58 protein-coding genes, 1 tRNA gene and 1 other RNA gene (2 of these 60 cut by a window edge) are annotated in these 56,654 nt (G+C 49.7%); 34 read left to right on the forward strand and 26 right to left on the reverse strand.

All coding sequences use genetic code 11. The annotated features are described in order from the left end of the window. From AWQ22_RS02425 to AWQ22_RS02435, 3 genes are all read right to left on the reverse strand, one after another. Positions 1-1,035, reverse strand: partial view of a circularly permuted type 2 ATP-grasp protein gene (locus AWQ22_RS02425; RefSeq protein ID WP_065710074.1) — the 5' portion only. Its footprint begins 417 nt before the window's first position; only the first 1,035 of its 1,452 coding nucleotides appear in the window; its start codon is at positions 1,033-1,035; its stop codon lies off the left edge, out of view. A 381-nt stretch (positions 1,036-1,416) separates the two neighbouring features. After that, positions 1,417-2,529: a sodium-dependent bicarbonate transport family permease gene (locus AWQ22_RS02430; RefSeq protein ID WP_065710075.1), complete on the reverse strand. Its 1,113-nt coding sequence runs from the start codon at positions 2,527-2,529 to the stop codon at positions 1,417-1,419. Between the two features lie 363 nt (positions 2,530-2,892). After that, positions 2,893-3,135, reverse strand: coding sequence for a hypothetical protein (locus AWQ22_RS02435; RefSeq protein ID WP_030007089.1), 243 nt, complete (start codon positions 3,133-3,135; stop codon positions 2,893-2,895). 667 nt (positions 3,136-3,802) lie between these two features. Here AWQ22_RS02435 and AWQ22_RS02445 point away from each other — a divergent pair. After that, positions 3,803-4,117: a P-II family nitrogen regulator gene (locus tag AWQ22_RS02445; protein ID WP_012306104.1), complete on the forward strand. Its 315-nt coding sequence runs from the start codon at positions 3,803-3,805 to the stop codon at positions 4,115-4,117. Positions 4,118-4,486: 369 nt separating this feature from the next. Then, positions 4,487-4,882 carry an FHA domain-containing protein gene (locus AWQ22_RS02450; RefSeq protein WP_065710077.1) on the forward strand — a complete coding sequence of 132 codons (396 nt, stop codon included), beginning with the start codon at positions 4,487-4,489 and terminating at the stop codon, positions 4,880-4,882. Positions 4,883-4,897: 15 nt separating this feature from the next. On the opposite strand, the gene AWQ22_RS02455 is transcribed toward AWQ22_RS02450, so the two are convergent. Beyond that, a complete protein-coding gene (locus AWQ22_RS02455; RefSeq protein ID WP_065710078.1) occupies positions 4,898-5,755 on the reverse strand; it encodes a TlyA family RNA methyltransferase in 858 nt (285 codons plus the stop codon). Positions 5,756-5,907: 152 nt separating this feature from the next. Here AWQ22_RS02455 and AWQ22_RS02460 point away from each other — a divergent pair, with 152 nt between their 5' ends. The 6 genes from AWQ22_RS02460 to AWQ22_RS02485 all read left to right on the forward strand — a co-directional run bounded on the left by AWQ22_RS02460 (position 5,908) and on the right by AWQ22_RS02485 (position 14,123). Continuing rightward, positions 5,908-7,512: an Hsp70 family protein gene (locus AWQ22_RS02460; RefSeq protein WP_065711606.1), complete on the forward strand. Its 1,605-nt coding sequence runs from the start codon at positions 5,908-5,910 to the stop codon at positions 7,510-7,512. An 85-nt stretch (positions 7,513-7,597) separates the two neighbouring features. Further along, entirely contained in the window at positions 7,598-9,058 is a 1,461-nt protein-coding gene (locus tag AWQ22_RS02465; RefSeq protein ID WP_065711607.1) for a pitrilysin family protein, read from the forward strand. 8 nt (positions 9,059-9,066) lie between these two features. Beyond that, positions 9,067-10,173: a N2,N2-dimethylguanosine tRNA methyltransferase gene (locus tag AWQ22_RS02470; protein ID WP_084448948.1), complete on the forward strand. Its 1,107-nt coding sequence runs from the start codon at positions 9,067-9,069 to the stop codon at positions 10,171-10,173. A 170-nt stretch (positions 10,174-10,343) separates the two neighbouring features. Next, the gene (locus AWQ22_RS02475; RefSeq protein WP_012306111.1) at positions 10,344-10,976 is read left to right on the forward strand and encodes a VWA domain-containing protein; all 633 of its coding nucleotides are present in this window, start codon (positions 10,344-10,346) and stop codon (positions 10,974-10,976) included. A gap of 109 nt (positions 10,977-11,085) precedes the next feature. After that, a complete protein-coding gene (locus AWQ22_RS02480) occupies positions 11,086-11,298 on the forward strand; it encodes a DUF2839 domain-containing protein (protein WP_012306112.1) in 213 nt (70 codons plus the stop codon). Positions 11,299-11,597: 299 nt separating this feature from the next. Beyond that, on the forward strand, positions 11,598-14,123 hold the full coding sequence (locus AWQ22_RS02485; protein WP_030007095.1) for a glycogen/starch/alpha-glucan phosphorylase: 2,526 nt from the start codon (positions 11,598-11,600) through the stop codon (positions 14,121-14,123). Between the two features lie 95 nt (positions 14,124-14,218). On the opposite strand, the gene AWQ22_RS02490 is transcribed toward AWQ22_RS02485, so the two are convergent. Together AWQ22_RS02490 and AWQ22_RS02495 are read right to left on the reverse strand one after the other, a co-directional pair. Beyond that, entirely contained in the window at positions 14,219-14,707 is a 489-nt protein-coding gene (locus tag AWQ22_RS02490) for a DUF1499 domain-containing protein (protein ID WP_065710079.1), read from the reverse strand. Positions 14,708-14,791: 84 nt separating this feature from the next. Beyond that, complete coding sequence (locus AWQ22_RS02495; protein ID WP_062432214.1) at positions 14,792-16,009, reverse strand: site-2 protease family protein; 1,218 nt, start codon at positions 16,007-16,009, stop codon at positions 14,792-14,794. Between the two features lie 135 nt (positions 16,010-16,144). On the opposite strand from AWQ22_RS02495, the gene AWQ22_RS02500 reads away from it, so the two are divergent. Beyond that, a tRNA-Pro gene (locus AWQ22_RS02500) sits at positions 16,145-16,218 on the forward strand. 104 nt (positions 16,219-16,322) lie between these two features. Here AWQ22_RS02500 and truB read toward each other — a convergent pair. After that, positions 16,323-17,264: a tRNA pseudouridine(55) synthase TruB gene (gene truB / locus AWQ22_RS02505; protein WP_065710080.1), complete on the reverse strand. Its 942-nt coding sequence runs from the start codon at positions 17,262-17,264 to the stop codon at positions 16,323-16,325. A 158-nt stretch (positions 17,265-17,422) separates the two neighbouring features. On the opposite strand from truB, the gene rpaB reads away from it, so the two are divergent. Next, positions 17,423-18,175 carry a response regulator transcription factor RpaB gene (gene rpaB, locus AWQ22_RS02510; RefSeq protein WP_030007099.1) on the forward strand — a complete coding sequence of 251 codons (753 nt, stop codon included), beginning with the start codon at positions 17,423-17,425 and terminating at the stop codon, positions 18,173-18,175. 21 nt (positions 18,176-18,196) lie between these two features. On the opposite strand, the gene rnpB is transcribed toward rpaB, so the two are convergent. From rnpB to rplU, 4 genes are all read right to left on the reverse strand, one after another. Then, positions 18,197-18,585: RNase P RNA component class A (gene rnpB, locus AWQ22_RS02515), an RNA gene on the reverse strand. A gap of 23 nt (positions 18,586-18,608) precedes the next feature. Further along, positions 18,609-19,244, reverse strand: a complete 636-nt coding sequence (hisIE, locus tag AWQ22_RS02520; RefSeq protein ID WP_065711609.1) for a bifunctional phosphoribosyl-AMP cyclohydrolase/phosphoribosyl-ATP diphosphatase HisIE — start codon at positions 19,242-19,244, stop codon at positions 18,609-18,611. Between the two features lie 488 nt (positions 19,245-19,732). Then, positions 19,733-19,999 carry a 50S ribosomal protein L27 gene (gene rpmA, locus AWQ22_RS02525; protein ID WP_065710081.1) on the reverse strand — a complete coding sequence of 89 codons (267 nt, stop codon included), beginning with the start codon at positions 19,997-19,999 and terminating at the stop codon, positions 19,733-19,735. A 71-nt stretch (positions 20,000-20,070) separates the two neighbouring features. After that, complete coding sequence (gene rplU / locus AWQ22_RS02530) at positions 20,071-20,418, reverse strand: 50S ribosomal protein L21 (protein WP_030007101.1); 348 nt, start codon at positions 20,416-20,418, stop codon at positions 20,071-20,073. 265 nt (positions 20,419-20,683) lie between these two features. On the opposite strand from rplU, the gene AWQ22_RS02535 reads away from it, so the two are divergent. Beyond that, positions 20,684-22,834 carry a DUF3769 domain-containing protein gene (locus AWQ22_RS02535; protein WP_232321459.1) on the forward strand — a complete coding sequence of 717 codons (2,151 nt, stop codon included), beginning with the start codon at positions 20,684-20,686 and terminating at the stop codon, positions 22,832-22,834. Positions 22,835-22,849: 15 nt separating this feature from the next. Here the strand turns inward: AWQ22_RS02535 and surE are convergent, their stop codons facing one another. Further along, positions 22,850-23,683: a 5'/3'-nucleotidase SurE gene (surE, locus tag AWQ22_RS02540; protein ID WP_065710082.1), complete on the reverse strand. Its 834-nt coding sequence runs from the start codon at positions 23,681-23,683 to the stop codon at positions 22,850-22,852. Between the two features lie 99 nt (positions 23,684-23,782). Here surE and pheS point away from each other — a divergent pair, with 99 nt between their 5' ends. The 4 genes from pheS (at position 23,783) to AWQ22_RS02560 (ending at position 26,899) form a co-directional block, all read left to right on the forward strand. Further along, a complete protein-coding gene (gene pheS, locus AWQ22_RS02545; protein ID WP_065710083.1) occupies positions 23,783-24,790 on the forward strand; it encodes a phenylalanine--tRNA ligase subunit alpha in 1,008 nt (335 codons plus the stop codon). Positions 24,791-24,880: 90 nt separating this feature from the next. After that, positions 24,881-25,432 carry a TM2 domain-containing protein gene (locus AWQ22_RS02550; RefSeq protein ID WP_012306125.1) on the forward strand — a complete coding sequence of 184 codons (552 nt, stop codon included), beginning with the start codon at positions 24,881-24,883 and terminating at the stop codon, positions 25,430-25,432. Between the two features lie 96 nt (positions 25,433-25,528). Further along, entirely contained in the window at positions 25,529-25,879 is a 351-nt protein-coding gene (locus AWQ22_RS02555; RefSeq protein ID WP_065710084.1) for a DUF4870 domain-containing protein, read from the forward strand. A gap of 219 nt (positions 25,880-26,098) precedes the next feature. Continuing rightward, a complete protein-coding gene (locus AWQ22_RS02560; RefSeq protein WP_065710085.1) occupies positions 26,099-26,899 on the forward strand; it encodes a response regulator transcription factor in 801 nt (266 codons plus the stop codon). Positions 26,900-26,906: 7 nt separating this feature from the next. On the opposite strand, the gene AWQ22_RS02565 is transcribed toward AWQ22_RS02560, so the two are convergent. From AWQ22_RS02565 to AWQ22_RS02580, 4 genes are all read right to left on the reverse strand, one after another. Then, a complete protein-coding gene (locus tag AWQ22_RS02565; RefSeq protein WP_065710086.1) occupies positions 26,907-27,638 on the reverse strand; it encodes an ATP-binding cassette domain-containing protein in 732 nt (243 codons plus the stop codon). 29 nt (positions 27,639-27,667) lie between these two features. Continuing rightward, entirely contained in the window at positions 27,668-28,342 is a 675-nt protein-coding gene (locus tag AWQ22_RS02570; protein WP_065710087.1) for a RibD family protein, read from the reverse strand. Continuing rightward, entirely contained in the window at positions 28,335-28,778 is a 444-nt protein-coding gene (locus tag AWQ22_RS02575; protein ID WP_030007109.1) for a DUF3531 family protein, read from the reverse strand. Before AWQ22_RS02575 ends, AWQ22_RS02570 begins: the two co-directional genes overlap by 8 nt. A 120-nt stretch (positions 28,779-28,898) precedes the next feature. Further along, complete coding sequence (locus AWQ22_RS02580; protein WP_065710088.1) at positions 28,899-30,179, reverse strand: ABC transporter substrate-binding protein; 1,281 nt, start codon at positions 30,177-30,179, stop codon at positions 28,899-28,901. Positions 30,180-30,391: 212 nt separating this feature from the next. Between AWQ22_RS02580 and pilM the strand changes: the two genes are divergently transcribed. The 5 genes from pilM (at position 30,392) to AWQ22_RS02605 (ending at position 36,378) form a co-directional block, all read left to right on the forward strand. Further along, positions 30,392-31,495: a type IV pilus assembly protein PilM gene (gene pilM, locus AWQ22_RS02585; RefSeq protein ID WP_062432248.1), complete on the forward strand. Its 1,104-nt coding sequence runs from the start codon at positions 30,392-30,394 to the stop codon at positions 31,493-31,495. A gap of 4 nt (positions 31,496-31,499) precedes the next feature. Then, the gene (locus AWQ22_RS02590) at positions 31,500-32,231 is read left to right on the forward strand and encodes a PilN domain-containing protein (RefSeq protein ID WP_065710089.1); all 732 of its coding nucleotides are present in this window, start codon (positions 31,500-31,502) and stop codon (positions 32,229-32,231) included. A gap of 50 nt (positions 32,232-32,281) precedes the next feature. Next, positions 32,282-33,088: a hypothetical protein gene (locus AWQ22_RS02595; RefSeq protein ID WP_030007112.1), complete on the forward strand. Its 807-nt coding sequence runs from the start codon at positions 32,282-32,284 to the stop codon at positions 33,086-33,088. 232 nt (positions 33,089-33,320) lie between these two features. Beyond that, the gene (locus AWQ22_RS17315) at positions 33,321-35,714 is read left to right on the forward strand and encodes an AMIN domain-containing protein (protein ID WP_065710090.1); all 2,394 of its coding nucleotides are present in this window, start codon (positions 33,321-33,323) and stop codon (positions 35,712-35,714) included. Positions 35,715-35,793: 79 nt separating this feature from the next. After that, positions 35,794-36,378 (forward strand): transposase, encoded by a 585-nt coding sequence (locus AWQ22_RS02605; RefSeq protein ID WP_065710091.1) that lies wholly within the window; start codon positions 35,794-35,796, stop codon positions 36,376-36,378. Positions 36,379-36,877: 499 nt separating this feature from the next. On the opposite strand, the gene AWQ22_RS02610 is transcribed toward AWQ22_RS02605, so the two are convergent. Genes AWQ22_RS02610 through AWQ22_RS02620 form a run of 3 tightly spaced genes read right to left on the reverse strand, consistent with a single transcriptional unit; the run spans position 36,878 to position 38,240 of the window. Further along, positions 36,878-37,570: an HAD family hydrolase gene (locus AWQ22_RS02610; protein WP_065710092.1), complete on the reverse strand. Its 693-nt coding sequence runs from the start codon at positions 37,568-37,570 to the stop codon at positions 36,878-36,880. 56 nt (positions 37,571-37,626) lie between these two features. Continuing rightward, a complete protein-coding gene (locus AWQ22_RS02615; RefSeq protein ID WP_065710093.1) occupies positions 37,627-38,028 on the reverse strand; it encodes a type II toxin-antitoxin system VapC family toxin in 402 nt (133 codons plus the stop codon). Continuing rightward, positions 38,016-38,240, reverse strand: a complete 225-nt coding sequence (locus AWQ22_RS02620) for a hypothetical protein (RefSeq protein WP_030007117.1) — start codon at positions 38,238-38,240, stop codon at positions 38,016-38,018. The genes AWQ22_RS02615 and AWQ22_RS02620 overlap by 13 nt, the downstream gene beginning before the upstream one ends. 130 nt (positions 38,241-38,370) lie before the next feature. On the opposite strand from AWQ22_RS02620, the gene AWQ22_RS02625 reads away from it, so the two are divergent. Then, complete coding sequence (locus tag AWQ22_RS02625) at positions 38,371-39,714, forward strand: 16S rRNA (cytosine(967)-C(5))-methyltransferase (RefSeq protein ID WP_065710094.1); 1,344 nt, start codon at positions 38,371-38,373, stop codon at positions 39,712-39,714. On the opposite strand, the gene AWQ22_RS02630 is transcribed toward AWQ22_RS02625, so the two are convergent. Continuing rightward, on the reverse strand, positions 39,711-41,051 hold the full coding sequence (locus AWQ22_RS02630; protein WP_065710095.1) for a nicotinate phosphoribosyltransferase: 1,341 nt from the start codon (positions 41,049-41,051) through the stop codon (positions 39,711-39,713). The two genes, AWQ22_RS02625 and AWQ22_RS02630, sit on opposite strands and share 4 nt — an antisense overlap. A 121-nt stretch (positions 41,052-41,172) precedes the next feature. On the opposite strand from AWQ22_RS02630, the gene AWQ22_RS02635 reads away from it, so the two are divergent. Beyond that, entirely contained in the window at positions 41,173-42,048 is an 876-nt protein-coding gene (locus tag AWQ22_RS02635) for an MBL fold metallo-hydrolase (RefSeq protein WP_065710096.1), read from the forward strand. Continuing rightward, complete coding sequence (locus tag AWQ22_RS02640; RefSeq protein ID WP_012306141.1) at positions 42,045-42,350, forward strand: hypothetical protein; 306 nt, start codon at positions 42,045-42,047, stop codon at positions 42,348-42,350. The genes AWQ22_RS02635 and AWQ22_RS02640 overlap by 4 nt, the downstream gene beginning before the upstream one ends. A 10-nt stretch (positions 42,351-42,360) precedes the next feature. Here the strand turns inward: AWQ22_RS02640 and AWQ22_RS02645 are convergent, their stop codons facing one another. Continuing rightward, positions 42,361-43,482: a histidinol-phosphate transaminase gene (locus AWQ22_RS02645; protein WP_012306142.1), complete on the reverse strand. Its 1,122-nt coding sequence runs from the start codon at positions 43,480-43,482 to the stop codon at positions 42,361-42,363. A gap of 218 nt (positions 43,483-43,700) precedes the next feature. On the opposite strand from AWQ22_RS02645, the gene AWQ22_RS02650 reads away from it, so the two are divergent. From AWQ22_RS02650 to AWQ22_RS02675, 6 genes are all read left to right on the forward strand, one after another. Continuing rightward, complete coding sequence (locus tag AWQ22_RS02650; protein ID WP_065710097.1) at positions 43,701-44,870, forward strand: pyridoxal phosphate-dependent aminotransferase; 1,170 nt, start codon at positions 43,701-43,703, stop codon at positions 44,868-44,870. Between the two features lie 64 nt (positions 44,871-44,934). Beyond that, positions 44,935-45,855, forward strand: a complete 921-nt coding sequence (gene minC / locus AWQ22_RS02655; RefSeq protein WP_065710098.1) for a septum site-determining protein MinC — start codon at positions 44,935-44,937, stop codon at positions 45,853-45,855. 64 nt (positions 45,856-45,919) lie between these two features. Further along, on the forward strand, positions 45,920-46,720 hold the full coding sequence (gene minD / locus AWQ22_RS02660) for a septum site-determining protein MinD (RefSeq protein ID WP_012306145.1): 801 nt from the start codon (positions 45,920-45,922) through the stop codon (positions 46,718-46,720). Between the two features lie 79 nt (positions 46,721-46,799). Next, the gene (gene minE / locus AWQ22_RS02665; protein ID WP_012306146.1) at positions 46,800-47,078 is read left to right on the forward strand and encodes a cell division topological specificity factor MinE; all 279 of its coding nucleotides are present in this window, start codon (positions 46,800-46,802) and stop codon (positions 47,076-47,078) included. 71 nt (positions 47,079-47,149) lie between these two features. Continuing rightward, complete coding sequence (locus AWQ22_RS02670) at positions 47,150-48,073, forward strand: Ycf66 family protein (protein ID WP_065710099.1); 924 nt, start codon at positions 47,150-47,152, stop codon at positions 48,071-48,073. 62 nt (positions 48,074-48,135) lie between these two features. Next, entirely contained in the window at positions 48,136-49,347 is a 1,212-nt protein-coding gene (locus tag AWQ22_RS02675) for a 4-hydroxy-3-methylbut-2-enyl diphosphate reductase (RefSeq protein ID WP_065710100.1), read from the forward strand. A gap of 85 nt (positions 49,348-49,432) precedes the next feature. Here the strand turns inward: AWQ22_RS02675 and AWQ22_RS02680 are convergent, their stop codons facing one another. Then, positions 49,433-50,029 carry a chorismate lyase gene (locus AWQ22_RS02680; protein WP_030007127.1) on the reverse strand — a complete coding sequence of 199 codons (597 nt, stop codon included), beginning with the start codon at positions 50,027-50,029 and terminating at the stop codon, positions 49,433-49,435. Positions 50,030-50,225: 196 nt separating this feature from the next. On the opposite strand from AWQ22_RS02680, the gene rpsP reads away from it, so the two are divergent. After that, on the forward strand, positions 50,226-50,468 hold the full coding sequence (gene rpsP, locus AWQ22_RS02685) for a 30S ribosomal protein S16 (protein ID WP_030007128.1): 243 nt from the start codon (positions 50,226-50,228) through the stop codon (positions 50,466-50,468). Next, positions 50,468-50,896 (forward strand): KH domain-containing protein, encoded by a 429-nt coding sequence (locus AWQ22_RS02690; protein ID WP_030007129.1) that lies wholly within the window; start codon positions 50,468-50,470, stop codon positions 50,894-50,896. Before rpsP ends, AWQ22_RS02690 begins: the two co-directional genes overlap by 1 nt. Before the next feature lie 126 nt (positions 50,897-51,022). Here the strand turns inward: AWQ22_RS02690 and era are convergent, their stop codons facing one another. Both era and AWQ22_RS02700 read right to left on the reverse strand, forming a co-directional pair. Continuing rightward, entirely contained in the window at positions 51,023-51,964 is a 942-nt protein-coding gene (era, locus tag AWQ22_RS02695; protein WP_065710101.1) for a GTPase Era, read from the reverse strand. 24 nt (positions 51,965-51,988) lie between these two features. Beyond that, positions 51,989-52,777, reverse strand: a complete 789-nt coding sequence (locus tag AWQ22_RS02700; protein WP_232321462.1) for a phosphatase PAP2 family protein — start codon at positions 52,775-52,777, stop codon at positions 51,989-51,991. Between the two features lie 95 nt (positions 52,778-52,872). Between AWQ22_RS02700 and AWQ22_RS02705 the strand changes: the two genes are divergently transcribed. The 3 genes from AWQ22_RS02705 (at position 52,873) to AWQ22_RS02715 (ending at position 55,444) form a co-directional block, all read left to right on the forward strand. Continuing rightward, positions 52,873-54,159 carry a pitrilysin family protein gene (locus tag AWQ22_RS02705; RefSeq protein WP_065710103.1) on the forward strand — a complete coding sequence of 429 codons (1,287 nt, stop codon included), beginning with the start codon at positions 52,873-52,875 and terminating at the stop codon, positions 54,157-54,159. A gap of 108 nt (positions 54,160-54,267) precedes the next feature. After that, entirely contained in the window at positions 54,268-55,020 is a 753-nt protein-coding gene (locus tag AWQ22_RS02710) for a class I SAM-dependent methyltransferase (protein ID WP_065710104.1), read from the forward strand. Positions 55,021-55,060: 40 nt separating this feature from the next. Next, positions 55,061-55,444, forward strand: a complete 384-nt coding sequence (locus AWQ22_RS02715; protein WP_065710105.1) for a hypothetical protein — start codon at positions 55,061-55,063, stop codon at positions 55,442-55,444. A gap of 33 nt (positions 55,445-55,477) precedes the next feature. On the opposite strand, the gene AWQ22_RS02720 is transcribed toward AWQ22_RS02715, so the two are convergent. Both AWQ22_RS02720 and plsX read right to left on the reverse strand, forming a co-directional pair. Then, entirely contained in the window at positions 55,478-56,482 is a 1,005-nt protein-coding gene (locus AWQ22_RS02720) for a beta-ketoacyl-ACP synthase 3 (RefSeq protein WP_012306156.1), read from the reverse strand. A 50-nt stretch (positions 56,483-56,532) separates the two neighbouring features. Further along, positions 56,533-56,654 carry the 3' end of a phosphate acyltransferase PlsX gene (plsX, locus tag AWQ22_RS02725; protein WP_030005802.1) on the reverse strand. It continues 976 nt past the right edge of the window, so only the last 122 of its 1,098 coding nucleotides appear in the window; the start codon falls outside the window, past its right edge; it ends in the stop codon at positions 56,533-56,535.

The raw sequence follows: 56,654 nt of genomic DNA on the forward strand, positions 1-56,654 counted from the left end.
AATTTGGTCTTCGCCGAGGTAGTAGCGGATCATCTGGGGAACGTAGCCGTAAACCATTTTGTCATCGGCGATCCCTGTTCCTGGCGCGTTGGCGATCGCCACCCGTCCTTGGCGGTAGACTTCCATCAGGCCCGGCACCCCAAGCACCGAATCCGAGCGAAAAACAAACGGATCTAAAAAGTCATCATCAATGCGCCGATAAATCACATCAATCCGTTGCAATCCCTTGGTGGTGCGCATCTGTAAATAGCCATCCACCACGACCAGATCGCGCCCTTCGACCAACTCACAGCCCATTTGCTGGGCGAGGTAAGAATGTTCAAAATAGGCAGAGTTGTAAATGCCTGGTGTCAGCACCACAACGCAGGGATCGGCAATGTGATCGGGGGCCAAATTCATTAACAGATTCAGCAGTTGCCCCGGATAGTCATCGACGGGTTGAATCTTTAGGGTATTAAAAAAGCTCGGAAAAAGACTTTTCATTACCCGACGATTTTCGAGAACGTAGGAAACCCCGGACGGACAGCGGAGGTTATCTTCGAGGACGTACCATTGACCCTGGCGATCGCGCACCAAATCAGTACCCGTAATGTGACACCATTTACCCTTGGGGGGTTTGAGGCCGATGCAAGGTTTTAGGTAGCCCGACGCCGATTCCACCACATGGCGCGGAATCACTTGATCCTTGATAATGCGCTGTTCATTGTAAATATCGTCAAGGAAATGATTTAACGCTTCAATGCGCTGTTGTAAGCCTTTTTCGAGCCAATCCCACTCCGTTTGGGCAATAATCCGGGGAATCACATCAAAGGGAAAAATCCGCTCTGTCCCCTGGTTATCGCTGTAAACATTAAAAGTCACACCCAACTTAAACAGCATATTTTGCGCCGATTTCTGTTGTTGCTCCAGGGTACTGAGGGGGAACTTGCCAATATGCTGAATCAACGCCGCTGCGGCTGGTCGTGGTATCCCCTGCTCCGCAAAAAGCTCATCATAAAAATCTCCGGGGTTGTAACCTTCTAGACTATTTACCATGCCATTACCCTCGAACCTGCTGTGAAGTGGGGCCAAAGATCAAGCTACAGTTCAGGCGATCGCCAAACAGACCACTGCCTTCTGTGCTTAAATCGTCCCAGCTAGCTAGATGTATCAAGCATTGAGCGACTGAAGCTGTAACAAGTCATACAGCTACCAAAGACTTCACAAAAATCAAGCTTCCCAAAAGACACCCTTCTCGCTCGCTTAAACCCTAGTGGAATCTCCTCTGAAGCCAAAACTTTGACCTCTGCAACAAAAAAAGCCGAGGCGAAACCCCGACTTTCTAGTGTTTATTTTTTGCGATCGCCCGACGATTGACCGGAGACAATGCAGGCCATGATCGAAATTCTGGATTATTTGACGATGACCGATTTTAGATCAGCCACCCATGGTTGCTTGGGCAAGGCCGATAAAAAGTGGTATGCCGATGGCGATCGCCACAGGAGTACCGATGGCCGTAGACGAACCGATGTAAGCAGAAGGATTAGCCGACGGAATCCCAGCCCGTAAAGTAGGTGGCCCGGAGATGTCCGAACTAGACGCCGCAATAATTGCTAAGAGGGCAACACCACCAGGACTGAACCCGGTAACATAGTGGGCGATCATGCCGAGACCGAAGGCAATAAATCCATGGAGTAGCGGCGCAATAAACGCATAGACAGCGTACCATTGAGCAACTTTGCGCAGTTCCCCAAGCCTAGACCAAGCTTCCATCCCCATCACCAGCATCAAAATCGAAAGAAAACCACGGAAGAGGGGCTCATAGAAACTTTCAAAGACACTTTCCGGCCGAGTCAACAAACCGAGAGCAAGACCGAGCAACAATGCTGATAGGGCAGAACCCTGGAGACTTTCCTTAACAATGGGCCAAATTTCAACCCGATTAGTCGGCTTATCACGCTTTTGATCCAGATATTCCTGCCTCGTGGTGGGATAAACGGGTTCACCAGAATATTCACCAGCGGCAACGGGTTGTTTGCTGAAACTATCGGCTTCAACCTCGCGTTTTTTGCTTTTATAAACGCTCGCCACCACAATCGCTGTGACAAGGGCGGGAATATCCATAAAAGGATAGAGTGCTGCTGCCCAAGGTTCGTAGAAAACACCTTGCCCTTCCATGACCGTGATCCCAGCCGCAAGGGTCGAGCCACTCACAGCCCCAAACAAACCTGCGGTTGCAATGGCATCGACTGTCCTGATGCCCGGCAGTTTAGCGAGGGTAAAACGCCCAATAAATACAATCAGAATTCCTGTCGCCACAGCAAACAGTGCAGGTAATAGCATATCCGCTAGATTTGCCCCACGGATGGCAATACCGCCGCTCAAACCGACTTTGATGAGCAGCATGAAGACGATGAACTTATACACTGCATCGGGAATGGTGAGTCGACTACCGAAGGCAGCAATGACAATACCACCCATTAAAAAGCCGAGCGTTGGGGACTGCAACTGCGACCCAAATTTCGTCAAAAAATCGGACAAAAAATCCACGAATACCTCCTTCCGCTTCCTCCCATGAAGAGCGGTAATTGTGAGCTTTGAATAGGTAAGGCTGCAGGGCTTTACACCTACAGCGCGGGTACGATGCGAAAATCTGTTATTGGGCTTTTATAGATTTGGCTCTATCAATACCCAATTTTCTATGTGCTTAAGTCTATCCTGAAAATCTCAATTTTTAGCATCAACTTGATACGCAATGTCAAATTTGATTCATAAGTTTTTCTTTTCTATTGCTCTCATTGCTCCTAGTTAAGGTGAATGGTGTTCAAGTAAATGGCGATCGCCTATTGTTTGTGCAACCAAACAATCCTTTGATTTACTTTGCGCTGTCTCGAGTGCCTCCAAGGGGAGAATTCAGTCCACTTGCAAAGCAGGAGATTGTTCAGGTGCAGGACTTTCTAAAGGGGGACTGTAAGGGGCAATGTTCACCCAGATAACAGAAAGCAGTAAACCAACCCCACAACCGATCAAAAACATCCAACCGTGGGAAGGCTCTAAAACGCAAAGTAAGCGGCGGTCACTACCATACACTTGCACTACCCACCCCTCATCTGCATTTAAGGTGGGTTGCGATGGTCTCGCGTCAAATTTTTTCATTGCTTTTTACTCCATGCTGTTTGTATGTATTTCCGAACAATCACATGCCCGTTTAAAACAGAGAACGTAGCCAACGACCACCAATGCAATATCCATGGCGACTTCAAGTTAAATTTTTTAAATAGTTGAGTAAGCTCAATCCATAGAAATAAACCTATGGATTGAGTGAATGCCATGTTTTTTAGTCTATACAATGCCGGGTCAACAAGTGGCCTTTTTTGTCAAAAATCGCCTTAAACTTGCTGAATTCTTTGATAATCTAAGCTTATGAATTGAGTCTAAATCCCTGGATCTGTGTTTGTGAATTGGGTCAAATTACAAAGCCAACATCCGTTAGAAAAATATCTGCTGTGACGAGGGTGATTCTCAAGGGCTGGCTTGTCGTTAGACGATGAATTGGGATTTGACGGGTTCCATTGCAAACAGCGTTAAAACCAGTGATTAAAAGGCGATCGCGGCACTAAAGGGATAAGCGTTTTTTATAAAATGCTTCGATTAATCTAAATCAATCCTTTCCGACAGAGAGTCTCCTTTGGCATAGACTTAAAAATATGGTTTAAGACAAAACCATAGAGTCTTGTCTTTGATTGTCGCAACCCATATTTTTAATAGAAAAGCGACAATTTTTTTCGACTCGCCATACATCACGCGTCAAGAGGAACCCCCCATGACTCAGCAAGCCATTAAGCTCGTCATCGTTACGGAAAAATTATTACTCAAAAAAATCGCCAAAATTATCGATGGTGTTGGAGCAACCGGTTACACGGTGGTGCCCGCCGGCGGTAAAGGGAGCCGCAACGTGCGCTCATCGGGACAGCCCAACGTCTCTGACACTTCCTCGAATGTAAAAATTGAGGTACTGACCGCTAGTCGAGAGATGGCTCTAAAGATTTCGGATGAGGTTGCCGCCCAGTTTTTCGATGACTATTCAGGGATCACTTACATCTGCGACGCGGAGGTACTGTACGCGCACAAATTTTAGGCTGACTTCCCAAGTGCTGAATATTGCAGAAAACCCTGTCAGTCACAGCTAATCGTTCCCTCATCAAACGTCATCACCACAGTCAAGCCCTCTACAGCGACGGATAGCAGCAGTGCTCCACACAACCGTAGGGGGTTTTTTAATGTCAAGGATCAAGTGTGGTGTTTCTTCTTTGATTTTCTTGATCTCATCAGTGTTACGGACATCAAATTTTCTGAGATCATCTTGGGCGAGGAAAGATAATCTAATCGGTAAGTTCGACTACCCTTAAGGGTAAAATAGGGTCAAAAGTCTTTATTTCACGAGCCGCATCTCTAAAAGTTTCGTTTTTTCTAGTGCCGTGCCCCATCCGCAAACCCTTGTTAATCCGTGATTATTCTGACCTTACTTCATCCCATCCAAGCTACTCCGATGCAAAATTGGTCTTTTGAGACCGAAACCACGATCAGTATTGGCCGTTCAACCGATAATGATGTGGTTCTCTACAGTGCAGTCGTTTCTCGCCACCATGTTGAACTGCGATTGGAGGGGGAAGAGTGGTCAGTTGTTAATCTCGGCACCAACGGTACTTATATAGAGGATCAACGGGTCGAGCAATGTGTGGCTAAGGATGGTCTGATTTTCCGTTTGGCAACCTCTGGGCCAAAAATTCTTGTGCGCATCCAAGGGAAACAACTCAGTGAAGGGGAAGCGGCAAGCAAGGAACAACGCTTGAAAAAGTCCTCTAACCCAGATCCGTCCCGGGAAACCTTCGCGCAATTCTAATGCGTAATCTTAAATTTATTCGGTAATATTTGCCGTCGTCGATCCGTCTGGATTCGCTGGCCTGCTGAGGGTGGCGATCGCCGTTTTGGTGAGTTGTTTTAGGGCCTCTAAATCAAGGTCAATTTGGGGAGTATCTGTACTTAACCACAGCAGATATTCCACATTTCCGGCGGGGCCAGTGATCGGCGAATAGGTCAGCCCTTGGGGATGCCAACCGAGTTTTTGGGCGGCTTCTAGTACCGCAAAGATTGCTTGGGCCTGGGCCTGGGGATCGCGAACAACGCCATTTTTTCCTACCTGGGCGCGTCCCACTTCAAATTGGGGTTTAACCAACAGGATCACTTCCTTCGGCTCATCCAGAAGGCTCCAGAGGGTAGGCAAAACCTTCGTCAGGGAAATAAAAGATAAATCCATCACCCCTAGGGTCGGCTTTTTTGTGCCTTCTGGGTAGAGATCGCCTGGGGTCAGATGGCGAAAATTAGTGCGCTCCCGGAGGATGAGCCGTGGATCTTGGCGGATCTTCCAGGCGACTTGGCCGTAACCCACATCAATGCCATAAACCTGTTGGGCACCGGCTTGTAAGAGGCAGTCGGTAAAGCCACCGGTGGAAATTCCGCCATCTAGACAAATGCGATCTTTGACTGTGATTTGAAAGTGGGCGATCGCCTTGGCTAGTTTTTCGCCTCCCCGGGACACAAAGGGCGGTTTCGCCTGAACTTCAATGTCCACATCCGCAGGAACCAAAGTGCCTGGTTTATCCACAATCTGCTGTTTTACTTTGACTTCTCCGGCCCGGATTACCCGTTGGGCCTGTTGCCGAGACTCGCACAGTTTACGCTCCACCAACAGGAGGTCTAATCGTTGTTTGGCCAAAGTTTTTCTTCCCCAATGCCACCGCTGCTGTTTTAGTCTACTGGGTGTCTGGTGCTTTCGGGAATGATTGGGCCAGGGCGACCGGAAACCGTCGAACTCGATACAATACAAAAATTGTCCAGTTTAGCTTTCAAGAAAATCACGAAATCATTATGGCGATCGCAGTGGATTTTGGGACGAGCAATACCCTAGTGACCCGGTGGAATGCCGCCAAAGGAGCCCCAGAAATTCTGCCACTCCAGGGTCTTTCCCAACGCATTTCCCCGAATCCACCGCTGATCCCCAGCCTTTTGTACATCGAAAATGCCGCCGACCAAAAAGTCGTTATCGGTCAAGCCATTGGCGATCGCGGTTTAGATCGCGCCCCCGATCCCCGCTATTTCTGCAACTTTAAACGGGGCATTGGCACCGCAATCCAAGGTTTTTTACCGGAACTAGATGGCGAAAAAATCACCTTCGAGAAGATGGGGGAATATTTCCTCAACGGCATTTTTGCCCAACTCAAAGCCCAGGGTGAACCCCTCGATAGCCTCGTTTTAACCGTGCCAGTCGATAGTTTTGAAGCCTACCGGAGTTGGCTGAGTCGGCTTTGTGAGCAGTTGCCAGAACTTGAAAAAATTCAGCTTTTGGACGAACCCACCGCCGCCGCCTTGGGTTATGGGGCCTTGGCCGAAGATTTAAAAAGAGTTCTCGTGGTGGATTTTGGGGGGGGAACCGTAGACTTTTCCCTTGTGGATCTCAACCTGGCCCAGGGCCAAAGTAAACCGACGGGCTTTATTTTGAAGTGGGGCCGCAAATCCTTTGCCGAAAGCAAAACCCAAAAGGTCAAAACCGCAAAAGTGCTGGCGAAAGCAGGTAAAAATCTCGGTGGTTCCGATTTAGATAATTGGCTTTTTGAACATTTCCAGACCCAACAAAATCTGCCCCAGGATGCCCTGAGTTTACGCTTAGTTGAACGGTTGAAAATTGCCCTGTCCCAAAAGACTAAGGCAACGGAGATTTATTACAACGACCAAACCTTTGAGAGCTATGAGTTAAGCCTGGGTCGGTCGGCCTTTGAGGAGATTTTAGAAAGTCAAGGCTTCCTTGCCCAACTCGATGATTTGCTGGCCCAGGTCTTACAACAGGCCCGCCGTAACGGTGTCGGCAAAGAGGACATCGAAGCGGTACTCCTAGTCGGAGGCACGAGCCAAATTCCTCTAGTGCAAAGCTGGCTAGAGGGCTATTTCCCCCCGGAAAAAATTAAACGAGATAATCCCTTTGGGGCGATCGCCTGGGGGGCGTTGCAGTTGGCCCAGGGATTTGAACTCAAAGATTTTCTCTACCACAGCTACGGTATCCGCTACTGGAATCGCCGCCATAATCGCCACGACTGGCAACCGATTATTAACCAAGGTCAACCCTACCCGATGACGGAACCGCTGGAAATCACTCTAGGGGCATCGATGGATCAACAGCCCAGCATTGAACTAATCGTTGGCGAACTGGGGGAGCAAAGCAGCGGCACGGAGGTTTATTTCGATGGCGATCGCCTCGTGACCCAACAACTGGGAGCCAACCAAACCAACGTTAAACCCCTCAATGACCGGGATGGAGCGCGCACCATTGCCAAACTGGATCCCGTGGGCTATCCCGGTACCGACCGCATTAAGTTGCAATTCCTCGTCGATGGCGATCGCACCTTGCGGGTCACCGTCGAGGATCTACTGCGCAATGTCACCCTCATTGAAAACCAAAAAGTTGCCGAGTTGAGTTAGCTGCCCATCCCCAGGACAGCCCTGCTAAAATCCATAGAAGCCCTTCAATCTCACAAAATCGATGAAAAATCCCCAACTCAAGAAGATGCGTCTCCTGGTCTCGAAATTATACCGACGCGGTTGGACTTTATTTTTTGTCGGTTTAGTGACGGTACAACTGCTCCCCAGTCCGGCGATCGCCCTTACCCCCAAAGATTACAGTGAGTTAGAATTTCCTCCCCTACCAGAAATCACCCTCCCCGATTACGAACGCTACGAACTAGAAAACGGGATGGTGGTCTATCTCATGGAAGATCACACCCTGCCCTTGGTGGGGGGCTCCATGGTGATTCGCACTGGCTCACGCCTGGAACCCGCCGACAAAGTGGGCCTGGGCAGTATTACGGGCACTGTGATGCGCAGTGGGGGCACCCTCAAACATCCCGCTGACACCTTAAATAACATCCTTGAACAACGGGCTGCCAGCATTGAGACCAGCATTGGAGAAGCTTCTGGCAGTGCTTCTTTTAGTGCTCTCAAGGAAGATTTTGCACTCGTCTTTGATCTGTTTGCCGAAGTGCTCCAGCAACCTGCCTTTCCCCAGGACAAACTCGATCTCGCGAAACGACAAACCGCCGGAGGTATTGCCCGCCGTAACGATGAACCCGATGCGATCGCCGCCCGGGAATTTGACAAGCTGATCTACGGTGCCGATAGCCCCTACGCCCGCACCGTCGAATATGCCACCCTCGATAACATTGACCGGGTCGATTTATTTAACTTCTACCGCAGCTATATCCGCCCTGACCAAATGATCCTTGGCATTGTCGGTGACATCGACGTAGAAGCCACCAAAGCAAAAATTGCCGCTAAATTTGGCCCCTGGCGTAACCCCAGTCCCAGTCCTGATCTTGCTCCAACCGCTGTCACCCAACCCGCTCAAAGCGGCGCTTTCCTCGTTGATCAATCCCAACTGACCCAAAGCAGCATCTTGATCGGCCACCAGGGGGGACAACTGAGTAACCCTGATTATCCAGAACTCTCTGTGATGAATGGTGTGATTAATGGCTTTGGGGGGCGGCTTTTTAACGAAATTCGCTCCCGCCAGGGCCTCGCCTATTCTGTATATGGCGTGTGGAGTCCCCGTTATGACTACGATGGTCAATTTATCGCCGGGGGATCGACCCGTACCGAGGCGACGGTGCCCTTTATCACGGCCATGAAAGGGGAAATCAAGCGACTACAAACGGAACTGATTACCCCCGCCGAACTCGCCTATGCCAAGGATTCGATTCTGAATTCCTTTGTCTTTAATTTTGAAGATCCAGGTCAAACCCTGTCTCGCCTCATGCGCTACGAGTACTATGGCTACCCGGAAGATTTTATTTTCCAGTACCAACGGGAAGTGGAAGCAACCACCATTGAAGATGTGCAACGGGTGGCCCAAACCTACCTCAAACCGGAACAACTAACGGTGTTGGTGGTGGGCAATGCCGCCGCCATGGATCCTCCCCTAAGCAGTCTGTTTGAGACGATTAAACCTGTTGACATCACCATCCCTGAGTAGGTGGCGTTGTGGTGCAACTGGTTGAAGAGCGGTCGATACAATTTCAGGTAGATGGGGGATTCTACCGGGCCCACAGCCGCATTGTGCGAGATTTAGGGGTATTAGCGGCGGCAGTCTATCGGCAAAATCAAGGGCAATTGCGGGTTCTAGATGGCCTATCAGCGACGGGGGTGCGATCGCTCCGATACTACCAAGAAGCCCAAGCCGATTGGGTCTGGGCCAATGAAGGAAACCCAGATCTCCTGGAGACATTGACCACGAATTTGCGGCGAATTCCCGCGGCCCAACGGTGCATTAGTGTGCTTTCCCTGCGGCAGCTTTGCTTGGAACGGTCTTTAATGGGCGATCGCTATGAGCTGGTTGATTTTGATGCCTTTGGCTCTGGGTCAGCCTTCGTCCAGGATGCCCTCACCGTGACGACCCTGGGCGGATTGATGTACCTGACTAGCACCGATGGTCGAACCTACAGTGGCCGGGAACCGCAACGAGCCTTGCGACAATATGGGGCCTATGGGAGATCGCATCCCGCCGTCCAGGAACAGGGCCTACGCCTCTTGTTAGGGAGCCTTGCCCAACAGGCAGCCCAGCGAAATTTCGGGATTGAACCAATTTTTTCGTTTTTTTGGGGGGATACTTGCCGGATTATGGCCCGTTTGACCCGCAAACCCATCCTCACGGAGACAAACTACGGCTTCCTCGGCTATTGTCACCACTGCGGCACTTATGGTTTACCCTCTTGGCGCAAACTGTCCCAGGCGACCTGTGCCCATGACGATTTGCCCTTAACCCTCAGTGGCCCGATGTGGTTAGGCAAGCTGCACCACCCGGATTATTTACGGCAAATGTTAGCGATCGCCCAACGCTGGCACTGGCAGGATGTGGTAAAGGTTCTAGAAACGATGGCCTTAGAAAATGATTTACCCCCCTATTTTTTCCCGTTAAAAGAGATTGGTGCCCGGGCCAAAATCGATCTGCCGAAATTAGATTCGCTACTGAACAGTCTCCAGGCGCAAGGTTTCCAAGCCAGTCGCACCCACATTAATCCCCAAGCGCTAAAAACCGATGCGCCAATGGAAAAAATTAAGGCGATCGCCATCCAGTTAGGCGCATCTTAAATTGTCGTTTAACCCTGTAATCTTGAATTCAGTGTCGGGAGGATGTCACCCAAACTTTATTTGTTGTGAAATGTCCAAAAACTATTGTTACTGAGCCCGTTTTTTCTGGAGAAATTCGCTAGGCTAAAGCAGGGGGAACCCCAAAACCCCACCTGTGACGGAGAAGGCCCATGGTAGATCTTGCAGAAATTTCTTTAGTCGAAAATCGCGACTACACCCTCATCATCGATAAAAGCGGCAGTATGTACACCTGCGATCTGCCCACCTCTGACAAAACCCGCTGGGATGCAGCCCAAGACTCTACCCTTGCCCTTGCCCAAACCTGCGAAAAAATTGACCCCGATGGCATTACGGTCTACTTATTTTCAGGGCGATTCCGGCGTTATGACAATGTCACTGCCGATAAAGTGACCCAAGTTTACGCTGAAAATGAGCCCATGGGACGGACGGACTTGGCGGCAGTTTTGCAAGATGCCCTCGATAACTATTTCCAACGGAAAGAACGAGGGGAAGCCAAACCCAACGGTGAAACATTTTTGGTGATTACCGATGGGGAGCCGGACGATAGTAAAGCCGTGATGCGGGTGATTATCGATGCCGCCAATAAAATTGAGCGGGATGAAGAAATCGGGATCTCGCTGATTCAAGTGGGCCAAGACCGTAAGGCTAAGGCCTATCTCAAAGCCCTCGATGATCAACTAGGTCAGGCCGGGGCGAAGTTTGATATTGTCGATACCATCACCATCGATGAAATGACGGCCATGTCTCTCCCGGAAGTGCTGCTGAAGGCCTTAATTGATTAAGTTGCTTTAAATTGGTTGCCATAAGGGCGATCGCCGAGGGTCACTTTGATATGATGGCGATCGCAGTACCCACAATGCAAGCCATTCAAACAGTTAGGACAAAAAAACAATGGGAGAAGCAAAGCGCCGCAAGAAATCCATGGGGGAAAACTATGGTAAAGAACAGCGCATTTACCCCTGGTTACCCCTCACCAAAACCCAAGCAGAACAAGCTTATAATCTGACCACCAAAGGTGCCTGGATTGGCATTGGTCTCATGGTTGTACTGTGGCTTACCGTGCGAATTATTGGCCCTGGCTTCGGTTGGTGGGCCGTTGACTAAAAGCAAAGGACGCTTTACAACATCCGTTCTCCAGAACATTTCGACATCTTTCGCTAAAGAAATTCATAAGTCCTGATAATGTCATGTTCTATTAACGATTCTTTTGCATGATTATGAGGACAGACTGCAAAATAGCAGTACAACGGTGGGCCGTAGCAGTACAGAAATTTTCACCATTGACCATTAATTAAAATCATTGACTGAATCATGCGCGTTGTCAGACTACGGGAACGTCCCCTACCACTGCAATGCTACAAACCCGCGACCCTCGTTTATTTTGTTAGGAGTGATAACTTACTGTGCAAACACAACCTTCTACCTCTGCGACTAATTCCCATGGCCTCCCTTCCCTTGGGGGGAGTGGCGATCGCACGGGGATGGACAAAGAAAGTCTCCGCCGTGCGTTTTTCGATCACCTTTTCTATTCCGCCGGAAGTGATAAAGATGCGGCCCAACAACGCGATTATTACGTTGCGCTCGCAAATGTTGTCCGCGATCGCCTTTTAGAACGGTGGAAACAAACCGAGCAAACTTACCTCAACACGGGTGCAAAAACGGTTTGCTACCTTTCCGCAGAATTTTTGATGGGACGGTACCTGGGCAACAACCTCATCAGCCTCGGAATCTACGAAACCGTCGCCGAAATGCTCGCCGAAAGCAACATTAAACTCGAAGATATTCTCGAAGAAGAAGTTGATCCCGGTTTAGGGAATGGCGGCCTGGGTCGTCTCGCCGCTTGCTTTTTAGATTCCCTGGCCTGTCTCGAAATTCCAGCCATTGGTTACGGGATTCGCTATGAATTTGGTATTTTCCACCAATACATCCGCAACGGTTGGCAAGTGGAAGTGCCCGATAAATGGCTCCGTAACGGTAATCCTTGGGAAATTTGTCGCCAAGCTGAGGCCCTGGAAATTCCCTTTGGGGGCCACACTGAGATTTACCACTGCGATAAGGGCTACCCCTGTGCTGTCTGGGTGCCAGCCCGCCGCGTTAAAGCAGTGCCCTACGATACCCCAGTTCCGGGCTATAGCAACAATACTGTTAATGTTCTCCGTCTTTGGAGTGCGATGGCAGCGGAAGATGAAGGCTTTAACTTCGAGGCCTTTAATGCCGGGGATTATGACGGAGCGGTCGCTAACCAAATTTCTTCGGAAAATATTTCTAAGGTGCTCTATCCCAACGACAACACCCCCCAGGGACGTCAACTGCGCCTAGAACAGCAATTTTTCTTTGTGTCCGCTTCCTTGCAGGATATGATCCGGGCGCACCTGAAGAAACAGCCCAATCTGGATAATTTCTTCGATTTCTACACCGTTCAACTCAACGATACCCATCCGGCGATCGCCGTTGCCGAGTTGATGCGCCTCTTCATTGATGAACATAGTCTCCCCTGGGATCGGGCTTGGTACATCACCCAAAAAACCCTCGCTTACACCAACCACACCCTAATGCCCGAAGCCCTTGAGCGTTGGCCCGTGGAGATGTTCGAGCAGCTCCTGCCCCGTCACCTAGAGATCATTTACGAAATTAACTTCCGGTTTATTGAAAATCTCAAAACCTGGTACGCCGACCACGATGACCTCGATGCTCTCATTCAAGAGCTGTCCATCATCGAGGAATATCCCCAAAAATCGATCCGGATGGCGAACCTGGCCTGCGTCGGTAGCCATGCGATTAACGGGGTCGCCGCCCTCCACACGGAATTGTTGAAATCCGACACCCTGAAGGGATTTGCCCGCATCTGGCCGGAGAAATTCTACAATAAGACCAATGGCGTCACCCCCCGTCGTTGGATTCGCCAGTGCAATCCCAAACTTGCAAATCTGATTTCTAGCAAGATCGGTACTGGTTGGATCAAAAACCTAGAACAGGTGCAACGCATCGAAGAATTTGTAGATGATCCAGAGTTCCGTCGTCAGTGGCGCGAAATCAAGCATCAAAATAAAGTCAAGCTGGCCAGCTACATCGAGCATCACAACGGTATCGAAATTAATCCGGATTCGATTTTCGATATCCAAGTGAAGCGCATCCACGAATACAAACGCCAACTGCTGGATGTGTTGTTTATCATCACCCTCTACAACCGCATTAAGCATAATCCGGCGATCAATATGGTGCCCCGGACGATGATCTTTGGTGGTAAGGCTGCACCGGGCTATTTCATGGCGAAATTGATCATTAAATTGGTGAATGCTGTGGCAGAGGTGGTCAATAATGATCCCGATACCCACAATCGCCTCAAGGTGGTCTTTATGGAGAACTTTAATGTTTCCCTCGGCCAGAAAATCTATCCAGCAGCAGACCTCTCGGAACAAATTTCTACCGCTGGAAAAGAAGCCTCTGGAACCGGCAACATGAAGTTTGCGATGAATGGCGCTCTGACCATTGGGACGCTGGATGGAGCAAATATCGAAATTCGTGAGGAAGTGGGAGCCGATAATTTCTTCCTCTTTGGTCTCACGGCGGAAGAAGTTTCCCATCTCAAGGCCAGCGGCTATGACCCGCTGCATTATTACAACAATAATGCGGAACTCAAAGGCGTCATTGACCGGATTGCCCGTGGTGATTTCTCCCATGGGGACACGGAGATGTTTAAACCGATTGTGGATTCTCTGTTGTACAACGATCAATATGTGTTGTTGGCGGATTATGAATCCTACGTTGAACGTCAACAGGATGTGGCTAATGCTTATACAGAAACGGAACGGTGGACACGGATGTCGATCCTAAATGCGGCGCGGGTAGGCAGATTTTCTTCTGACCGTACCATTGATGAGTATGTCAAAGAAATCTGGTGTGCTAAACCTGTTTCAGTCAAGCTGTAGATTTTTAACGGCGATCGCCTGTTCGATGGCAACTGAAAAAATCGTCTAAGCAAGCAAGTGGGTCACGATGGCGGCCCACTTTTTTCGTGCTCACATTAAGAATTTTGGGCAATGCCTAAATCCTGAAGGGCGAGGCGAATTTGTTCGAGGCGGCGACGGTTAACGCCCAGGTCTGATTCCCCAAGACGGGAGGCTGAGCGCATTTGAATCACTGGTTCTGTTTCGGGGAAGTAAAATTCCACATCATCCACAAAGCCAAATAAACGACTGTGAGATTCGGCCCGGAGATAGTTTTCTGTTTGGGTGATGATTTCTGTGCGGGGGACAACTCCGAGAACCTGAACAACGGCTTGGTAGGCCTGTTGGCGATCGCCGGCGTAGGGAATCGGCGCAATTTGATGTTCCCCATCACCGCCCTGGCTCACCACACAATTAGGCGTACTAGGACAGGGCGCGAGGTGTCCAGCTTCGACACCTAAATCCGTTGGTCGTTCGCCGGCAAAGGGGGAAGCGGCAAAACTTGGCAGTGGCGATACAGCCCAGAGACAGAGAGCAAGGCAAAGAATCAAAAAACGGCTCAGCATCTTAGAAGAATTTTTAAAACAACATTCCCTATGCTAGACAAAATCCAGGCATACCGTTGGGTTCATGGCCATTGCGTTGATCTTTCAACTTTCAGAGGGTTGCAGTTGTTGGGCGATTTCCACGAGGGGAAAACCATTGGGATAGACCCGCTCACTGCGAATCCGTTGGAGTTCCTGGGCGGGCAGGTTGATGTTGTATTCCTTGGCGATCGCCTGGACGATTTGCGCGCGGTCGATGATCCCCGCCACAGCCCCCGCCGGAGAAAGCACGGTGATAAAGGGTTCTTCGAGGGTTTCGAGGGCACAGATCACCGTGGCGAGGTTGTCCTGTTCAGTGACGGAAGGAATTTTGTCTAGGGGGATGGCGATCGCCATGAGTTCCAACTGATCCCACTGGCTACGCTCAAGGCGATGGAGGCTCTTGGGTCGAATTAAGCCCCGGTAGCGACCTTCGGAACTGGCATAGGTGGGGCGAGTGGGATGGGGCGACAGCACAAGGTACTGTTCAGCAAATTCCCGTAGAGACAAATGGGCATTGACCACCCGAAATTCGCGGCCCATGGCTGTTTCGGCGGTCAGGGTCAAAAGAAGATTTTGGAGATCGCTCAAGCGTTCATAGGCATCGGCATTGCGCAATACAAACCAGCCAATCAGCGCCAACCATAATCCCCCTAATTCACCAACCAACAATACCGCCAATAGCCCAAAGGCGATCGCCACTGTGCCTAATAATTTTCCACTGGCAGCGGCATAACGAATTCCCTTGAGGCGATCGCCTGTCCATTGCCAAACGATGGCCTTAAACATTTGCCCTCCATCCAAAGGCAGCCCCGGAATTAGGTTAAACAGCGCCAAGACCAAATTTAACCGAGCCAGATCCCGCACCAAAAAAGTACCCGCGCCGCCGAGGGGAGCATATTGCCACAGCACCCAAAACAAACCAAATAACGTAAAGCTCACCAATGGCCCGGCGATCGCCACCGCAAAGGCCGCCAAGGGGGTTTGGGACTCGCGGTCGATGGAGGCTACCCCCCCAAAGAGAAAGAGGGTGATTGATTTGACGCTGATTCCCTGGGACTTGGCCACGAGGCTATGGCCCAATTCGTGGAGTAATACGGAGCCAAACAACAGTAAAGCCATGGCAAAACCCAGCCCCACAGCCACTAGGGGAGATTGCACAAACCCCTGTCCGAGGACGTCATTGGCATCCACCGCCGTGATGAGAACTAAAATTACAAACCAAGAGCGATCTAGATATAACGGAATCCCAAACAGTGATCCCACTTGCCAGTTTTTTTGCATAGCACGTACAAGACCAATCGGCGACGATGGTGAGAGTCACTGTGATCATAGCAACTTTAGGCGATCGCCTTTTTTCGGGACAAAAGTCTTGTCATTTCCCAAAACATCCCCTAGAATGTAATACTGTTGACAAAACGGGACGTAGCGCAGCTTGGTAGCGCACCACTTTGGGGTAGTGGGGGTCGTGGGTTCAAATCCCGCCGTTCCGATACTAAAAAAATCTAATCATCACCCTCGAAAGACCTCTGGATGATCCGGAGGTTTTTTTCGTTTCTGGAAATCGTTTTTGGGAAAAGAAATCACAGGCGATCGCCTAGCGACCGATTAAGACTACTCGCCCCGCCAAAACTCGTTCACTTGGATTGTCTTTACTGGGACGAAACTTACCCACACCGAGACAGTTATGGGCCTGGTTATAGACAGCCAGAGGTTCCCCCAGGGGATCAGCCAAGGCCACATCCCAACTAATTTTTTGCCCATAACTCCACTGGGTTACTTGGGCTTCATTCAGAACGACGGCTGGCAAATGGGCCAAAGCTTGATCCGGCGCGAGGCAAGCAAATACTCCCGTTTCCCGCTGGGCGGCAATGTCTTCTAGGCTAATACTCTCCTCTAGGTCAAAACCGCCACTGCGAGTCCGCGTTAAACCCGCTAAGGTGGCCCCGACCCCCAACCGTTCACCGAGATCCCTGGCGATCGCCCGGATGTAAGTCCCTTCCCCACAGCAAATCTCTAGGGTTAGTTCCGGGAAATCCCCCGGTTGCCACGCCTTAATTTGTAAATCATAAATTTCTACCTGACGACTAGGCACATCCACCGCAATGCCTTGGCGAGCCAACTCATATAAGCGTTTACCATTCCGCTGGATCGCGCTAAAGGCTGGGGGAATTTGGGTGATAGTACCGAAAAAGTCTGGTAAAACCCGTTGAATCTCCGCCAAAGTTAGGGCGCTACAAGCTTTTTGGGTGATTACTTCCCCTTCTAGGTCATCCGTGGTTGTTTTGACCCCAAAGCGGACAATCCCTTGATAATTTTTTTGTTTTGGCAAATATTGCAAGAGACGCGTTGCCTTACCCACCGCAACAGGCAAAACCCCCGTGGCCATTGGATCAAGGGTGCCACCATGGCCAATCTTTTTGAGGCCCAGGAGCCGCCGCAGTTTCCCAACACAATCATGGGAAGTCCAGCCAGCCGATTTTTGCAAGTTAATAAAGCCCCACCCGCTAAAGGCTGATCCTGTCCGTTGCTGATTCAAATGGCCCCCTTTTTTCCGTCACCAATGACAATGAGCCTTTGTATTTTGCCCTATCTTGGCTTGGCACGACAAAAAGGATCTTGCTATACTTCTTGTAACGAAATGTAAAGAATCATTTCTAAGAAATCCCACCGTTGCAACAAGGAGTCCCGTCCATCGTGGTAGACAACAAGGCAACCATCCTCGTAGTCGATGACGAAATCGCCGTACGTCGTATCTTACAAACTCGTTTATCCATGATTGGCTACGACATTATCACTGCTGCCGATGGTGATGAAGCCCTCGACATTTTTTGGCGTGAAGATCCCGATTTAGTCATCCTGGATGTGATGATGCCCAAGCGCGATGGGTATTACGTCTGCCAAGAAATTCGCCGCGAATCTAGTACACCGATCATTATGTTGACGGCCCTTGGGGATGTGGCCGACCGGATTACGGGATTGCGCTTTGGGGCCGATGATTATTTGATCAAACCGTTTTCGCCCAAAGAGTTGGAGGTGCGGATCCAGTGTATTTTGCGGCGCACCCAAAAAACGCTGCCCCCCACGGAAGAAGCGGGCATTTTACGGACGGCTAACTTGGTGATTGATACGAATCGCCGCAAGGTGACCCAAAATAATAAGCCCCTGCGGTTAACCCACATTGAATTTAATTTGCTGGAATTGCTCGTGAACCAAGCGGGACAACCCCTAAGCCGCACGGATATTTTAACGGCGATCTGGGGTTATGTGCCCCGCCGCCACAGTGATTTGCGGGTGGTGGACGTCCATGTATCACGCCTGCGCTCGAAGATTGAGCAGGATCCACGCCAGCCAGAATTTATCATTACAGAACGGGGCACAGGCTATCTGTTTCGGAAACTACCGGTGGCGATCGCCGCGAATGTATCTTCTTCTATGGCGGCATCGTAGTGGAGTTAATTTTAAAAAAGCTCAGGAGAGTTAGACATAAGCCGGGTTCTGTTCTCTTGCAGCGCAAAAGGGCAGTTATCTATCTAGGATGACTGTTACCAGCCACCTCCAGCGGCACTCCAAATTATGGGATCGGAAAAAGACCAACCATCATCCCGCCGTCCTTGCTCCCAACCGGGGTTTACCGAGCCAGCACCTCACGATACTGCTGGTGCGCTCTTACCGCACCTTTGCACCCTTACCAGATAGCTTAGGCGAACCTAATGCTAATCTTCGGCGGTATGTTTCTGTGGCACTATCCTCACGCTCACGCGCACTGGGCGTTACCCAGCAAGTTTGGTCTTTGGGGAGCCCGGACTTTCCTCAGAGCTGATCTCAAGGTCAACCCTGCAACTGCCGCGCTAACTCTCCTACTGGTCAGTGTAGCGGTATTTTATTTCCGGCGTCTATCTTGGAGCTTTTTATAAACATCCCGCAGTTCTACGCCATGGTGGGCGATCGCCACGAGGGAGTGATAAAACAGATCGGCCACTTCCCCGGCGATGTCGTCTTTGTCGTCGTCTTTACAGGCCATCACCACTTCGGCGGCTTCTTCACCAATTTTTTTGAGGATTTTATTATCCCCTGCTTCAAAGAGGCTGTTGGTATAGGAACCCGCTTGGGGATTGTCCCGGCGATCGCGAATGACGTTAAAAACTTCCGAGAGGGTATCCGCTGGGGGGGCAGATTTACTGTGATCTAGTTGGTGGAAACAGCTCCGTTCCCCCGTGTGGCAAGCAATATCACCAATCTGCTCAATGGACATTAAAATCGCATCACTATCGCAATCGTAGCGGAGGGATTGTACCTTTTGAATGTGTCCGGAGGTGGCCCCTTTGTGCCATAGCTCTTGGCGGGAACGACTCCAATACCAAGCTTCTCCCGTGTCCATGGTTTTTTCTAGGGATGCTTGGTTCATCCAGGCCAACATCAGCACGGTGCCATCAAGATAATCTTGGGCGATCGCCGGCACCAATCCCTGCTCATTGAAACGCACCTGATCCAGTGGGATAGCACCACGTAAACTCATTTTGACGATCTCCAAATCTTTAAAAAAATAACGACTAATTGGGGCAATGAATGACAATAAAAAAGAAAGCCCAATCATTGAGCTTTCCCAGTTTGACGCTCCAACGGCTAGAAGCGTGTTGGATTCTTAATTCGTCGAGATACCTTACAGTTTCCAGGAGTTCACTTCCTTTCCACCCCAGAGGGTATTCTCTCCAAAAGCGTTGATTATACTGTTTGGGTGCGCCCCACCCTACAGTTTAAAAATTAAATTGTTTCAGTTTTACTGGGACTTCCGTTAGGAAGCAAACGTTTTTATAGAGGTTTTTCGCTCCTCTTTAACTTTCAAAGTATCACAAACTTATCGGTTTGTTAACTGAAAGCTAACGGCGGCTCAAGACGCCCACGCTACATTTCACGGATGAATCACGAGGTTTTTGCTTGCTGTCCTATAAACGGTGGGGTTTGGGTTTTGTTCCCCAATTCCTCAGAAACCTTTGCTAAAAAAACTTAGGCAGAAGCATCTGTGGGGTAAACACTGACCTTACGGCGGCCACGCTTGTAGTGCTCGAACTTAACGATGCCATCGACAAGGGCAAACAGGGTGTCATCGCCACCACGACCAACATTATTGCCGGGGTGAACTTTGGTGCCCCGTTGACGGACGAGGATGCTGCCAGTGGTCACGGTTTGGCCACCATAGCGTTTTACACCGAGTCTTTGGGCGCGGGAGTCGCGGCCGTTTCTCGTACTACCAGTACCTTTCTTATGTGCCATTGGGATTCTCCAGTTGCTAGAAATCTAGGGATTTATTGTAACAGTGAACTATTGCTGACTGTTGAGGGGATTTAGGCGTCTGCTTTGGCCGCAACAACATTGCCACCAACTTTGATGCTATCGATCATGAAGCGGGTGAAATATTGACGGTGACCGCGCTTTTTACGGGTTTTCTTCTTGGGCAGCATTTTGTAAACCAGCACCTTCTTAGCCCGACGCTGATCAACAACAGTCCCTTCAACGGTTGCGCCATCGATGTAGGGTTGACCGACGGTGACGCCATTGTCATCGCTGATCAAAAGCACTTTATCAATGGTGTGGTTGCCATCGATGTCCACATCGAGTCTTTCGATATCGTAGAAACGACCGGGCTCAACACGAACCTGCTTACCGCCGGTTTCAATAATTGCGTAGCTCATAAAAATAGTAATTTTTCTATAGGGTTGCCGTACAGGTAGCAATCGCGCTTAAGTCTGTTTGCTTCACAAAGTTAAGGCTGGCGATCGCATTTTTACTGTGTCACCTGATCCGAGCAGGATATAAAGACACAATCATCTAATATAGATTTAATTTGTGGGTTTCGTCAAATCCCGGCACATTACAAAATAACTTCCCAAAAAAATAAAATTACGTGTGGTGCTGAATTTAGGGATTAGGATAGATTTTGTGTAATTTCCTTTGCAGGTGAGTACTGTTATGTCTGCGATCGCCGTCCTTTGTACATTGAATTGTGCTGTGATGCCTGTGGTGGCAGAGCCGTTGATGCAGACGGGCCAAGGCTCACCGATGGCGCAATTACCGGGGGGAGTAGAGGCCCAGGAAATTGAGCTGGAAGGGGAAATGAACTATGGCGAAATTCAAATTCAAGATCGTACGGGTCAGCAGCAACAATTTTCCTTAGAAGCAAATCCAACCGAGGAGGCGATAGATCCCGAAGCAATCCCGACTCCGCCAGCGGTGCTCGAAGTGATCAGCGATCGCCAGGAATATAACGAGCAAACCCAGGTGGTGACAGCCATGGGAAATGTGGTCGTCCGCTTTCAAGAAGCCGTTCTCAGCGCCGACCAACTCCAGATCAATCTCAACAGCAAATTGGCGATCGCCAGGGGAGATGTCGCCCTACGTCGGGGGCAACAGATTTTACGGGGTGAACAATTTACCTATTTCTTTGTACAAAATCGCGGCCAGATCCAACAGGCAGAAGGGGAAATTTCCCAAACGACCTTAAACCAAGACTTGGGAGTGCGACCCACGCGTTTTGGGGTCAGTAGCAATCCAGCTGTGCTTTTAAACGAACGGCTTTTGCTCAATCAACCAGCCACAGAGGTCATGGGCGAAGAAGGGATTAGTTTTGTCCTGGGCAGTGGGCGCGATATTGGCACCCGTGACATTGATACCCAAACGAACGTCATTAATCGGGTGCGTTTCCAAGCTGAATCGGTGGAATTTGTCGGCGATCGCTGGGAAGCTAAAAATATCAGCATCACCAATGATCCCTTTTCGCCACCGGAATTGCAGTTGGTGGCAGACACGGCCACTTACCAAAAAGTAGACGAATTTAACGACGAGCTCGTTACCACCAAGACCCGCCTCGTCATTGACAACAACGTTTCTTTACCTGTATTTCCGCGGACCTTTCGCTTTGGCGAATCCGAGGGGATTTTTAGCCAGGTGTCCTTTGGATTTGATGATGAGGAAAAAGGCGGTTTATTTCTGCAGCGGCGGTTTTCTCTCTATCGCAGTGCCCAGGGTCGCTGGACAGTGACCCCCCAATACCTCCTCCAGAAGGCTTGGTTCCCGGATACGATCCTCGCAGAAACCAACGATGATGATGCAGGGGAAATCTTGGCCCCTGGGGTGTTTGCGGTGACCAGTGAGTTTGACTATCGGTTTAATCCACGGGTGTCATTTGCGGCACGGGGTTCTTTAGAGAATCTCAAGCTGGATAATTTTGAAGATAAACTCGAGTTGAATTTTCGCCTAGAACAACAGCTTGGCAATTTAGATAATCCCTTTCGTCTTAGTCAGGAATTTAACTACCGCGATCGCCTTTTTAATGGTTCCCTCGGCTTCCAGCGAGTACAGCGGAGTTTTGGAATTGTGCTGCGATCGCCGCGCTATATTTTGGGAAATTCCGGCTTTGAGGTGGATTTTCAGGCCAGCGTGCAGAATATCGAAGCCGATACCGACCGCCCAGACTTATTGGAACCTGGGGTCAGCGAAGACCAAGTGAACCTCACCCGTTACCAAGGCTCCTTTAACCTCGACCATCGTTTTCCTCTCTGGAGCGGTGAACCGTTGCCGCCGACTCGCTTTGAAGGCTTACGGTACAGTCCGAGGCCCATTGTTCCCTATGTTTCTCTGGTGACGGGGTTACAGGGGGTAGCGGGGGTTTACAGCAATGGCGATCGCCAAAATTCCCTCCGGGGGAAAATTGGTATCGAAGGACAATTTGGTCGCTTTGCCGGGAACAGTTTCGACTATACGGGTTTTAACCTCAGCTACACCAATAGCGTCCTCAGTGATGAACTATCGCCGTTTCTCTTTGACCGGGCCGTTGATCAACGTACCCTCGAATTCGGCCTGACCCAACAACTCTATGGCCCCTTTCGGGTGGGTTTCCAGACGGCGATCAACCTCGACAGCGAAGAAGCGATTAGCACCGATTATTTCCTTGAATATAGTCGGCGAACCCACGGTGTGCTATTGCGCTACAATCCCGTCCTTGAAATTGGTTCGGTGAATATCACGATCAATAGTTTTAATTGGAACGGCTCCACAGATCCGTTTACCAACGAAGAAATTCGGCCCGTCAGCGATGGGGTCACACCTTAACGAAATTCACAGAGCTTAGATCTGCCAATCCTCCTGGGCGAGGGTCTGGATGCGGTGCAGGTCATTCATGATGTACTGCAAAGGCGTGATGGTGATATAGCCAGCGGCGATCGCCTGGACATCGGTCGGAAAATCTAGGGGAATATTCGGCTCATCCGGTTGGGGTAATTCTTCGATCACTTCCCCAGAGAGCCAATAATAGGTTTTGCCGCGCGGATCTTGACGCTTCTGAAATTGTTCAATGTAACGGCGTAACCCCTGGCGCGTAATTTTCACCCCCGCAAGCTTTTCTTTTTCTAGGTTGGGCACATTGATATTCAACAAAACGGGCGTATCCTGGTTGGCGATCGCCCAGTGGGGACGTTTTTCCATCAGTTGACAGAGGAGCTTGGCTGCGAAATCAGCGGCAGGTTGAAAATTGTGGCTGGTATAGTCCGCCAGGCTTAGGGCAATGCTGTGAATACCTTCTAATAACCCTTCCATCGCGGCTGAAACCGTTCCCGAATAAAGCACATCAGTCCCCAGATTAGAGCCGTGGTTAATGCCAGAGAGGACAAAATCAGGGCGTTCCTTGAGGACGGCACTGAGGGCAAATTTGACACAGTCCGATGGTGTACCAGAGCAGCTCCAAGCAATGACACGGGGATCAAAAATCCCTTCGACAATTTCAGTGCGGATCGGGCGGTGGAGCGTTAAACCGTGCCCCGTGGCAGAACGTTCCCGGTCAGGACAAACGACGGTGACCTGGTGACCTGCTTCGGCGAGGGTATTGGCGAGGGTACGGATCCCCAGGGCGGAGATGCCATCATCATTACTGATTAATAAATTCAGCGGCGTAGCAGGTGTCATGGGTTCCTGGTGAAAAATTGACGTTTTTTTATGATCAAGGACGGTTTAAACTGTTAGGGTCTTCACCATCGAAACAAGTTTAGTCGCACTCTTTTTGGCATGACCACTTCTACTTTGACCCAAATCGAATCTGATTTGCAAACGCTCCAACAGGAAGCCACCGACGCGATCGCCACGGCGACAGATCTCGACACCCTCGAAAAATTGCGGGTCAACTACCTCGGCAAGAAGGGTCAACTGTCCCAAATCCTCCGGGGCATGGGCAAACTCTCCGCTGAAGAACGGCCAAAAATTGGGGCGATCGCCAACCAAGTTAAAGAAGCCCTCCAGGAGACTCTTGATACCAAGCTTGAAACTCTCCAGAAAGCGAAGATCGAAGCCCAACTCAAGGCCGAAACCCTCGATGTCACCATGCCCGGTGTGGGGCGTCCCCTGGGGAAAATGCACCCGCTCCAGAGCACCATTGATCGGGTTTTAGATATTTTTGTGGGCCTGGGCTACACCGTCGCTGAAGGCCCCCAAATTGAGACAGACTATTACAATTTTGAGGCACTCAATACCCCTGCTGACCACCCAGCACGGGATATGCAGGATACATTTTATCTGCCGGGCGATCGCCTATTGCGCACCCATACTTCCTCGGTGCAGATTCGCCACATGGAGCAAAACGAACCCCCTTTAAGGATCGTTGCCCCGGGCCGGGTTTACCGTCGCGATACCGTCGATGCGACCCACTCCGCCGTGTTCCATCAGATTGAACTCCTGGCAATTGATAAAAATTTGAAATTCACCGACCTAAAAGGCACCCTCAAGGAATTTTTGCGGCAGATGTTCGGCGAGGATCTAGAGGTGACCTTCCGGGCCAGCTACTTCCCCTTCACTGAACCTTCCGCCGAAGTAGATGTGAAATGGCAGGGTAAATGGCTGGAGGTAATGGGTTGTGGCATGGTTGATCCCAATGTGCTCAAGGCCGTTGGTTATGACCCGGAAGTCTATACCGGTTTTGCGGCCGGGCTAGGGGTAGAGCGCTTTGCGATGGTTCTGCACAAGCTGGACGATATTCGCCGTTTGTATAACAGTGATCTGCGCTTTTTGCGTCAGTTCTAGGCCGTTTTCGACTAGGGTTTCTACAATAGTGGGGAAAGGCGATCGCCTGGTTGATTGCCAATGTCCGCTTAGTATGACCAAGAACCCTGCATGAGACAGAAAAGTACAGCCGCAGTGTTAGCCTTTTTCCTCGGTGGTGTGGGGGGGCATAAATTCTATCTGGGGGAAATCGGCTGGGGGATTATTTACGCTATTTTTTTCTGGACTTACATTCCCACCATTGTCGGCTTTGTCGAAGCAATCGTGTTGGTTAGTATGTCCCAGGATGATTTTGACAAAAAGTACAACACCAAAGCCCTTATGGGATATGAGTCTAAACGCTTAACCCGTGACGCGATCCCTCCCCAGGTGATTGTGAATATTGGGGATCAGGCGATCGCCGCCAATCAGCAAAATGTGACTCCCAGTTTGGCCCCAGACACACCTGTCGATCAAAATATTGCCAAAGAAGCCCTCGATCGTCGCATCCTTAAATTTTGTCAGACCAAAGGCGAAGTTACCCTTCTAGACTGCTTCCTTGAAATTGAAGAAGTTCCAAGAAACATCCTCGAATCCCACCTAGAAAATTTAGTGCGAGCAGAATTTTTGCAAGTGACGAATCGCGCCACCGATGGCAAAATTGTTTATCGTTTAGACAACTAATGGATGTCTTCGTGCTCGTAAAACGTAACATTCATAACAACCATTTAACCTTTATTTAAAAAATACAACTTTACTCAAGTTAGGAGAATTTAAGCGATGACCTTTGATCCCGATAAAAGAAAACTGCTTTCGAGTCTTTGCCACGGAGCCATTTTTATTAACTATACATTTGTCTCCATTGGAATTCCGGTGGCCCTGTTACTTGTGAGTGAAGATCCTGTCGTCAAAGCCAACGCACGGGAATCTCTCAATCTCCACCTAAACCTCTGGGTGGGTTGGATAATCTTTGGCATCCTCTGGTTTACAGTGATCGGCATTCCCATTGCGATCATCCTAGCCATTCCCCTACTGCTCCTGAGCTTTGTAATGCCAATTCTGGCGATTTTAAAAATCTTGGGCAGTCCAGCAACAGAATATCGCTACCCTTTTATCATCCATATTCTGTAACTAAAATGACGATGGTTGACTTCGTTCTTTCGCCTTTTGTTATCAAGTTCAGCTTAAATAATCATTAAGATACATGATCCATTTAGGTGAACTTTTAAGATTGTGATTTGCGGCAATTAATCGAGTCCAAAGAAACAGTTAAGACGTAACCACGGTTACAATCTGTTGACATTAACTTTGTTAACGTAGGAGCAACAATCGCAAGGAAGTCAAACCATCGTGACTTTAATCTCTGTTGCCATCATCGAAGGAAATCCCCACTTGAGATCATTGCTTGGGTGGCATCTTCAACAAGCCAACTATGCCATTTACCAAGCAGCAAATCTCAACCAGTCGCGGCGTGTCTTTGAACAGCACATGCCCGCCTTGGTGCTACTAGACTCGGAATTACCGGACGGTGATGGCCTCGAACTCTGCCGTTGGTTGCGCCAAAATACCCAGGCCATCATTCTCATCCTGTCGGCCAAAAATACAGAAAAAGATGTTGTGGCAGGGTTAAAGGCTGGGGCTGATGATTATTTAACGAAGCCCTTCGGGATGCAAGAACTTTTAGCGCGGGTAGAAGCCTTGACGCGGCGGATTCGGGCGGTGAGTGCTCCCCTCCAACTTGATTATGGTGAATTGCGCATTGATCTCGTGCAGCGGCGGGTACAATTCCGGGGTCTGTACATCGATTTAACGCCCCAAGAATTTAGTTTGTTGTATGTGCTCGCCCAGGCCAACGGAGAACCCCTCAGTCGCTCAGAATTATTGCGGCGGGCATGGCCAGATGCCATCGATAACCCCCGTACCATCGACACCCATGTATTATCCTTGCGGAAAAAAATTGAACAGGACCCCCGCCAGCCCAATTTGATTCAAACGGTACGCAATGTGGGTTATCGCTTCAATCTCGATGGGATTGGGTCTGGTCTCGGCAATGGCAATGCAACTTTAGAACCTGCTGCAACGCCAGCTCGCCCAAGCCACCCAAAACTCAAAACCCGGACCTCCATTCGTGAGCTGGTTAATCAAGGTTAGAGGGTCGTCACCAAGGTTCGCTATTGGTGGATTGACGACTTTGGAGGGTTTGCTGGATGACTGACCAAGGAATAGAGTGATTGTAGTGGTGGTGCTGGATTTGGCCTTGGTCGAGGTAAATCAATTTTGTTGCGAGTTGCTGGGCGAAGTCGAGGTTGTGGGTAGAAATAACCAGAGGGGTATTGGATTGAGCCTGATATTTCAACAACAGCGCAACTAAGGTTTGAATGCGACCTAAATCTAGGGCGGCGGTGGGTTCGTCTAGGAGGAGAACTTGGGGTTTGCAGAGGAGTGCCCTGGCGATCGCCACCCATTGTTTTTGCCCGCCGGACAGGAGTGCTTCGTGGCGATCAAGCCATTCTGGGGGAATATCCAGTTGATCTTGCCACTGTTGCCAATGGTTGCGGATAGTTGGGGCCGATTGTTTCCGTAACTGGAGTGGGTACCATAGGGCATCCTTGACGGTCATGGCCAAAAGGCGGGCCTCCTGGGGCACGAGGGCAATGTGTTGCCGCAGGACAACGGGATTATAGGCGCTGTAGGGCTGACCTTGGAAGGTGAGGCGGCCTGCGGTGGGACTCTGAAGTTGATTGAGACAGTGGAGGAGGGTTGTTTTTCCGGAGCCCGATGGCCCCACCAGCACTAGGCGATCGCCGGGCTCTAGGGCAAAGGAAATATCCCGGAGAATATCCTTCGGCTCAAGGGTAAGGGTGAGTTGTTCAACCGTTAAAATCGCCATGGATGGTGCCAGAGTACAGGATGCTGCTGTTATTGTTTTACGCGGTAATGGAGAAATAATTCCGAGGCGATCGCCTCATATTCCAGAAGTTCGAGGGTCAAGCCCGCCGTCTGTAAAAAACCATTGCCTGCCATGGGGGTGGGAGCCGCTGTTCCGCCGAGTAAAACAGGACAAACCGTTAGCCACAGTTCATCCAAGCAGCCCTGCTCCGCGAAGCTGGCGATGAGGTTTCCTCCTCCCAACAGACCCAACTTTTCAATCCCCTGTTGCCTCAGTTCCGTGAGAGTTGGTTGCCATGCTCCGGCTGAATCTAAAGCAATAATTTGCTCAAAGCCCGGAAATTTGGCCCACCGGGGGAGTTGTTCAGGAGCGGTTAAAAGACCCCGGCGGAGGGGCTGCCGAAAAAAAGGTAAATCCTGGGACAGATTGCCGGAGCCAGAACAAACAAAGTGGATCGGTTGGGGCGGTTGGTGGCGGTCTTGGCGTTGTTGCAATAGGTGGCGATCGCCAATCGGAAGACTTGTGCCATAGGCGCGGAGGGTATTGGCCCCAAACATCACCGCATCCACCTGGGCAATTAACCGTTCCAAGTGAGCCTTATCCTGGGCCGAAGGAAACCGCGCTGGAGCGCCACTGTAATCGGCAATTTTACCGTCGGCACTCATGGCGGCGATCGCCATTACCTGGGGTCGCTGCCTATGCATACCAACTGTCAGCTTCGTCCCGTTCGATGGGCCAATCTTCATTTTCGCCCCCCACCACAATTCGGCGCAGATCCACAAAATCCTTGCTTAACTGCTTCAGGGCATTAACCAAAACATCTAAAGCAATGAGATCACTCGTCCCCAAATCAAACCAGCAACGCCCCCAAATGCCCTCATATTCAAAGTCCCCTTTATTGTGCATTGGGGCCATCAGCGCATTATCCGCTTGGTCTTCGTCATAGGTGAGATAGCTGATATCTACCCCAGTTTCTTGGATCTGGAGATTCTCCGCATTAAAGCCCCCTAATTTCCCGATGTAAAACCAAGAGTCAAATAGCTCTTCGACATATTGTTTTTCTGTCTCCGAAGGCACATGATCAAACTCCAACCAAATCCAGAGGTCGAAGGGGGAAAATTCGCGAAATTGGACTTCCATATTGTTTGTGGATAATAGGGCTTGAGAAATGTCAGTATAAACGTTTTGCAAAAAACCAAGAAACATCCTCCCTGGAGGGAGGTGCCCAACGGGCGGGGGGTGGATTCCCTCTTGGGAGAGTTAAAGGGCATTCCAGGCTGCTGCCGCATCAGCCACCGCCTGGGGAACTGTCTTTTGGCCGAGCATCGCTGCTTGGAGATTTTCGTAGATAAGCTTTTGCAGTTCCGTGAGATTCTCCTGGGCGGGGATCAAAATTTCGGCATCCGCTAGTTGTTCGGCACTAATTTTCCGGGCCAAACTGAGGCTATCAGTGGCGGCGCTGGCGGCGAGTTTCGCAATGTATTGTTCCACTGCGGCCTGGGTAGAGGGCAAAACATTGGCGGCTTCAGCAAAGGCAAGTTGATTTTCAGTATTGGTGACAAAGAGGGCAAAATCGAGGGCAGCCTCTGGATCGTCGCTATCTTTGGGGATCACAAGGTTCATTACGGCGACGTTCTTCTTACCTGTTTCCCCGGTGATTTGGGGGGCCGGGACAGATACCACCGCAATTTGGGGCGCGTTCTGCTGGATGGTATTGATAAATTCGGGGGAAGTGTTGGCGATCGCCGTTTCCCCGGCTTGGTAGAGTTCAATGCCGTGGCTATGGCCTTGGGTCAGAACTTCTGGGGGTAATAATTCCGCCTGGTAAAGATCGACCCAGTATTGAAAAGCCGCAATGCCTTCGGGGGTATTAAAGCCCGCAGAACCATCGGCATTGACTAGGGTGACTCCCATTTGTACCAAGGACTCCAGGACTTCATTGGAGTTACCGGGAACGAAGGTGACGAAAAAGGCATATTTCCCGGTTGTTTCTTTGATCGTTTGGGCGGCGATCGCCAACTCAGTGTAGGTACTGGGAGGAGCGTCAATGCCCGCCTCGGCAAAGAGATCTTCGTTATAGAAACTAATCCGGGTTGTGAGATACCAGGGAATCCCAAAGGTTTGGCCGTTGATTTGATTCGCCTGCCAAATTTTCGGCAAATAGCGATCGCGCAATTCTGGCGTCAGACGATCATCCAGCACCAACCAAGCATCACGACTGGCCAACTGGGAAGCAAAATTAGGATTGAGGTTCACCACATCCGGAGCCGTGCGCGCCGAGACCGCCGTCAGGATTTTACTTTCCATCGCTGACCAAGGGACATCTACCCAGCGCACCGTTTCTGCCGCATTTTCGGTTTCAAAGGCCGTAATTAATTCATTGAAATAATCTGTAAACTTTGGTTGCAATTGCATTGTCCAAAATTCGACCGTTTCTGGGGTGTTGCCATTGCCTCCAGGTACCTGCTGACAGGCGGCGATCGCCACCAAACTCACCCCCACAAACAGTCCACGCCGTAGCCCTTTGAGACCATTAAACATAAAAACTTTCCTCCCAATTTCAGCCGCAGTGATCACTCACATTGAATTGACCTTCAGATCATGCCATTATCCAGACAGCTTCAGGGGCAAAATTGCTCCCTTTTTTGCGATTGTTATTTACTTTCGGCAAACTGAGCTAAATTTAATAGCAACCGGGGTATGGGTGGTTAGCACCGATGGCTCCATAGGTCATCCTTTCGGAACATTTTCCTATGCTAGATTTCTTCAAAAATATCTTCAAACCAAAGCGTAAAGGGATTGGCATCGAGATCTCAACGGAACGCTTAAACATTGTCCAACTCAAAAAACAGGGACAGGTCTATAAGCTGGCGACCTACATCACCGAACCCGTACCCGAAGGCATTTTTGAAGAAGGAAAAATTGTTGATGTTCCCGCCCTCGCCGAGCTGATCCAAAATACCCTCAGCGCCAACAACATCAGCGCTAAACAGGTTACCGCCGCCGTGCCCATGCGGGAGGCAATTATTCGCCTGATCCCGATCCCCGCCGAACTCGATGATGCCGAACTGCGGGATATGGTCCTCAACCACGAAGCAAGCCTCTACCTGCCCTACCCGCGCGAAGAAGTGGATCTCGATTATCAAAAACTTGGGTTTTTCCAGGATGAAGATGGCATTGAAAAGGTGCAAGTTCTGTTGGTGGCCACCCGGCGAGAAGTGACCGACGCCTATGTGGAGACCATTGTCCAGGCGGGACTAGAGATCAATATCCTCGAAATCAATAGTTTTGCCCTCCTCCGGACGATTCGTGAGCAACTACGGCAGTTTAGCTCCCAGGAAGCGGTGGTCTTGGTTGATATTGAATTTGACTGTACCGAAATTGCCATTGTGGTCGATGGGGTACCACAGTTTTCCCGGACGGTGCCTATTGGTGCTTCGCAACTGCAAAATGCCCTATCCCGCGCCATGAATTTACCTGCCCCCCGCGACATCGAACTTCTCCAGGGGATGACCATTCCCAACACACCAATGGAAGGATCGCGCACTGGCGCCACGGGCATTAACCCTGGGATGGCGGCCCTCCTGCGCGTTCTAGGGGAACTGACAGACGAATTGCGCCGTTCCATTGATTTTTACCTCAACCAGAGCGGTGAGCTGGAAGTGGCCCAATTAATGTTGGCTGGCCCTGGGGGGGGGATTAGTCAACTGGATGAATTTTTTACGCAGCGTCTCAGCATTCCGACGATTCAAATTGATCCGTTTGAGGCGCTGTCTATTGACGTTGATGAAGAAATTTCCAAGGTACAACGACCGTCCTTGGGCACTGCACTGGGTTTAGGACTCCGGGAGGTATAGGGCTATGTATGGTTTAGATATTAATTTCCTGAAAGACCGTGGTTTAACGAAAGATTCTTCGATGACGATCGCCGATCGTCTGGTGAGCAAACCTGGGGTGATTCCGGGCCAAGAGCCAAAGCCACTAATTATCGGTGGGGCGGTCACTGCGGCGGCCTTGGCGGTGGTAGGTCTGTTATGGTTCCAGCAAAGTCGTGAAAAAGCGAACATCCAAGAAGAGATTGCCGTTGTCGATCAACAGCTCCAGGGAGCCAATGCCCAGCAGGCGAGGTTACAGCAAATTCAACAAGAAATTGACACCTATAAGTCCCAAAGCCAAGCCTTTGTGGATGTGCTGCAAACGAGGATTAAACCCTGGTCGGCAATTTTGCGGGAAGTGGGGGATTTAACTCCACCCGGTCTCAAGATCACCTCCTTCGAGCAGTCGGATAATCAAGTGTTGGTACGGGGTAACGCACGCACTTTTAATGAAGTGAATGACTTTGTCCTCAACCTGCCGGAATCGCCTTTGCTGCAAGGGGAAGAAATCTATATTGTCAGTGCAAATTTAGTCGATAACCCGATTACCACTGCCCAGGTGGATTTTCCGCAGCCCGTTGCTTCTTTTAGCATGCCCCAGGTGGTGGACTACACGGTATCAATCTCCCTCAATGATCTCACCGATGCAGAGGTGATTCGCACCCTAGACAGCCAGGGGGCACGGGGGATGGCCGAACGCTTGCGGAGTAGCTTTTAGGATTTAACGATCTCGATATTCATCAACACTGTGAGGAGGAGCAACAACCGATGACATACGCAGAAGAGTTCCGGCAAACGATGACGGAAATGACCATGGTTGGTCAGGAACAGGGCTTTTTTGAAGCCTTTGGGATTCAGTTCACTTCAAAAGTTTTAGGGACGATGTTGGCGATCGCCGGCATTGGGGCCAGCGCTGGACTATGGTGGTTTCTCGTTCGGCCCATCCAAGGGGAAATCAGCACCCTCGAACAGGAACTCCAGACAAAACAAGCAGAATTACAAGAAAAAGGCGCCGGGAATATCCAAGAGCAAATTGCCCAGCGCGAGGTGGAATTAGCCAACGAGCAACGGATTGCCACCGAAATTCTCAATGCCTATGGTCAAGACAAGCAAATGCAGACTTTCCTGCTTGATTTCAACCGGATCCTCACAGCCAGCAATGTACAACTAACGAGCTACGAGCCGACACCGCCTAAACCCGAATTTATTACCGATGCCGCTACCTACGGTGAAGCTGCCCAAAATAAGCTGAAATACCAAACCTTTAATGTCAGCTTCGATAATATGACCTACACAGAAGCAGAGTCTATGCTCACGAGCATCGATGTGTTGCAGCCGTTGTTGGTATTGCGTAATTTTTCGACGACGGTGGCCGAACCAGCGACATTCCGCTACGAAAATGGCCGTTTGGTAACACAAACCCAGGCCCAGCTAGGGGTTTCCTTTGTGGTGGATGCCCTCATTGCCCCGACCCCGGAAGAGCTAGCCGCCCGACAAGCAGAATTAGCTGCTGAGGCCGCCCCAGCCGAAGGAGAAGAAGGTCAAGAGGAACAACCCGCAGAGAATGGTGGCTAGGTTTCGAGGTCAAAACAATTTGCTGAGGAGATAGGGAGGTAAACTAGCGGCATAAGAACCATTAATTTTGGTTTCAAAACAAATTTCTGAAGACATTATTAGCAAAACTTATTTTAAATTGCTAATTATTTTGGATTTTTAGGGTTGTTTTTTAAAATTATTGTTAATTTCAAGCGGGATTCATTTCGGTTTTTCGATTACATTTAATTAGTGTGTGTGGAGATTTTCTGTCGTGAATATCAAGTCCTATTCCGGAGTCGTCGCTGGTGTCGTTGCTTCTACAACAGTTTTAGTTACCCCAGCCCAGGCAGCAAATATACAAGTACGGGAACTGGCGGTACGGCCAGGAGATGGCAACCTAGAGCTCGCCCTTAGTCTTGCGCCAGAGAGTGCACATCTGTCTGGTGAGAAGCCCCAGGTTTCGACGACCCAAAAAGACCGGGTACTCATTGCAGAAATTGCCAATGCACGGCTAGATCTCGGCAATGGACAGGATATTTTCAGCCAAGATAATCCTTTACCGGGGATTGAGCGCATCGAGGTGATGGAGTCGGCTCCGGGCAATGTCAAAATCGTCGCCCTAGGGGAAGTGGCAGCACCAAAAGGGGAAATCCTCAGCCAGGATAACAACAGCATTTTGCTCAATGTGACCACCTCGACAGCAGGCACGACAGAAACGGCCCAGGTCACAGAGCCCTCCACGGTAATTGAACCGACCTTGTTAGCCCAGAGTACCCCCAGCAGTAACAATCAAAATAATTTCCTCCAACCGACGGCCCCCATCCCACCGTTTTTACCAAGGGCCAGTGCGCCACCAGTGGGGGATATTGCGGTTTCGACAATTGATACGACCCTGCCTAGCTATGTGAATCTACAAACAAATGCAATGGTACCTCGTCTTGTACTGAAGGAAGCTCCCATTGAGGATGTGATGTCTCTGTTGGCCCGCGCTTCCGGTCTCAATATCGTTGTGGGCAATGATGTAAAAGCACCTGCCGGGGAAGGTGAAGCGCCACCTGTTACCGTCTCTTTAGATATGCAAAATGCGCCTGTGCAAGATGTCTTTAACTACGTCTTAATGCTTGGTGACCTCAATGCTGTGAGAAATGGCAACACAATTTTTGTCGGGAGAAATCTGCCCTTTGCGATCGCCCCCAGGATTACCCGCAGCTTCCGATTGAATCAGGCAACTCCTGAAGAAGCCCGCTGCTTTTTGATTACTGGTGATTCTACAGTTTCTGAAACAATTAACGAAGAAAGAACGGTAGAAACAGCGGAATCTGCTTTTTCTCTAAGTGAAGAAGGTAGCGATATACCCACATCCCGGACTCAAAGCACATCGGTAAGTAGAGAGGTGACAAGAACTTGTTCCAAGACGCCAACAGAAGAAGAACTTGCCCGTGGTTTACTATCTCGATTTAGTAGTTTAGATATCCTGACGGATGCACGACTAAAAACAATTACTTTGGGTGGCGATCCCAAAACTATTGAAATTGCCAGTAATTTTCTTAAGCAGTTAGATGCTCGTCAGCGGCAAGTGGCAGTAAATGTCAAAATTATCGACGTAACACTCACTGGAAATCGTTCTATCTCTTCTGATATTAAACTTTTGCTTGAAGATCGCATCGGAATTAGCGCTGGAGACGGAATAATTTTATCCCCTAATGATCTCTCCAGAGGTAGCAGCATTTTTTCTGAATTCAATCCTGCTGGCATTGTTGTTGAGCAAGGCAATCAGGAAGTTTCTTTTGGGGAAGCTTTTGATGCTTTCGATGGCTTGGATCCTGAAAATACAGTTTTTGTTGGGCCAATTACCGAAGCTCTCGAAATTGCCGGTCAAACAGGCATCACAGTTACAGATCCCAATCAGGTTGCAGCAGTAATTCGTACAGTTGATGATTTGGGAAATGTTAGCCTTTCTATTCAAGGACTTGGAGTACAAAAAAATAATTCTATTGGTCGGGGAACTAACTTTATTGGTAATTTGGTTGCTGGCTTACTGCGCAATACAACCTCGAAAATTATCGCTGATCCCACTTTAATTATTCAGGAGACAGAAACAGGAGAATTACGGGTTACCGAACAAATTATCAATAGTGTAGAAATCGTGTCAGGTAATGCTAATACGACAGCGACGAACAACAATACTACATCTACTGCTTTACCAGAACCTGTACTTGCCGAAGTTGGTCTATTTGTACCGATCACGGTGGAGAATGTTGATGATAATGGTTTTATCACCCTAAACGTTACTCCTGAGGTCTCTGCTCCTTCTGAAGAGGTTGTCTTTGAGGCTGGTGATAGTAGAAATATTTTGACTCTCAAACGTCAAAGTATTCTAAGTTCTGGTTCTGTTCGTCTCCGAGACAATCAAACACTCGTTCTTGCTGGAGCAATTGACGAACGGGATATTGTAACAACCAGTAAAGTGCCTATCTTAGGCGATATTCCTATTCTCGGTTCATTATTTAGAAGCACGTCTAGAGAAAACAGTCGTCGTGAACTACTTTTTATCATCACGCCGCAAGTTATTGATGATTCTCAGAATGCGATGTGGGGTTACGGCTATCAACCCAGCGAAACAGCCCGTGAAATGCTAGACAATGCCCGTTTCCCCACCCGTTAACCATCCGTAGGGGCTTGGTTCCCATGCCCTTGGTTTCCATTATTTTGGATTTGGAAACCAAATCCCTACGGTTATTGCGATGGCAAATCGATATAATCCGCAAATTCATCATCGGCGCTCCATTCGTTTGAAATCTTATGATTACAACCGGGCAGGCGCATATTTTGTGACAATTTGTGTGCAGGCCCGTGAATGTTTACTTGGCACGATCACGGATAAAATCTTGCACTTAAACGAGTATAGAAAAATTGTTGAACAAGTTTGGAATTATTTGCCTAGACATTTTGAAAATCTAGAAATTGATGCCGCCGTGATTATGCCCAATCATTTTCATGGCATCTTAATTTGTACCGAACCTGAAACGACAGATTTCCCTGTGCCACCGCCAAAAGATGCTTTTAACGCCATTCGCAACAAAGGCGATCGCCCTTTTTACGAACAAAAAACAAACCTCGGCAAAATCATCGCCTATTTTAAATATCAAACAACGAAAAAAATCAACCAAAAACGCGGTCTAGTTGGGACAAAAATTTGGCAAAAAAACTATTACGAGCACATTATTCGCCATGAAAAATCTCTCAATATCCTCAGAGAATACATAGAAAATAATCCCTACAATTGGCACACCGACCAATTACACCCCAATATCCCATCGAAATGGTAGGGATTTGGTTGCCAGGGGATTTCATAATAATGGGATTTGGAGACCAAATCCCTACGGGAAAAACGGGACTGGCCGGATTCGAACCGGCGACCTAGCGCTTCAGATTGGTGTGGGTTTCCCCAACTCTCTGGACTATCTCTTCACCCTAGAACTCAGGATTTAGTAATCAAATCCCTGCGGTTTCCGTAGGTGGTGGCCGTTATGCTGGGTTGGCGATGACCTTTCGCTACAAACGTTAGCATTCAAGATCCTCAAAAAAATTTGCCCCAAAACCAACCTGCTAGTCTCTGCACCTTCCTCCGGCGAGGCACCGAAAGGCTTGGCTCAGGGTTACCCTATGATGAAAATTTCCATCACTTAGGCTTCCTTGAATTTGACCACATTCAGCCATGGCGTTTCCGATCCATGCTGCCCGAAAGATTCAGGAGGCGCTTGCTCTATCCTGCTGAGCCACAGCCCCAATAAAGCGCCCAAATTATAACATAGCTTTTTTTCTATGCTAACTAGCGACCTGTTCTCGGATCAGTTGCACCGCTTCCCATAAATTTTCCACAATGAAATCTGGGTTGTGGGCGGCCAATAGTTGGCGATCGCGAATCCCCGAAAGCACGGCAATCACGGGAATATTATGGCTCTGGGCCGAGCGAATATCGGCTTCCGTATCTCCCACCATCCAAGTGGTTTCTTTGGGACGCAGTCGGGCGAGGCTTTCGCCCATGAGTAACGGCTTTTGATAAAAATCTTGGTTGCGATCCGTTGAGTCGGGTAAACAAAAACGGCGATCGCCCGGAAAAATATCCTGCAAAACCGGATGAAGCTGCAAAATTTTGTCCAGTTCACTGTAACGACGCATGGTAACGGTCATCACTTCCCAGCCCAAGCTTTGGGCTGTTGTCAACGCTTCCAATGACCCCTCAATCAGGCGATCGTGCACCATATTTTCCAGTCGATGCACATGGTCATCTCGGAGCCGCTTAAACTCTGGCAACTGATCTTCCCGGAGACCCGACCGCAAACCAATATCGGTCTGGGAAGTCTTTTGTCGCTTTAAAGCCCAAAATTCTTCCTTTGTTAAGGGGGATAACGTTTGCTCCGGTTCTGCGACTTGGGTTAACCGCCAGCGATAAACACGGTAGTAGCGTTCCGACAGATCTACGACCACCCCATCAAAATCCGAAATCAACCTGACCATAATCTTGCTCTCATGCTCACAATACTTTAAAGGTTGCCAGTATTAAACCAAACAATCTATCTCATTAAATAATTTTCGAGTTCAGGATATTTTCCAAAAAGCCCGTCAATACTGGCAAGCTGAGCCTGATACACCAGAGCTGTCGCAATAATCATGCGATCAAATGGGTCTCGATGAATAGGAGATAAATTTACAGCCCTTGCTGCAATTGTTGCCGTTAAAGGCAAAATCTCGATACCTGCCGGGTCTAAAGCCTGCCGTATCCATTCTTCGGGGCGACAAGTCAGTTGCAAACGCTTTCGCTGACAGGCTAGAGCGATTTCGTAGCAAGATAGCGGCGAAACACCAACAACATCGACTCGTTCCAGCTTCTCAACCCAGTGGGACGGAAATTGATCAAAATCGCCATTGATGAGCCATAACCAAATATGGGTATCTAGGAGAATTACTTCAGACATTCCCAATCTGCTTCATCTACTAGGGGTGCCACAATATCACCGAGGACTTTCGCTTTGTCAGCCAAGTGTGATGGGGGAAAGTGGCGTTTTTTCTGAATCGGAGAACCTTCCTCAATGATCGTCACAATTACCCGTGCTTGATCAATTTGGGGCACTTCCCCAAGCCAAATCATTTGTCCTGCCTCATAAATTGCCTCGTAACTTTTCAGCATATCGATTCATCCAGAGCATTACCCATACATTTTAGAAGTTTTGTCCGATTCAAACCCAAAGCTAAGTTCAGAAGTAGTGGGGAGGAACAGACTAGGGGATAATCAACCTACTACGTTTTTATCGGATTTAATGTCTTCAGCCCGCCAACTCGCCTTTCTCGCCCTCCGGCAAATCATGTACCACAACGCCTATACCGATGTGGCCCTTGATCGAGTCCTCCACAAAAGTAACCTCACCGGGAGCGATCGCGCTTTAGTTGCCGAATTAGTCTATGGTACTGTCCGTCGCCAAAAAACCCTCGATGCAATCATTGATCAATTAGGGAAAAAGCCCATCGATCAACAACCGCCTGATCTACGGGTACTCCTTCAACTGGGTTTGTACCAACTGCGTTACTTAGATCAAATTCCCCCCTCGGCGGCGGTCAATACCAGCGTTGAAATTGCGAAAACCAACAAGCTGGGCCAATTAGCAGGGGTGGTAAATGGCTGTCTGCGCGGTTATCTGCGGCAACGGGACAAAGGCCATGATCCGCTCCAGTTACCAGAGGCAGCGGCAGAGCAGCTAGCTTTGCAATATAGTTTTCCGGAATGGCTGATTGGCCAATGGCTTGAACAATTTGGAGCGGAGGAAACAGAACAGCTTTGTCAATGGTTTAATCGGCCTGCCCAACTGGATCTCCGGGTAAATCTCCTCCGGGCAAATGTCGCCGCTGTCCAGGATAAACTCACCCAGGCAGGGGTCAAAGCCGAGGCGATCGCCAATTTACCCAATGCCCTGCGCCTGGTGGAAAAACGGGGTTTAATTCAAGATTTACCGGGTTACAAAGAAGGCTGGTGGACGATCCAGGATGCCAGCGCCCAGTTGGTAACGCACTTACTCGATCCCCAACCGGGGGAAGTGATTATCGACGCCTGTGCAGCCCCCGGCGGCAAAACGACCCACATCGCCGAAAAAATGCAAGATCGCGGCACCATCTGGGCCAGCGATAAATATCAAGCCCGCATTAATAAAATTGAGCAAAATGCCCGCCGCCTCAAACTCTCGATGATCCGCACCCTCATCGGTGACAGTCGCGCCTATTCGCAGTTTCGCAATATGGCCGACCGGGTGCTGCTGGATGTGCCCTGTTCGGGCCTAGGAACACTCCACAAACGTCCCGATATCCGCTGGCAACAAAACCCCCAGAAAATTGTTGAACTGACCCAACTCCAGAGAGAACTGCTTACCACGGGGGCGACTTGGGTCAAACCGGGAGGCTATTTAGTCTATGCCACCTGCACGCTAAATCCGGCAGAAAATGAGGCGATCGCCAACCAATTTCTCGTGGAACACCCAGACTGGCAGATTGTCCCCCCCAGCCCAGATTCACCCGCTTTTCCCTATGCCCAGGAACAGGGTTGGATTCAGGTCTTACCCCAGCGTCACGACATGGATGGTTTCTTTATGGTGAAGTTGCAACGGCCTGCCTAGAGGGATTGGGCGATCGCCTCGGTGAGGGTTTGCAGGGATTCAGAAATTTTGACGGGATAGGCATCAGGCTTTCCTAAACGTTTTACTTCATCGGGCAGTTGGCGTACATTGTCCGTTGTTCGTTGGCGAACCGTGCCGAGGTCTTCGGTCGAAAATAACCGCTTGCCCTGGGCCATCACTTTTTTGAGCAGAGGCATTTCTCCTGATTGGGGAGCTTCATTCGCTAAACCGAGGCGATCCTGGCCAGCTTCTCGGTTACGGAAAATCTGCTTACAACCCGGATAGGTGGCTTTTCCGCTGGACTTTTTCATCGTCGGGCGATCGCCAATTTGCACTAATTTATACACGCCATTAACTGGGTCGCCTGTCACCAATTTCGTCCCCAAACCATAGCCATCAATGGTTGCCCCAGCCGCCTGGAGCCGCGCCATTTCCCCTTCATCGAGATCACCACTGGCAAAGATTTTCACCGTCGTTGGTAACGCTTGCCGCACCTGTTGGGAGAGGGTTAATAAATCCCCCGAATCGAGGCGCACTCCCGCTAGATGGGTTTCGCCAGTTTGAATCGCCTTACCTAAACGCTCCGCCGCCGCCACCGTGTCATAGGTATCAATGAGTAAAGGGGCTGCCGGAAAATAACGGTGAAACGCCCGGAACGCATCATCCTCCGAGCCTTCGAGGGTGCCCACCGCCATCACCAAGGCATGGGCCATGGTTCCCACGGGTTTAATTCCTAACTGTTGTGCTGCTAAAACATTGGACGTGGCATCTAACCCTCCCGCTAAAGCCGCCCGCGCCGCCCAGGTAGACCCCTGGGGACTAAAAGCCCGCCTTGTGCCGAATTCTAATAATTGGCGATCGCCCGTAATATGACGCATCCGTGCCGCCCGTGTTGCAATTAGGGTTTGGTAATTAATGGCATTGAGCAGAAACGTTTCAATAATTTGGGCTTGCCACAGGGGGGCTTCGATCCGCAAAAACGGCTCCTGGGGAAAAATCACGGTTCCCTCCGGGACGGCCCAAAGATCCCCTGTAAAACGGCCCGTGGCGAGTAAATCCCAAAAGGCAGCTGGGGCCTGCTCAAAAATTCCGGTGCTGCGGAGATAGTCAATTTGCGCCCCCGTAAACCGTAATCCTTCTAGGTAACTTAAAACCTGCTCTAGGCCCATCGCCACCAGATAGCCAAAGTCATCGGGCAAACGACGGGCAAACATTTCAAAGCAAGCCGGGGTCTCCGCCAGCCCTTCCCCCACATAACAGGCTGCCATGGTGAGCTGGTAAAGATCCGTTAACAGACTGTAGTCCTGGGCCGTGATGTCTAAATTTTTCCCAGCCATGGTGCGTCTTTCGCCTCCAATGAATTAATTTAGTGTTTATTTTACAATAAAAAATCTGGATCGGCTGCTTTTAGGGGGTGAATGTTAAGATCCCATCAGAAAGTTCAGGGGAAAAAGATCCATGGCAACCCAACACCAGCGGCGATCGCAAAATGTGCCCGGTGACTTTTATGTGGACAGTAGTTGCATTGACTGTGACACTTGCCGTTGGCTCAGTCCAGAGATTTTTAACCGCCAGGATGGGCAATCCGCCGTCTACCACCAACCCCAAACCTCTGACCAAAGGCGGGCCGCCTTGCAAGCTTTATTAGCCTGTCCAACGGCCTCGATCGCCACCGAAACCGCACCGAAAGATCTCCCCGCAATCCAAGCCGAGTTTCCCCTGCCCCTTGTTGAAAATATCTATTACTGCGGCTACCATTCGCGCAAATCCTTTGGGGCCGCCAGCTATTTCATCCAGCATCCGGAAGGTAATATTCTTGTGGATTCCCCTCGGTTTCAACCCTCTTTAGTGAAGCAACTCGAAGCCCTTGGCGGCGTGAGATATTTATTTTTAACCCACCGGGATGACGTGGCCGATCACCAAAAATTCCATGATCATTTCGGTTGCGATCGCCTGTTGCACCGGGCCGATCTCCGGGAGGGAACAAAAGCCGTAGAAACCGTTCTCGAAGGCACCGAAGCGATCCCCTTTCTCAAGGACTGCCTAATTATTCCTGTGCCGGGCCACACCGAAGGCCATGCAGTGTTACTCTACCGCAATCAATATCTTTTTACCGGGGATCACCTGGCTTTTTCGGCGCGGCTGGGTCATTTGACGGGCTTTCGGAATCACTGTTGGTATTCTTGGACAGCGCAAATTGAATCGATGAAAAAACTCCTTCCCTACCCGATCACCTGGATTTTGCCGGGCCATGGCCGCCGCTACCAGGCCGACAGCGCAACCCTACACCAAGATTTAAAAGCTTGTATTCAGTGGATGGAGTCCGTGGCATGAGCGTAACGTTTTTCTGGCTGGTGGCGATCGCCAGTAATCTTTGTCTAATCGGGGTGAATTATATTCTCTGGCGAAAAGTTCGCCGTTGGCACCAGGATCTACGCCTCAGTCGCCACCGTTTCGCCCTCAACGAACGCAAAATCAAAATTGTCGTAGAAGATTTAATTCAACAAGCGGACGTGATCCCCGCCACCACCCAACAGATCCAGATGAAAAAACAGCAAGGGCAGCAAGTCATCGCCCAGATCAAGTTGCTCCAACAACTCCTCCGAGCCTTAATTTTCGTGCGGCGTCGCCTCTGAAATTACCTGTTTACAAAGCCTGCAAGTAACCTGTTAACCGAGTTAAAGTGCGCTGATTTTCCGCTGGTGTTCCTACACTAATCCGCAGGCCGCCCCCCGTGTGTCGAATTAAAGTCCCCTGATTTTTCAGAGTTTCGACGAGGTTTGCTAAGGCTTCTGCCTGGGGTTCCATCGCTGGCTGGAGGCGACCATAGAGGAAATTCGCATCGCTGGGCCACACCCGAAAATTCGGCAGTTGCCCTAACGCTTGGTAAAGTTTCCCCCGTTCCTGTTGAGCTTCGGGAATGGTTTCCAACAGGCGATCGCCATGGTCGAGGGCGAGTCGGGCCGCCGCCTGGGAAAAACTAGGCAAATTATAGGGGAGGCGTACCTTTTCGAGGGCTTGGATAATTTCTAAACTGCCCACGGCATAGCCCACCCGCAGGGCCGCCAACCGGAACGCCTTCGAGAAGGTGCGCAGGATCACCCAGTTGGGCCGCTGTAGGACTTCTGCCACCAAAGTTTTTTGACTAAATTCAAAATAGGCTTCGTCCACCACCACGAGAATATCCGGCGGCAAAGACTGGAGCCAGCTAATTTCTGCTGCCGTGAGACATTGGCCTGTGGGAGAGTTGGGATGCACCACAAATACCACCCGCACCGGTGCCCCTTGGGGTTGGTCAATGGCGTTTTGGGCCGCCGCAAGATCCCAACTAAAGTCTTCTGGCTGTCGGGCGATCGCCACGGTGTGAATTCCCAAAGTTTGCGCCAAAATGCGGTACATCGAAAAAGTCGGCTCTGCCACCAGGATCGATCCTTCCCCGCCCAGGCAAGTGGCAATTAACAACGAGCGGATCAACTCATCGGAACCATTTCCCACGGAGATGTGGGCCGCTTGAATATCCCCGGTCAACTGCCCAGAACGATTCACATAGTCGGCAATACCTTCCTTGAGCGCCCCATGGCCCCCGTCGGGATAGCGGTTTGTGGCAATTTGATTTTGATAATGTTGAGCCAGAATTTCCTTGAGATCCGCTGGGAGATCGTAGGGACTTTCATTGGTGTCGAGAATATCTACCGGCGTATTTACCGGGCCACCGGGGTGGGACACATAGGCTTTGAGTTGGGCCAAGTCAGAACGCAAAAAGGACATAGGTGCTGTGCAAAAAAGAAGAATGAAAATCAATTCCCCAAGGGCATTGAAACGAACGCAAATGAAATGTAATCAATCTGTGAAATCGATCATAAGTTTAAGGTTGCATTATGTAAAAATAACGTTGGTGCGGTGGGGAGTCGCCTTAGCCTAAAAATTGGGAATTTTCCTGCACCGTTATTTCACGTTTTCCACTTCCTATCTAAACGCAAATCACCATGAAATTGGCAGCCAGAGTCGGTCAAATCAAGCCTTCGATTACCCTCACAATCTCCGCAAAAGCAAAGGCCATGAAGGCGGATGGGATTGACGTGTGCAGCTTTAGTGCTGGAGAACCGGATTTCGACACCCCCGATCACATTAAAACCGCTGTCAAAGCCGCCCTTGATGCGGGAAAAACCAAATATGGCCCTGCCCCCGGAGAACCGGCCCTGCGTCAGGCGATCGCCAAAAAATTACAGACAGAAAATAATCTCCCCTACAACCCCGAAAACATGATCGTCACCAATGGCGGCAAGCACGCCCTCTATGGTTTGATGATGGCGCTAATTGAACCGGGGGATGAGGTGATTATCCCGACCCCCTACTGGTTGAGCTATCCAGAAATGGTGATTTTAGCGGGCGGCACCCCGATCTTCGTCGAAACCACGGCAGCAACGGGCTACAAGATCACTCCGGATCAGTTGCGCCAGACGATCACTGACAAAACGAAATTATTTGTTTTCAATTCCCCTTCGAATCCCACCGGGGCCGTCTACAGTCCGGCAGAGGTAACGGCGATCGCCCAGGTTTTAGTGGAGAAACAAGTGTTGGTGGTGGCCGATGAAATCTACGAAAAAATTCTTTACGGGGATGCCGTGCACCAGAGTATTGGCTCCGTGAGTGACGAAATTTTTCCCCTGACCATTACTTGTAACGGCTTCGCTAAGGCGTTTTCGATGACGGGCTGGCGCTTGGGTTACATTGCCGCGCCGGTGGAACTAATTAAGGGTATGACGACGATCCAGAGCCACAGCACCTCCAACGTTTGTACCTTTGCCCAATACGGGGCGATCGCCGCCCTAGAGGGAGGACTTGATTGCGTCCAGGAAATGTTAACCGCCTTTAGTAAGCGTCGGGAAGTAATGCTGGGGGCGATTCAAGATCTGCCGGGTTTGAGTTGTCCATCCCCCGACGGTGCCTTTTATCTCTTTGTGGATATCAGCGCCTACGGTCTCGATTCCCTTAGTTTTTGTAAACAGCTCCTCGCCGAGCAGCAGGTGGCGGCGATCCCTGGGGTGGCCTTTGGCAATGACCGCTGCATTCGTCTGTCCTACGCCACAGATCTCGGCACCATCGAAAAGGGAATGTCCCGTCTTGGCAAATTTCTCCAGTCCCTCTCAAGGTAAGTAAAATTTTGCCGAAGCCCAGTGCTTACTGCTATAAATCAGGGGTGAATTTCTAATTGACTTTATGGCCGAGCTTGACGATCACACTCTCCCCAATCCCGACTCAACATCGACGGAGTTTTCTTCTAACTCCAGTGAAAGCGCGACCCCGGAGATTGTTACGGAACGTGATGATCTCAACCCAAAAGAGCCAGAAGCAGTCATGGCGACCCCGGAGTTGCAGTTCGGCCTTGAAGCTGACCACCTCACCCTAGTCTTACCCACCACCCAGACCTATGAAATTGAGGCTTGGGACACAATCTGGGCCAATTTTCGGGAGCAGTTGCAGGCTGCTGCTGATTTTCCAGTCGCCCACGTTCACTTAATCGCTCAAAATCAACTGGTAGGGGGCCGTCAACTCCAGGAACTGGCTGACCTACTCAAACCCCACGACCTAAAGCTCAAACGCATTTACACCAACCGACGGCAAACGGCGATCGCCGCCGCTACAGCAGGTTATAGCGTCGATCAAGATCCCCCGAATCAACTGTTGGCGGATGTTCCTTTAAAGTTAAAACCGCTCTTGGCCCCCGATAAAGAACCGGAGGTGTTGTACATCGACCAAACCGTCCGCTCTGGGGTTGAAATCGTCTATCCCGGCTCGGTGATTGTCACAGGGGATGTCAATCCGGGGGGAAGTATCGTTGCGGACAAAGATATTGTGGTGTGGGGCTGTTTGCGGGGGGTTGCCCATGCTGGTGCAAAAGACGATCGCACGGGACGGATTATGGCGTTGCAAATGGAGCCGACTCAACTGCGCATTGCCGATGTGCTAGCCCGTGCTGCCCCCCAGGCCGTTGAGCAACGAAAGCCAGAGGTGGCCTATCTGACCCAAGAGGGAATTCGTCTAGCTCCGGCCCTCAAATTTTCGAAAAACTACCAATACCAAGCCGATCAACAGCATTGGCAGGAAACATCTGATCCCCTCTTACCTGTAATATCGTAGCTAAGCTGCCGCAACCCGTGGCTATGTCGTAAGCTTATTGAATTATTTATCCACCCAGAAGTCTATGAGTCGCGTTATCGTTGTGACCTCCGGAAAAGGAGGCGTCGGCAAAAGTACCTGTACCGCCAACCTCGGTTCGGCCTTGGTCAAGCTCGGCAAAAAAGTGGCCCTGGTCGATGCGGATTTTGGTCTGCGAAACCTGGATTTACTTTTGGGTTTAGAAAATCGCGTTGTCTATACGGCCATTGAAGCGATCGCCGGAGAATGTCGCCTCGAACAAGCTCTCGTGAAGGACAAACGGCAAAATGGTCTCGTCCTCCTGCCAGCGGCCCAAAACCGGAATAAAGAATCCGTCACTCCCACCCAGATGAAACAGCTCATTATGCGGCTGAATAAAGCTTTTGATTATATTTTGGTGGACAGTCCGGCGGGTATCGAGATGGGTTTTCGGAATGCGATCGCCGCCGCGAGGGAAGCCCTGATCGTCACAACCCCCGAAGTGGCTGCCGTACGCGATGCAGACCGGGTTGTGGGTCTTTTAGAAGCCTATGGCATTAAACGGACGCGCCTCATTGTGAATCGCCTCAAGCCAGAAATGGTCAAGCAAAATGAAATGATGAGCGTCGAGGATGTCCTCGAAATTCTCGCCATTCCGCTCCTGGGGATTATTCCCGACGATAAACAAGTGATTGTTTCCAGTAACCGGGGCGAACCGTTGGTGCTAGGAGACAAACAAAACGACCTCCCTGCCACCGCGTTTATGAATATTGCCCGCCGTCTAGAGGGGGAAAAAGTGCCCCTGTTAAACCTAATGGCCAACCAAGAGGGATTCCTTGCCAAAATTCGCCGGATCTTTGCCAGTTAACTGCTGTCTCTGATGCGGAATATCGCCCTCATTCCCCTCTATGCTGAAATCTAATTAATGTTTCCCTTTGTAATGAGTCATGATCCAGGAATTACTTGAAAAGCTGCTCCATTGGCAGTCTCCCAAGAGCAGTGACGAAGCAAAACGACGCCTCAAGCTGGTCATTGCCCACGACCGGGTGGGCCTCAGCCCCGAAAAAGTCGAGGAGATGCGCCAGGAAATTTTGGCCGTCGTCGCTAAATACGTCGAGGTGGATCCAGAGGAAATGGAGTTCGACCTTTCGAGTAGTGACCGGATGACGGCTTTGGTGGCAAATCTACCGATTCGTCGAGTACGGGATATTCGTTCCCTAGAATAGTTTTTTACGCGAAGATCCGATGATTCTGGCACAATAGGGCAAGCAGTTAGCATCAGTAGGAGTTGTTGGTCATGTTGGCACAAATTTTGGCGATCGCCGTTGCTCTGGGGAGCGGGTTGCTATTTCTGACTGCCTTTATTTTCCCGAAACTCCACCGCCAAGATGACTTTTTTTGGAGCACTGTTGGTCTTTTCTACGCCCTCGTCCTTTGGGTTTGTGCCGGGCAAATGGCTGGGGCCATCCTGTTGGGGCAATTGGCCAGTGTGATCCTCCTCGGTTGGTTTGCTTGGGAAACCCTCCGACTCCGCCAGGCGATCGCCGACCCCAGTAAAATCCCCAACCTCGACAAAGTTTCCCTGGTTGGCTACGTCAAAGACCGCTTTAAAAAACCTAAAGTCGCGCCGACCTCAGCCACCAAAACATCGAAAAAATCTTCCTTCGATTCCTCTAAAGCCCCTGACCCCGCAAAGGAAGCTCCAGAAACCTCTACACCATCTGAGTCTCCTGAAACGGCCCCAGTTACATCTCCCGAAACTGAAAAGCCGACCCCAGAACCAGCAACCCCCTCTGCTTCAAAAGATTTAGACAAAGCTGACTCGACAAAGCCCGTTCCCTCGCCAGAAGAAGCTTCTGAGACACCCACGGAAGTATCCGACACCCCAGAAACAGAAAGCGACGCCATCACCGATCCACCGATTACGGCACAACCCTCTAAAAAAGGATTTTCCTTCGGTCGGCTATTTGGACGTAAAACCGCATCTACCGCAGCCCCAACGGAAACCAGTGCATCAGCAGGAGACGAAGATATTGAGCAAATTTTTGCCGAAGAAAAAGATGCGTCTGAGCCAGACACTGCTGTTAATGATGTCACCGACGAAACTTCCCCTCTAGAGGAACCCCAAGCTGAATCTGCCGAAGCAGCAACCCAGGCAGAAACAGAAGCCTCGGCTGAATTAGGCGAAACCTCCAAAACCGAAGATACTCCCAAAGATTAGGGATCGCCCCAAGAATTCGCTATGATCTTTGACTGAAGCGTATCATTGATCTCCCGTGCCCTATGGATACCAAAGCCTTTAAACGTTCCCTAAATCACTCTGAAAATTACTATCGCCAAGGATTTGGCCATAAAGATGAAGTGGCTGGCATGATGACCAGCGAATATCAAAGTAGCCTGATCCAAGAGATCCGTGACAACAACTATGAGTTAACCCGTGGTGATGTCACCATTTACCTGGCGGAGGCGTTTGGCTTTTGTTGGGGAGTAGAACGGGCAGTGGCGATGGCCTACGAAACCCGCAAGCATTTCCCTACGGAAAAAATCTGGGTAACAAACGAAATTATCCACAATCCCTCGGTGAATAATCGTCTGAAGGAGATGAATGTTCATTTTATTGAGGTGGTTGATGGCGCTAAGGATTTTAGTGGCGTGGCGAATGGCGATGTGGTGATTCTGCCGGCCTTTGGGGCAACGGTGCAAGAAATGCAACTGCTCAATGATCGCGGTTGCACGATTGTGGATACCACCTGCCCTTGGGTCTCTAAGGTGTGGAATTCCGTTGAAAAGCATAAAAAGAAAAATTACACTTCGATTATCCACGGCAAATATAAGCATGAGGAAACGGTAGCTACTAGCTCTTTTGCTGGCACTTATCTCGTTCTGCTGAACCTAGAAGAAGCGGAATATGTGCGGAATTACATTCTCCATGGAGGCGATCGCCAAGCGTTCCTCGACAAATTTAAAAATGCCTATTCCGAAGGGTTTGACCCTGACAAAGATCTAGACCGTGTGGGCGTGGCGAATCAAACCACCATGCTCAAGAGCGAAACGGAACAAATGGGCAAACTGTTTGAACAGACGATGCTCGAAAAATTTGGCCCGACGGAAATTAATGACCACTTCATGAGCTTCAATACGATTTGTGATGCCACCCAAGAGCGGCAGGATGCGATGTTTGACCTCGTGGAAAAAGATTTAGATCTGATGGTCGTCATCGGTGGCTTCAATTCTTCCAATACCACCCACCTCCAGGAAATCGCCGTCGAGCGCAATATCCCTTCCTATCACATCGACAGCGGCGATCGCCTTTTAGGGAATAACACCATTGCCCACAAACCCCTCGATGGTGAAATCACAACCCAAACCCATTGGCTTCCGGCTGGCAAACTAAAAATTGGTGTAACTTCCGGCGCGTCTACCCCCGACAAAGTCGTTGAAGACGTCATTGCGAAAATCTTTGCTGAAAAAGCCCAGCCAGCGGCCTTGGTCTAACTTTTTCAGACACCGTTAAACATCCGCAAACGTAAAAAATATTTACCCCGTTCTAATGCTGGCGATCGCCTGGGGATGGGGATTTTTATTGGGGAAATTCCTGGCTCGGTTGTCCTAAATATTTGCGCAAATAGGGCGAAAACACCTCATAAATCAAAGTTAAGGGTTTACCATCGTGCCAAAACAGATAATGGCGGCCCCAAAAAGGCCCTTCTTCCTGAAAAGCGGCTTCTAGGATTGGCGATCGCCCCAGATAAATTCCTTGAATATCCCGGTACAGTTCCGTGTGGAGCCGCGACAAACTCTCCCAAATAGGCAAACTGCGATTTTGCAAATAATCATCCACATGGTTTGCATCCCACCAGGAAGTTGCATAGGCCAAACGTTGTCCCCCCGCCGTTCGCAACCACACCTGACGGCGTAAATGGGGTGTTGGAATCGCAGAAATCAAACTCGGTGCCCCATCATTATCCGTACCAATGGGGGACATATCGATCACATCGACCTCAATTTTTTCCCGTGTCAGCAGACCCAAATGGCGGGTCGGCGAACCATCCCCCAAGAGCAAAATTTGCCAGGGCGGGGCGAGTTGGCTGTGGGGGAGTCCCTTTTGTACTTCAGCCATCCCCCCTTGCCAGATGGGTTCTAAACAGTGCCACTGACGCTCTTTAGACGTTGCCAAAAACGGAGAATTGAGTGCTAGAGTCAAGATTCTTCACAAAACTTCAACTAAACTGATCATAAACAATTCTTGCCCACCCTGCCGCTGGGGTTCTCACTGTAACCAGGGCAAATTGACATCCCTCAGTGCTTATGTTTTGATAGTATATTGGCTCTGTTATAGTTATTTCTATAGAAATTTTTCACAGTTAAAACAAATGGTAAAGCTCCGTCTAAAGCGTTTTGGTAAGAAAAGAGAAGTTAGCTATCGTCTTGTGGCTGCCCAAAGCACCAGCCGCCGCGATGGTCGTCCCCTAGAAGAACTCGGATTTTATAATCCCCGTACCGATGAAACCCGCCTGAATGTGCCGGCGATCGTGAAGCGCCTCAAAGAAGGTGCCCAACCGACAGACACAGTGCGTGACCTCCTCGAAAAAGCTAAAGTATTCGACCAAGTTTAATGTCTAATTTAGACGATCTGTCTAGTGCATCCCATTCGGCAACAGCAAACTACGAAAAATTAACCAAATTTCTTCTAGAGCCATTGCTTGATGACCCCCAATCCCTGGCGATAGATTGCGAACAGCTATCGAGTAGCAACCGGGTTTTGATCCGTGTTGCTTTTGAGCAAGAGGATAAGGGAAAGGTTTTTGGGCGTGGCGGCCGAAATCTACGGGCCATTGAAACCGTACTCAATGGGGCTGCCACCAATCCTCAGCAAAAAATTTCTTTGGATGTGTACGGTAGCCATGATGGCAATGGTGGCCAGAGAGAGCGTTCCTCTGGTTCTTCTCGTGGTAGAAGGGAAGACGGTCGGCGTGGTCGCACTTCCCGACGGCCCCGCACGCCGAAGCCCAGCCCCCAGTTGCGGAACTCCGACGAGGGTTAGGCTATTTTTGCGTCGCGACAAAATTGAAACGGTATCCCTGGTGGATGCCTCCTGAGACTCCAGTCGCCCTTTGGTTTGGAGTCTTTGTTATTGGTGCTGCTATGCCTAGGCTTCAGTTTGGACGGTTCAGTTATCTTCGAGGCGATACCCAAGTTCGGCGAGGCGGGTGCGGGATTGGCGCCATTTGGGTTGAACTTTAACGAAGAGTTCGAGATAAACTTTACCGGCGATCAGTTTTTGGATTTGCTGACGGGCAGCGGTGCCAATGGTTTTAAGCATGGCCCCTTTTTTGCCGATGATGATTCCTTTTTGGGAATTGCGTTCGACGTTGATGGCGGCACGGACTTCGGTAATTTCTTCCCCTTCATTGACTTGTTCGATGGCGATCGCCACGGAATGGGGAATTTCCTGGCGGGTGTGGAGCAAAATTTGTTCCCGGATTAGTTCGGCCATAATAAAGCGTTCGGGCTGGTCGGTGACGAGGTCGGGGGGGTAGTAGTAGGGGCCAGGATCGAGAGCCTGAATAAGTTTGTCTTGGAGTTCGGGGAGGCGATCGCCAGCGAGGGCCGAAAATTCTTGGAGTTGCCAATGGTTTTGGGTGGCAAGGGCTTGGTAGGAGGCAAAAATCTCCGGGCGCTTGTCGGGGCGTTGGTCGATTTTGTTGACCCCAAGGATCACCTTGGCTTCGGTTTTGACCAAAAAATCCGCGATAAATTGATCGCCTTTACCCAAGGGAACCGCACCATCAACGATAAACACCACTAAATCTACGGCCCCAACGGTACTGCGGGCGTTTTTGACCAAAATTTTCCCCAGCTCGTGGTGGGGTTTGTGAATACCGGGGGTATCGACAAAAATGATTTGCGCTTGGTCAGTGGAGAGGATACCTCGCAGGCGATTGCGGGTGGTTTGGGCGACGGGGGAGGTGATCGCCACTTTTTGACCGATCAATTGATTCATCAGGGTGGATTTGCCCACATTGGGACGACCGATCAGGGCAACAAAACCAGAGCGAAAATCGGCGGGGGCGACGGGAATAGTCGGGTTGAGATCAAAGTCTTGGGTCATGAATTTGTGCGATGTGGCGTGTTTTTATCTTACTGGGTGGAGGCGTTGCCAGAGACGGGGGATACCTTCTGTAACGATGAGGGCGATCGCCAAATAGCGACCATAGTTCACCAGGCCAATTGGGGGCAACACAAGACTTGCTCCTTTCAGCAAGAGATAACTGAGAATTAGGATCACCAACCCGCCGAATCCGAGCATTATTTTGTCACGGTAGCCCTGGGGCGGCGTAAAAGTAAAACTTGGAAGCACCAAAAAACCGCAGAAGATCCCCAGTAAATCTGCTAATCCCGGCAAGGCGATCGCCACCAATCCCCCCAGGCCCCAAAAGCTAAGTTTTTGCCAAAGTTGATAATTCGGTAAGGGAATCATCCCGTTGAGCCACAGGCCAACGCTAATCCAAAAAATCCCCAAAAGTATCCCAGCGGCCACATCCACCGGAAAATGAACGCCCAAATATAAGCGCGAGAGACAGACCAAAACAATAATTGCGATCGCCACTAACCACAGCCAGATCTTGTGATGTAACCAGGCGATCGCCCCCCAAAATGTCGTGATCCCCTGGGCATGGCCGCTGGGAAAACTAAAACTACCCTCCGTATGAAACGCTTCTGGGGTAATTACCGCCGGATTAACCACATAGGGACGGGGCAAGGCAAAGGCATTTTTCAGAACAAGATTACTGATCACACTCAGGGTCAAAATGAGGGTTAGTAGCCGACCCTGACGGGGATCTAGTAGCCAATAATACAAACTCAACAACAAAATATAAATTGCCTCTCCCCCCAGGTGCGTTACCCCCAGAAAAAAGCCCAAAAACCTGTCCCCAAAAACCTTCTGTAAAAACTCGATGAACAACATTGCGTTAAAGTAAAAACACGGAAAAACTTTGAATTGCCAGCGCTTCGCCCATGACTTCCATCCTAGTGCCCAGCCCACGCCTCAACCAACCAACGATTAAGACCCTGGCCAATGGGTTGACAATCATTGCCGAACAGGTGCCGGTTGATGCCGTGAGCCTCAATGTGTGGCTCAATGTGGGGTCTGCGGTGGAAGCCAACAGCATTAATGGGATGGCCCATTTCCTGGAGCACATGGTCTTTAAGGGAACGCCCCAAATCGGCAATGGCGAATTTGAACAGCGCATCGAAGCTAAAGGAGCCGTCACCAACGCCGCCACTAGCCAAGAATACACCCACTATTACATTACCTGTGCGCCCCAGGATTTTGCGGAACTTGCGCCCCTGCAACTGGACGTGGTGCTAAATCCTAGCATTCCCGATGCTGCCTTTGAGCGGGAACGCCAGGTGGTACTCGAAGAAATTCGTCGTTCTGAGGATAATCCCCGCCGTCGCACCTATTTCCGCGCCATTGAAACGGGATTTGAGCGGTTGCCCTACCGTCGTCCGGTGCTCGGCCCTAGTGAGGTGATTGAAAATCTTCAAGCCCAACAAATGCGGGATTTCCACGGCTTTTGGTACCAACCCCAGCGGATGACTGCTGCCGTTGCCGGAAATCTAGAAGGCGATCGCCTGATTGAATTAGTCGCCGCAGCCTTCGATAAACTGTATCAATCCCAACCCCCAGCAACCGTTCCCACCTTTGACGATCACTCTCCCGAAGCCCCTTTTGAAACAATTGTGCGTCGTCATTATGAAGATGAAGGCCTACAGCAAGCCCGTTTAGTGATGATGTGGCGCGTGCCGGGGCTAACGGATCTCGAAGAAACCTATGCCCTCGATATTTTGGCGACGGTGTTAGGGCAAGGTAAAGTCTCGCGCCTCGTGCAGGATCTCCGGGAAAAAAGAGGTCTGGTGACTCAAATCAGCGTTAGTAACTTCACCCAAAAACAACAGGGTGTATTCTATATTTCTGCCCAATTGCCAGCGGAGCACATCCCTGCGGTAGAAGCGGCGATTCTTGAACAAATTCAAACCATTCGTACCGCTTCTATTTTGCCCAACGAATTAGAGCGGGTGAAAACTCAAGTGGCTAATCGCTTTATTTTTGGGAATGAACGGCCCAGCGATCGCACCAATTTATACGGTTACTATTACTCGCTATTACGGGATCTCGAACCCGCTTTAAATTATCCGGAATTACTCCAAGCCATTACCCTCGAAACAATTCAAAAATCTGTACAAAAATATCTCAATCCCGAAGCTTATGGCATTGTCACCCTGACGCCACCTGCCTAAACTTTGAAAGTATGTCAGTCTCTTCTTTAAGAATATTTTGCTTGTTGAAATAAGTTGGTAGTACGGACGATATCCTGAGGGAATAAACCCGTGGGTTAGGACAAGGCAGTGACAGACTATCAACTTTTAATCGACTTACATAAGGATGCTGAACGTCAAGGGCCTGGGGGAAATCCAGAAACTAAACTTGCCCTTGATTTGTTGGGGATAGATAAAACTGCTCCCTTAAAAATTGCTGATATCGGTTGCGGGACAGGGGCTTCGACATTGGTACTTGCGGAACAATTAAACGCGCAGATTACCGCAGTCGATTTCCTCCCGGATTTTCTCGAAGTCCTTGAAACGAGAGCAAAACAAAAGGAACTTTCTGAGAAAATATCGACCCTGTGCTGCTCCATGGAAAATTTACCCTTTAATGATGCAGAATTTGACGTAATCTGGTCTGAGGGAGCAATCTATAATATCGGTTTTGAAAAAGGGATCAAAGATTGGCACCGTTACCTAAAACCAGGTGGATTATTGGTCGTTTCAGAAATCACTTGGCTTACAAATTTTCGTCCGCTAGAAATTCAAAAATATTGGGAAGTTGAATATCCAGAAATTGATCTAGCCTCTGCAAAGTTTGCTTTACTCGAAGAGCACGGGTATTCGCCAATCAGTTATTTTATTTTGCCAGAATATTGTTGGTTAGAAAATTATTACCAACCGATGCAGGCGCGTTTTCAAGATTTTCTGAAACGAAACAATCATAGTGAGAATGCTCACAGTATTGTTGAAATGGAAACGCGCGAAATTGAATTATATGAACAATACAAAGCCTATTACAGTTATGGAGTATATATTGCCAGAAAATTGAATTAAAAAAATAGCTAAACCGTTTTTTACTTCAGGCCAATGAACTATGATTTTTAGAGCCTTTTTAGTTGGGATTCTAATTGCTTTTGGAGAAATTATTAATGGCAATTTTCGCGTTAGGTATCTCCAGAAAAAGTTTGGCCGCCGCAAAGGAAAAAATATTAGCCTCTGCTCAGGAATCTTGCTTTTTACCTTGATTGCCTACTTTTGCTTGCCTTGGATCAAGCCTCAAAATCTACTTGAGTGTGCTGGCATTGGCTTGATTTGGGTTATGGTGATGTTGTCTTTGGATTTGTACTTTGGCAGAGTTGTATTTCGATTACCGTGGCAAAAAATTGTGGATGATTTCAACCCACTCAAAGGTAATTTCTTAGGCATTGGTATGCTTGCTTTGTTGTTTTGCCCAAGCGTAATATTTTTACTCAAGTGATCTTTTAAAAGCGGCGATCGCCTTTTTCTTTCACTAATGAGGCATTCCCCATTTAAAGATTGCCGATCCCCAAGAGAGACCCGCCCCAAAGCCAGAGGTGGCCACCGTTTGACCCGGTTTGATTTTGCCAGCCCGCACCGCTTCATCGAGGGCAATGGGGATCGAAGCCGCCGAAGTGTTTCCATATTCCTGGAGATTGGCAATTACCTTTTCTGAGGGCAATTTTAAGCGTTTTGCCACGGCATCAATAATTCGTTGGTTTGCCTGGTGGAGGATGAGCCAATCAATATCTTCTGTGGTGAGACCTGCCCGAAATAGGGTTTTTTCAATGACTTCCGGCACTTTCGCCACCGCAAACCGATAGACCTCGCGCCCATTCATGGTGATTGCTCGATAGCCACCTTTTTGAATTGACACATCATGGATTAAATATTTGGGATGCCCGTCGTAGGCAAGATTCAGGCATTCGTTTTGGCTACCGTCGCTGTACATCTCAAAGCCGAGCAACTGATCCTGGGGACTGCTCTGACAAACCACGGCTCCAGCACCATCGCCAAACAATACACAGGTGGTGCGATCGCCCCAGTCTACCCACCGGGACAACACATCGGCACCAATCACAACAATTTTTTGAAAGGTGCCTGTCCGCAGATATTGGGCTGCTGTCACTAAACCGAAAACAAATCCAGAACAGGCCGCCGTCAGATCAAAGGCGGTGGCATTTTTCGCGCCGATCAACTGCTGCACTTTCCCGGCACTGCCAAACAAATCATCCGGTGTGGAGGTCGCCAGGATAATCAAATCAATTTCTTCTGGGTGTAAATGGGCGGCGGCGATCGCCTTTTTTGCCGCCTCTGCCGCCAGTTCACTCAAACTACTATCTTCTGGAAGTAAATGACGATTTGCGATCCCCGTTCTCGTGCGAATCCACTCGTCTGAAGTCTCTACCAACTGACTCAGATCATCATTATGGATGACTGCTTTTGGTGTGGCAGAGCCACTTCCTGTAATGGCAATACCTGCCCCATCAAATTTCAATGCTCGACTCCCTTCCTTCCTCGGAGATGATTCATCTGATAGTAATTCATTCACTCGCTTTTTTCTATCATGGCACTGGATGCCACTTCAGAGAGTGTGGTGGTGGAGTTCGTTTGCTGCTCAAGCAGAGCTTGGTGTTCCTCCGTGTAATTTTGAATCCGTTGGATTACCT

Origin of the sequence: Picosynechococcus sp. PCC 7117, from assembly GCF_001693275.1 — a bacterium.
GTDB lineage: Bacteria > Cyanobacteriota > Cyanobacteriia > Cyanobacteriales > MRBY01 > MRBY01.

Bases quoted from the DNA above. Each gene is read 5' to 3' on its own strand.
- surE (WP_065710082.1), bottom strand. From the start codon at position 23,683: ATGACACCTGCTACGCCGCTGAATTTATTAATCAGTAATGATGATGGC.
- AWQ22_RS02445 (WP_012306104.1), top strand. From the start codon at position 3,803: ATGACTCAGCAAGCCATTAAGCTCGTCATCGTTACGGAAAAATTATTA.
- AWQ22_RS02610 (WP_065710092.1), bottom strand. From the start codon at position 37,570: ATGGTCAGGTTGATTTCGGATTTTGATGGGGTGGTCGTAGATCTGTCG.
- minC (WP_065710098.1), top strand. From the start codon at position 44,935: ATGGCCGAGCTTGACGATCACACTCTCCCCAATCCCGACTCAACATCG.
- AWQ22_RS02650 (WP_065710097.1), top strand. From the start codon at position 43,701: ATGAAATTGGCAGCCAGAGTCGGTCAAATCAAGCCTTCGATTACCCTC.
- AWQ22_RS02675 (WP_065710100.1), top strand. From the start codon at position 48,136: ATGGATACCAAAGCCTTTAAACGTTCCCTAAATCACTCTGAAAATTAC.
- pilM (WP_062432248.1), top strand. From the start codon at position 30,392: ATGCTAGATTTCTTCAAAAATATCTTCAAACCAAAGCGTAAAGGGATT.
- AWQ22_RS02495 (WP_062432214.1), bottom strand. From the start codon at position 16,009: ATGCAAAAAAACTGGCAAGTGGGATCACTGTTTGGGATTCCGTTATAT.
- AWQ22_RS02570 (WP_065710087.1), bottom strand. From the start codon at position 28,342: ATGCATAGGCAGCGACCCCAGGTAATGGCGATCGCCGCCATGAGTGCC.
- AWQ22_RS02635 (WP_065710096.1), top strand. From the start codon at position 41,173: ATGGCAACCCAACACCAGCGGCGATCGCAAAATGTGCCCGGTGACTTT.
- AWQ22_RS02490 (WP_065710079.1), bottom strand. From the start codon at position 14,707: ATGCTGAGCCGTTTTTTGATTCTTTGCCTTGCTCTCTGTCTCTGGGCT.
- AWQ22_RS02625 (WP_065710094.1), top strand. From the start codon at position 38,371: ATGTCTTCAGCCCGCCAACTCGCCTTTCTCGCCCTCCGGCAAATCATG.
- AWQ22_RS02575 (WP_030007109.1), bottom strand. From the start codon at position 28,778: ATGGAAGTCCAATTTCGCGAATTTTCCCCCTTCGACCTCTGGATTTGG.
- AWQ22_RS02590 (WP_065710089.1), top strand. From the start codon at position 31,500: ATGTATGGTTTAGATATTAATTTCCTGAAAGACCGTGGTTTAACGAAA.
- AWQ22_RS02705 (WP_065710103.1), top strand. From the start codon at position 52,873: ATGACTTCCATCCTAGTGCCCAGCCCACGCCTCAACCAACCAACGATT.
- AWQ22_RS02630 (WP_065710095.1), bottom strand. From the start codon at position 41,051: ATGGCTGGGAAAAATTTAGACATCACGGCCCAGGACTACAGTCTGTTA.
- AWQ22_RS02615 (WP_065710093.1), bottom strand. From the start codon at position 38,028: ATGTCTGAAGTAATTCTCCTAGATACCCATATTTGGTTATGGCTCATC.
- AWQ22_RS02640 (WP_012306141.1), top strand. From the start codon at position 42,045: ATGAGCGTAACGTTTTTCTGGCTGGTGGCGATCGCCAGTAATCTTTGT.
- AWQ22_RS02670 (WP_065710099.1), top strand. From the start codon at position 47,150: ATGTTGGCACAAATTTTGGCGATCGCCGTTGCTCTGGGGAGCGGGTTG.
- hisIE (WP_065711609.1), bottom strand. From the start codon at position 19,244: ATGAGTTTACGTGGTGCTATCCCACTGGATCAGGTGCGTTTCAATGAG.
- rplU (WP_030007101.1), bottom strand. From the start codon at position 20,418: ATGAGCTACGCAATTATTGAAACCGGCGGTAAGCAGGTTCGTGTTGAG.
- AWQ22_RS02475 (WP_012306111.1), top strand. From the start codon at position 10,344: ATGGTAGATCTTGCAGAAATTTCTTTAGTCGAAAATCGCGACTACACC.
- rpsP (WP_030007128.1), top strand. From the start codon at position 50,226: ATGGTAAAGCTCCGTCTAAAGCGTTTTGGTAAGAAAAGAGAAGTTAGC.
- AWQ22_RS02690 (WP_030007129.1), top strand. From the start codon at position 50,468: ATGTCTAATTTAGACGATCTGTCTAGTGCATCCCATTCGGCAACAGCA.
- AWQ22_RS02465 (WP_065711607.1), top strand. From the start codon at position 7,598: ATGCGTCTCCTGGTCTCGAAATTATACCGACGCGGTTGGACTTTATTT.
- AWQ22_RS02595 (WP_030007112.1), top strand. From the start codon at position 32,282: ATGACATACGCAGAAGAGTTCCGGCAAACGATGACGGAAATGACCATG.
- AWQ22_RS02555 (WP_065710084.1), top strand. From the start codon at position 25,529: ATGACCTTTGATCCCGATAAAAGAAAACTGCTTTCGAGTCTTTGCCAC.
- AWQ22_RS02480 (WP_012306112.1), top strand. From the start codon at position 11,086: ATGGGAGAAGCAAAGCGCCGCAAGAAATCCATGGGGGAAAACTATGGT.
- AWQ22_RS02605 (WP_065710091.1), top strand. From the start codon at position 35,794: ATGGCAAATCGATATAATCCGCAAATTCATCATCGGCGCTCCATTCGT.
- minD (WP_012306145.1), top strand. From the start codon at position 45,920: ATGAGTCGCGTTATCGTTGTGACCTCCGGAAAAGGAGGCGTCGGCAAA.
- AWQ22_RS02460 (WP_065711606.1), top strand. From the start codon at position 5,908: ATGGCGATCGCAGTGGATTTTGGGACGAGCAATACCCTAGTGACCCGG.
- AWQ22_RS02620 (WP_030007117.1), bottom strand. From the start codon at position 38,240: ATGCTGAAAAGTTACGAGGCAATTTATGAGGCAGGACAAATGATTTGG.
- minE (WP_012306146.1), top strand. From the start codon at position 46,800: ATGATCCAGGAATTACTTGAAAAGCTGCTCCATTGGCAGTCTCCCAAG.
- AWQ22_RS02580 (WP_065710088.1), bottom strand. From the start codon at position 30,179: ATGTTTAATGGTCTCAAAGGGCTACGGCGTGGACTGTTTGTGGGGGTG.
- rpmA (WP_065710081.1), bottom strand. From the start codon at position 19,999: ATGGCACATAAGAAAGGTACTGGTAGTACGAGAAACGGCCGCGACTCC.
- AWQ22_RS02565 (WP_065710086.1), bottom strand. From the start codon at position 27,638: ATGGCGATTTTAACGGTTGAACAACTCACCCTTACCCTTGAGCCGAAG.
- AWQ22_RS02645 (WP_012306142.1), bottom strand. From the start codon at position 43,482: ATGTCCTTTTTGCGTTCTGACTTGGCCCAACTCAAAGCCTATGTGTCC.
- AWQ22_RS02550 (WP_012306125.1), top strand. From the start codon at position 24,881: ATGAGACAGAAAAGTACAGCCGCAGTGTTAGCCTTTTTCCTCGGTGGT.
- AWQ22_RS02435 (WP_030007089.1), bottom strand. From the start codon at position 3,135: ATGAAAAAATTTGACGCGAGACCATCGCAACCCACCTTAAATGCAGAT.
- pheS (WP_065710083.1), top strand. From the start codon at position 23,783: ATGACCACTTCTACTTTGACCCAAATCGAATCTGATTTGCAAACGCTC.
- era (WP_065710101.1), bottom strand. From the start codon at position 51,964: ATGACCCAAGACTTTGATCTCAACCCGACTATTCCCGTCGCCCCCGCC.
- AWQ22_RS02715 (WP_065710105.1), top strand. From the start codon at position 55,061: ATGATTTTTAGAGCCTTTTTAGTTGGGATTCTAATTGCTTTTGGAGAA.